This window comes from Nitrospinota bacterium (assembly GCA_027619975.1).
GTDB lineage: Bacteria > Nitrospinota > Nitrospinia > Nitrospinales > VA-1 > JADFGI01.
Genome location: JAQCGX010000014.1, coordinates 17,501 through 70,076 on the forward strand (window position 1 = coordinate 17,501; position 52,576 = coordinate 70,076).

47 protein-coding genes, 2 rRNA genes and 1 pseudogene (1 of these 50 only partly in view) are annotated in these 52,576 nt (G+C 48.1%); 31 read left to right on the forward strand and 19 right to left on the reverse strand.

The features are described from left to right. Both O3C58_06645 and rrf read left to right on the forward strand, forming a co-directional pair. Positions 1-1,373, forward strand: a 23S ribosomal RNA gene (locus tag O3C58_06645); it begins 1,660 nt to the left of the window's first position. Between the two features lie 53 nt (positions 1,374-1,426). Beyond that, a 5S ribosomal RNA gene (gene rrf / locus O3C58_06650) occupies positions 1,427-1,543 on the forward strand. A gap of 433 nt (positions 1,544-1,976) precedes the next feature. Here rrf and O3C58_06655 read toward each other — a convergent pair. Next, positions 1,977-2,867, reverse strand: a complete 891-nt coding sequence (locus O3C58_06655; GenBank protein MDA0691534.1) for a LysR family transcriptional regulator — start codon at positions 2,865-2,867, stop codon at positions 1,977-1,979. Between the two features lie 257 nt (positions 2,868-3,124). Between O3C58_06655 and O3C58_06660 the strand changes: the two are divergent. The 8 genes and pseudogenes from O3C58_06660 to O3C58_06695 all read left to right on the forward strand — a co-directional run bounded on the left by O3C58_06660 (position 3,125) and on the right by O3C58_06695 (position 10,329). Beyond that, a pseudogene (locus O3C58_06660) lies at positions 3,125-3,481 on the forward strand (SulP family inorganic anion transporter). A gap of 237 nt (positions 3,482-3,718) precedes the next feature. After that, the gene (locus tag O3C58_06665; GenBank protein MDA0691535.1) at positions 3,719-5,311 is read left to right on the forward strand and encodes a SulP family inorganic anion transporter; all 1,593 of its coding nucleotides are present in this window, start codon (positions 3,719-3,721) and stop codon (positions 5,309-5,311) included. Between the two features lie 483 nt (positions 5,312-5,794). Then, positions 5,795-6,421, forward strand: coding sequence for a hypothetical protein (locus tag O3C58_06670; GenBank protein MDA0691536.1), 627 nt, complete (start codon positions 5,795-5,797; stop codon positions 6,419-6,421). A 37-nt stretch (positions 6,422-6,458) separates the two neighbouring features. Then, positions 6,459-6,884, forward strand: coding sequence for a HAMP domain-containing protein (locus O3C58_06675; GenBank protein ID MDA0691537.1), 426 nt, complete (start codon positions 6,459-6,461; stop codon positions 6,882-6,884). Positions 6,885-7,118: 234 nt separating this feature from the next. Beyond that, on the forward strand, positions 7,119-7,424 hold the full coding sequence (locus O3C58_06680) for a metalloregulator ArsR/SmtB family transcription factor (protein ID MDA0691538.1): 306 nt from the start codon (positions 7,119-7,121) through the stop codon (positions 7,422-7,424). A gap of 78 nt (positions 7,425-7,502) precedes the next feature. Next, positions 7,503-8,060 carry a rhodanese-like domain-containing protein gene (locus O3C58_06685; GenBank protein MDA0691539.1) on the forward strand — a complete coding sequence of 186 codons (558 nt, stop codon included), beginning with the start codon at positions 7,503-7,505 and terminating at the stop codon, positions 8,058-8,060. A 58-nt stretch (positions 8,061-8,118) separates the two neighbouring features. After that, positions 8,119-9,525, forward strand: a complete 1,407-nt coding sequence (locus tag O3C58_06690; GenBank protein MDA0691540.1) for an MBL fold metallo-hydrolase — start codon at positions 8,119-8,121, stop codon at positions 9,523-9,525. A gap of 3 nt (positions 9,526-9,528) precedes the next feature. Continuing rightward, the gene (locus O3C58_06695; protein MDA0691541.1) at positions 9,529-10,329 is read left to right on the forward strand and encodes a sulfite exporter TauE/SafE family protein; all 801 of its coding nucleotides are present in this window, start codon (positions 9,529-9,531) and stop codon (positions 10,327-10,329) included. A 22-nt stretch (positions 10,330-10,351) separates the two neighbouring features. On the opposite strand, the gene arsC is transcribed toward O3C58_06695, so the two are convergent. Continuing rightward, positions 10,352-10,699 (reverse strand): arsenate reductase (glutaredoxin), encoded by a 348-nt coding sequence (arsC, locus tag O3C58_06700; GenBank protein MDA0691542.1) that lies wholly within the window; start codon positions 10,697-10,699, stop codon positions 10,352-10,354. 209 nt (positions 10,700-10,908) lie between these two features. Continuing rightward, a complete protein-coding gene (locus O3C58_06705) occupies positions 10,909-11,109 on the reverse strand; it encodes a cold-shock protein (protein ID MDA0691543.1) in 201 nt (66 codons plus the stop codon). A gap of 544 nt (positions 11,110-11,653) precedes the next feature. Between O3C58_06705 and O3C58_06710 the strand changes: the two genes are divergently transcribed. From O3C58_06710 to O3C58_06720, 3 genes are all read left to right on the forward strand, one after another. Next, positions 11,654-11,833 (forward strand): hypothetical protein, encoded by a 180-nt coding sequence (locus O3C58_06710; protein ID MDA0691544.1) that lies wholly within the window; start codon positions 11,654-11,656, stop codon positions 11,831-11,833. 20 nt (positions 11,834-11,853) lie between these two features. Beyond that, entirely contained in the window at positions 11,854-12,060 is a 207-nt protein-coding gene (gene rpsU / locus O3C58_06715) for a 30S ribosomal protein S21 (protein ID MDA0691545.1), read from the forward strand. Between the two features lie 217 nt (positions 12,061-12,277). After that, positions 12,278-12,466 (forward strand): hypothetical protein, encoded by a 189-nt coding sequence (locus tag O3C58_06720; GenBank protein ID MDA0691546.1) that lies wholly within the window; start codon positions 12,278-12,280, stop codon positions 12,464-12,466. A gap of 268 nt (positions 12,467-12,734) precedes the next feature. Here the strand turns inward: O3C58_06720 and O3C58_06725 are convergent, their stop codons facing one another. The 3 genes from O3C58_06725 to O3C58_06735 all read right to left on the reverse strand — a co-directional run bounded on the left by O3C58_06725 (position 12,735) and on the right by O3C58_06735 (position 17,375). Further along, on the reverse strand, positions 12,735-14,297 hold the full coding sequence (locus tag O3C58_06725) for a glycosyltransferase family 39 protein (GenBank protein ID MDA0691547.1): 1,563 nt from the start codon (positions 14,295-14,297) through the stop codon (positions 12,735-12,737). Between the two features lie 25 nt (positions 14,298-14,322). Next, positions 14,323-16,296 (reverse strand): tetratricopeptide repeat protein, encoded by a 1,974-nt coding sequence (locus O3C58_06730; GenBank protein ID MDA0691548.1) that lies wholly within the window; start codon positions 16,294-16,296, stop codon positions 14,323-14,325. 74 nt (positions 16,297-16,370) lie between these two features. Then, positions 16,371-17,375: an NAD(P)-dependent alcohol dehydrogenase gene (locus O3C58_06735; protein MDA0691549.1), complete on the reverse strand. Its 1,005-nt coding sequence runs from the start codon at positions 17,373-17,375 to the stop codon at positions 16,371-16,373. A gap of 179 nt (positions 17,376-17,554) precedes the next feature. Here O3C58_06735 and O3C58_06740 point away from each other — a divergent pair, with 179 nt between their 5' ends. Beyond that, positions 17,555-19,090 (forward strand): glycosyltransferase family 39 protein, encoded by a 1,536-nt coding sequence (locus O3C58_06740; protein MDA0691550.1) that lies wholly within the window; start codon positions 17,555-17,557, stop codon positions 19,088-19,090. Positions 19,091-19,139: 49 nt separating this feature from the next. Here the strand turns inward: O3C58_06740 and O3C58_06745 are convergent, their stop codons facing one another. Next, a complete protein-coding gene (locus O3C58_06745; protein MDA0691551.1) occupies positions 19,140-19,877 on the reverse strand; it encodes a tetratricopeptide repeat protein in 738 nt (245 codons plus the stop codon). Between the two features lie 682 nt (positions 19,878-20,559). Between O3C58_06745 and O3C58_06750 the strand changes: the two genes are divergently transcribed. The 3 genes from O3C58_06750 to O3C58_06760 all read left to right on the forward strand — a co-directional run bounded on the left by O3C58_06750 (position 20,560) and on the right by O3C58_06760 (position 23,186). After that, positions 20,560-20,760, forward strand: coding sequence for a cold-shock protein (locus tag O3C58_06750; protein ID MDA0691552.1), 201 nt, complete (start codon positions 20,560-20,562; stop codon positions 20,758-20,760). A gap of 255 nt (positions 20,761-21,015) precedes the next feature. Then, positions 21,016-22,968 carry a tRNA uridine-5-carboxymethylaminomethyl(34) synthesis enzyme MnmG gene (gene mnmG / locus O3C58_06755; GenBank protein MDA0691553.1) on the forward strand — a complete coding sequence of 651 codons (1,953 nt, stop codon included), beginning with the start codon at positions 21,016-21,018 and terminating at the stop codon, positions 22,966-22,968. Next, complete coding sequence (locus O3C58_06760) at positions 22,968-23,186, forward strand: DUF4911 domain-containing protein (protein MDA0691554.1); 219 nt, start codon at positions 22,968-22,970, stop codon at positions 23,184-23,186. Before mnmG ends, O3C58_06760 begins: the two co-directional genes overlap by 1 nt. 9 nt (positions 23,187-23,195) lie before the next feature. Here the strand turns inward: O3C58_06760 and O3C58_06765 are convergent, their stop codons facing one another. Next, positions 23,196-23,714 (reverse strand): adenine phosphoribosyltransferase, encoded by a 519-nt coding sequence (locus tag O3C58_06765; protein ID MDA0691555.1) that lies wholly within the window; start codon positions 23,712-23,714, stop codon positions 23,196-23,198. 82 nt (positions 23,715-23,796) lie between these two features. Then, on the reverse strand, positions 23,797-24,513 hold the full coding sequence (locus tag O3C58_06770) for a M23 family metallopeptidase (GenBank protein MDA0691556.1): 717 nt from the start codon (positions 24,511-24,513) through the stop codon (positions 23,797-23,799). A gap of 213 nt (positions 24,514-24,726) precedes the next feature. Here O3C58_06770 and O3C58_06775 point away from each other — a divergent pair, with 213 nt between their 5' ends. After that, entirely contained in the window at positions 24,727-25,863 is a 1,137-nt protein-coding gene (locus tag O3C58_06775; protein ID MDA0691557.1) for a VCBS repeat-containing protein, read from the forward strand. 4 nt (positions 25,864-25,867) lie between these two features. Here O3C58_06775 and O3C58_06780 read toward each other — a convergent pair whose 3' ends face one another. Beyond that, the gene (locus O3C58_06780; GenBank protein MDA0691558.1) at positions 25,868-26,044 is read right to left on the reverse strand and encodes a DNA gyrase inhibitor YacG; all 177 of its coding nucleotides are present in this window, start codon (positions 26,042-26,044) and stop codon (positions 25,868-25,870) included. Between the two features lie 179 nt (positions 26,045-26,223). Between O3C58_06780 and O3C58_06785 the strand changes: the two genes are divergently transcribed. Then, positions 26,224-28,317: an AAA family ATPase gene (locus O3C58_06785; protein MDA0691559.1), complete on the forward strand. Its 2,094-nt coding sequence runs from the start codon at positions 26,224-26,226 to the stop codon at positions 28,315-28,317. Further along, a complete protein-coding gene (locus O3C58_06790; protein ID MDA0691560.1) occupies positions 28,314-29,090 on the forward strand; it encodes a hypothetical protein in 777 nt (258 codons plus the stop codon). The genes O3C58_06785 and O3C58_06790 overlap by 4 nt, the downstream gene beginning before the upstream one ends. A gap of 21 nt (positions 29,091-29,111) precedes the next feature. Here O3C58_06790 and O3C58_06795 read toward each other — a convergent pair whose 3' ends face one another. From O3C58_06795 to O3C58_06810, 4 genes are all read right to left on the reverse strand, one after another. Continuing rightward, complete coding sequence (locus O3C58_06795) at positions 29,112-30,425, reverse strand: SCP2 sterol-binding domain-containing protein (GenBank protein ID MDA0691561.1); 1,314 nt, start codon at positions 30,423-30,425, stop codon at positions 29,112-29,114. A gap of 50 nt (positions 30,426-30,475) precedes the next feature. Continuing rightward, positions 30,476-30,934, reverse strand: a complete 459-nt coding sequence (locus tag O3C58_06800) for a MarR family winged helix-turn-helix transcriptional regulator (protein MDA0691562.1) — start codon at positions 30,932-30,934, stop codon at positions 30,476-30,478. A gap of 83 nt (positions 30,935-31,017) precedes the next feature. Further along, complete coding sequence (locus O3C58_06805; protein ID MDA0691563.1) at positions 31,018-31,485, reverse strand: DsrE family protein; 468 nt, start codon at positions 31,483-31,485, stop codon at positions 31,018-31,020. A 71-nt stretch (positions 31,486-31,556) separates the two neighbouring features. Continuing rightward, positions 31,557-31,928 carry a hypothetical protein gene (locus O3C58_06810; protein MDA0691564.1) on the reverse strand — a complete coding sequence of 124 codons (372 nt, stop codon included), beginning with the start codon at positions 31,926-31,928 and terminating at the stop codon, positions 31,557-31,559. A 134-nt stretch (positions 31,929-32,062) separates the two neighbouring features. Between O3C58_06810 and O3C58_06815 the strand changes: the two genes are divergently transcribed. Together O3C58_06815 and glyQ are read left to right on the forward strand one after the other, a co-directional pair. Further along, positions 32,063-32,626 (forward strand): hypothetical protein, encoded by a 564-nt coding sequence (locus O3C58_06815; GenBank protein ID MDA0691565.1) that lies wholly within the window; start codon positions 32,063-32,065, stop codon positions 32,624-32,626. 106 nt (positions 32,627-32,732) lie between these two features. Continuing rightward, positions 32,733-33,605, forward strand: coding sequence for a glycine--tRNA ligase subunit alpha (glyQ, locus tag O3C58_06820; protein MDA0691566.1), 873 nt, complete (start codon positions 32,733-32,735; stop codon positions 33,603-33,605). A 10-nt stretch (positions 33,606-33,615) separates the two neighbouring features. Here the strand turns inward: glyQ and O3C58_06825 are convergent, their stop codons facing one another. Continuing rightward, positions 33,616-34,002: a tetratricopeptide repeat protein gene (locus O3C58_06825; GenBank protein ID MDA0691567.1), complete on the reverse strand. Its 387-nt coding sequence runs from the start codon at positions 34,000-34,002 to the stop codon at positions 33,616-33,618. 102 nt (positions 34,003-34,104) lie between these two features. After that, positions 34,105-36,051 (reverse strand): tetratricopeptide repeat protein, encoded by a 1,947-nt coding sequence (locus tag O3C58_06830; protein ID MDA0691568.1) that lies wholly within the window; start codon positions 36,049-36,051, stop codon positions 34,105-34,107. 248 nt (positions 36,052-36,299) lie between these two features. On the opposite strand from O3C58_06830, the gene glyS reads away from it, so the two are divergent. The 5 genes from glyS (at position 36,300) to O3C58_06855 (ending at position 43,389) form a co-directional block, all read left to right on the forward strand. Then, positions 36,300-38,372, forward strand: a complete 2,073-nt coding sequence (gene glyS / locus O3C58_06835) for a glycine--tRNA ligase subunit beta (protein MDA0691569.1) — start codon at positions 36,300-36,302, stop codon at positions 38,370-38,372. Positions 38,373-38,472: 100 nt separating this feature from the next. Continuing rightward, a complete protein-coding gene (ppdK, locus tag O3C58_06840; protein MDA0691570.1) occupies positions 38,473-41,103 on the forward strand; it encodes a pyruvate, phosphate dikinase in 2,631 nt (876 codons plus the stop codon). A 295-nt stretch (positions 41,104-41,398) separates the two neighbouring features. Further along, positions 41,399-42,331 (forward strand): NAD(P)-dependent oxidoreductase, encoded by a 933-nt coding sequence (locus O3C58_06845; protein MDA0691571.1) that lies wholly within the window; start codon positions 41,399-41,401, stop codon positions 42,329-42,331. Between the two features lie 16 nt (positions 42,332-42,347). Next, positions 42,348-42,845, forward strand: coding sequence for a thiamine pyrophosphate-binding protein (locus tag O3C58_06850; GenBank protein MDA0691572.1), 498 nt, complete (start codon positions 42,348-42,350; stop codon positions 42,843-42,845). Further along, on the forward strand, positions 42,832-43,389 hold the full coding sequence (locus O3C58_06855; GenBank protein ID MDA0691573.1) for a thiamine pyrophosphate-dependent enzyme: 558 nt from the start codon (positions 42,832-42,834) through the stop codon (positions 43,387-43,389). The genes O3C58_06850 and O3C58_06855 overlap by 14 nt, the downstream gene beginning before the upstream one ends. A 42-nt stretch (positions 43,390-43,431) precedes the next feature. Here O3C58_06855 and O3C58_06860 read toward each other — a convergent pair whose 3' ends face one another. Both O3C58_06860 and O3C58_06865 read right to left on the reverse strand, forming a co-directional pair. Next, positions 43,432-43,677: a hypothetical protein gene (locus O3C58_06860; protein ID MDA0691574.1), complete on the reverse strand. Its 246-nt coding sequence runs from the start codon at positions 43,675-43,677 to the stop codon at positions 43,432-43,434. A gap of 17 nt (positions 43,678-43,694) precedes the next feature. After that, positions 43,695-44,102 carry a flagellar protein FlaG gene (locus tag O3C58_06865; protein ID MDA0691575.1) on the reverse strand — a complete coding sequence of 136 codons (408 nt, stop codon included), beginning with the start codon at positions 44,100-44,102 and terminating at the stop codon, positions 43,695-43,697. A 426-nt stretch (positions 44,103-44,528) separates the two neighbouring features. On the opposite strand from O3C58_06865, the gene O3C58_06870 reads away from it, so the two are divergent. Both O3C58_06870 and O3C58_06875 read left to right on the forward strand, forming a co-directional pair. Further along, the gene (locus tag O3C58_06870) at positions 44,529-46,262 is read left to right on the forward strand and encodes an ABC transporter transmembrane domain-containing protein (protein MDA0691576.1); all 1,734 of its coding nucleotides are present in this window, start codon (positions 44,529-44,531) and stop codon (positions 46,260-46,262) included. Positions 46,263-46,418: 156 nt separating this feature from the next. After that, the gene (locus tag O3C58_06875; protein ID MDA0691577.1) at positions 46,419-48,557 is read left to right on the forward strand and encodes a DUF1926 domain-containing protein; all 2,139 of its coding nucleotides are present in this window, start codon (positions 46,419-46,421) and stop codon (positions 48,555-48,557) included. A gap of 265 nt (positions 48,558-48,822) precedes the next feature. Here O3C58_06875 and O3C58_06880 read toward each other — a convergent pair whose 3' ends face one another. Beyond that, a complete protein-coding gene (locus tag O3C58_06880; GenBank protein ID MDA0691578.1) occupies positions 48,823-49,278 on the reverse strand; it encodes a helix-turn-helix transcriptional regulator in 456 nt (151 codons plus the stop codon). 692 nt (positions 49,279-49,970) lie between these two features. On the opposite strand from O3C58_06880, the gene O3C58_06885 reads away from it, so the two are divergent. Further along, positions 49,971-51,362, forward strand: a complete 1,392-nt coding sequence (locus O3C58_06885) for a sigma-54 dependent transcriptional regulator (GenBank protein ID MDA0691579.1) — start codon at positions 49,971-49,973, stop codon at positions 51,360-51,362. A gap of 340 nt (positions 51,363-51,702) precedes the next feature. Then, positions 51,703-52,576 (forward strand): PAS domain-containing protein (locus O3C58_06890; protein MDA0691580.1); only part of this gene is annotated, 874 nt, incomplete at its 3' end.

Consider the following 52,576-nt stretch of genomic DNA (forward strand, 5'->3'; position numbering starts at 1 on the left):
GGGAAAAGCGAACTAAATGATCCCATGCTTCCAAGAAAAACCTCTAGTGAGTGGTTCAGCCGACCGTACTGCAAACCAACTCAGGTGGATGAGTAGAGAATACTAAGGCGCTTGAGAGAACTCTGGTTAAGGAACTCGGCAAATTAACTCCGTAACTTCGGGATAAGGAGTGCCTCTATTAGGTGAAAGAACTTGCTTCTGGAGCTGAAGGAGGTTGCAGTGACCAGGTAGCCGCGACTGTTTACTAAAAACATAGGACTCTGCGAAGTCGCAAGACGATGTATAGGGTCTGACGCCTGCCCGGTGCCGGAAGGTTAAAAGGAGGGGTTAGTCCTCGGACGAAGCTCCGAATTGAAGCCCCGGTAAACGGCGGCCGTAACTATAACGGTCCTAAGGTAGCGAAATTCCTTGTCGGGTAAGTTCCGACCTGCACGAATGGCGTAACGATGGCTACACTGTCTCAACCAGAGACTCAGTGAAATTGACATACCGGTGAAGATGCCGGTTTCCCGCGACAGGACGGAAAGACCCCGTGCACCTTTACTACAACCTGATATTGAATATCGGTTTAGTATGTGTAGGATAGGTGGGAGACTTTGAAGCTGCGGCGCTAGCCGTGGTGGAGTCAACCTTGAAATACCACCCTTATTACACTGCTATTCTAACCTCGATTCCGTGAATCCGGATCAGGGACAATGTCAGGCGGGTAGTTTGACTGGGGCGGTCGCCTCCTAAAATGTAACGGAGGCGCGCGAAGGTTCTCTCAGGCTGATTGGAAACCAGCCATCGAGTGTAAAGGCATAAGAGAGCTTGACTGCAAGACTCACAAGTCGAGCAGGTACGAAAGTAGGTCTTAGTGATCCGGTGGTTCCAGATGGAAGGGCCATCGCTCAACGGATAAAAGGTACGCCGGGGATAACAGGCTTATCGCCCCCAAGAGTCCATATCGACGGGGCGGTTTGGCACCTCGATGTCGGCTCACCGCATCCTGGGGCTGAAGCAGGTCCCAAGGGTTGGTCTGTTCGCCCATTAAAGCGGTACGCGAGCTGGGTTTAAAACGTCGTGAGACAGTTTGGTCCCTATCCGTCGTGGGTGTTGGATATTTGAGGAGATCTGTTCCTAGTACGAGAGGACCGGAATGGACGAACCTCTAGTGTTCTGGTTGTGATGCCAATTGCATTGCCAGGTAGCTACGTTCGGAACGGATAACCGCTGAAAGCATCTAAGCGGGAAGCCAACTCCAAAATTAGATATCCCTTCTTCCTTCGGGAAGACATAAGACTCCTTGAAGACTACAAGGTTGATAGGCCGGATGTGTACGCACAGCAATGTGTTTAGCTAACCGGTACTAATTAGTCGAGAGGCTTGACCTTTTATTTTCCTCAGTTTACTTCAAACGAATTCAATTGCTCCAAATACCGATTTTCTCGGTCTCGATAGCGAAAGGGCCACACCCGTTCCCATTCCGAACACGGAAGTTAAGTCTTTCAGCGCCGATGGTACTGCACGGGTAGCTGTGTGGGAGAGTAGGACGAGGCCGGGATTAATTACTTAAAGCCGCCGAAAGGCGGCTTTTTTATTGCCTGTATCTCCCAGCAAAACACTCTGCACCCCTCCCCTGCTATACGTTACCTGCCAAAAAAACCCTCCCCAATTATCCACCATTCCCAATAATCAAATCCCCACTTCCCCCTACTCTTCCCCCTGCAAATTAACAAGTGAACAACGATAGAATACATATAAGTTCATCTAATTAATTTCAGCAATATTAATGAAATGAAAATAATAAATATTTTGATAAATGAGAGGGAAGAATAGAATAGTCCTTAACACGAGGAGTACCACTGTTGTCATGCTGAGCCTGTCGAATGTCGCTGGATCAATGTGACAGTTGTGGGTAGCGAAAATAGTTATTCAGCAACCTGTTAGAGTCCCACTTTTGCGAGAATCCCGGCCCAACCTTCTGATTCTCTTCGTTAAATTTTCCAGTCAAAATTTTTCATCAAGGTCTCGGCAATCGGATTAGAAAATTTTCGGGGACTTGAAATCAGCCAAAAATCCTCTGTTATCCCTTGCAGGCTCCCAATTTTAATGAGTTTACCCTCTTTGACAAGTTCCTTGCCGGCAAAATCCGGCAAGGGAACCAAACCCATTCCCTCGATTCCAAGTATTTTTTGAATGCTGGTATCCTGAGTTTCGATGATCACATCGATGGTAACCTTATTGATTTGAAAAAAGTGGTTCAGATCATGGCGAAGTTTGCTATGGAGTGATGGCATGATGAACGGCTGGTCCTGGAGTGATGCTGGGAAATTCCGTTTCAAGGGCTGATATTTTTTTGTTGAAAAAACTGTAATAGGAATTTTTGCTAAAAGCCGGGAGAAATATTGTTTTGAGTCGCCAATGGTGGGTGGAAAATTTGAGATAACCAGATCGATTCGATGCGCTTGAAGTTCTTTGAATAGATAATCTCCTCCTCCTCCTTCGAGAACGGTAATTGTGCAGGGTGCAATTTTTTGCGCAGAGTGGATCAGTGATTGAACGAGACTTTTAGGCACGCTATCCAGAGCCCCAAAGTGAACGTGAGTTCGTTTAGAAAAAGTTTTATCCGCTATCACCTCCACAAGTTCGTTGCCCAGGGAGAATATTTGATTGGCATAATCCAAAACAACCTTTCCAGCTTCCGTAAGGTGAAGACCTCGCCCCTTTCGGTTAAACAGGCTTTGATTTAAAGACTCTTCTAAATTTTTGATTGAGGTGCTGATAGTCGGTTGTCCGACTCTCAGCATCCTCGATGCGCTACTGATACTTCCTTCTTTTGCGGTAATCCAAAAGTAATAGAGGTGGTGATAGTTCAGCCAAGTCATATTTTTAATCCCTCTTTACGTTTTGAAAAAACAAACTCTTTGTTTTATAATATCAAATTTATATTATTCTAATTTTAGAATACTATTTTATTGTCACTTTGGAAATATAAAACAATTCTTTTTTTGTGCGTAACTTGAGATAAGAAGAATTAAGATCACACAGAAAATAATAACCAGTGATTTGTTTATTCAAGCCTGGATGACAAATTTTTAAGGCAATTTGCCCTGGTCCATAGGTTTATGAAAAGGTGCGTCTAGTGAGATGGATTCCTTACGATACATCGAATTTAAGAGGTGATCTTTTTGGCGGCGTCACTGCCGGAATTGTGGCGCTTCCTCTGGCTCTGGCCTTTGGGGTGCAATCCGGAATGGGTGCCATTGCGGGTCTCTATGGCGCCATTGGACTGGGTATTTTCGCAGCGATCTTTGGTGGTACCCGCACACAAATCAGTGGTCCTACGGGACCGATGACGGTGGTGTCCAGCCTGGTGATCCTCACCGCCATCGAAAGTACAGGAAGTCTGGAAAAGGGCTTTGGCGTCATCATTACGATTTTCTTCATCGCCGGGGCGCTGTTGGTTGTCTTTGGTCTGTGCAAGCTGGTGCGGTTCTTAACAATAAAGGAGTTCCTATCACCGATTGGGGTTTAACTTCCCAAAAAGAGAGAATCAAAGATGGCCGTGTACGTCTTCAAACAATAACAATTTTCCTCGACTAATTTTTTTCAAAGGAAAAATAATAAAAAAGCCTCTTAACTTCTCACATTTTTTAGGCCACAATCATCAAACTGGGAGTGTTTCCAGTGCGGATTAGTTTTAAAACATACAATAAAGGAAACAATATCCATGAGTATGTCCTCCGACGCTACTGAAATTCCCAAGGGGAATCTTCATGGGTTTAAAACCCATGCCAAAAGCGATATCCTTTCTGGCTTTTTAGTTTTTCTTATTGCACTGCCGCTGTGCTTGGGAATTTCTCTGGCTTCAGGATATCCCGCGGTGTCTGGCATCTTTACTGCCATTATTGGCGGATTAGTTGCCACCTTCCTTAGCAATTCAGAGCTTACGATTAAAGGACCTGCTGCCGGTTTGATTGTTATTGCATTGGGTTGCGTAAGGGATTTTGGTTATACGGGAGGGGTGGACCCTGTGCAGGACTATCAGGCGTATCGCTTGGCACTAGGTGTTGGGGTTGTGGCGGGGGTATATCAAATTATAATGGGGTTTTTTCGCGTAGGAATCCTTGTAAAGCTTTTCCCTAAGGCGGCGATTCACGGTTTACTGGCCTCCATTGGAATTATCATTATCGCAAAACAATTTCCTGTATTGATGGGGTTGAATCCACAAGGCCCTCCTTTAGAATTACTCGCTGGTATTCCTTCCTTTATATTAAACATGAATCCCAAAGTTGGGTTTATTGGAATTATGGGTCTTGCCCTTGTGGTCGGTTATAACTATATAACAAATCCCAAATTGAAAATTATTCCTGCACCCATGATGATGTTATTGATAATTGTTCCAATGGGAATATTTTTGGGAATTGGCCTGGAGGGGTCTTATACGTTCAATAACCAAATTTACGAATTAGGTCCAAGTTTTTTAGTCAATGTTCCAGTTAATTTACTGAATGCCATGGCCTTTCCGGATTTTTCTGGAGTAACCACGGAGACAGGAATTAAATACACGGTTTTATTTGCGATCATTGGAAGTTTGGAAGGCATTTTAAGTGCAAAGGCTATTGATGAGATCGATCCGTGGGGTCGAAAAACAAATCTGGATAGAGACCTGTTAGCCACCGGTACAGCTAATACCCTGTCGGCTTTCATTGGTGGATTGCCAATGATTTCTGAAATTGTTCGAAGTAAAGCCAATATTGACAATGGAGCCAAAACCCGGTTTGCCAATTTTTACCACGGGATGTTTTTGCTCATCTGCGTTGCCTTGATCCCAGGAATCATTAATCAAATCCCCCTAGCTGCATTGGCAGCGTTATTGGTCATCACAGGATTTCGCCTGGCCTCTCCTCATGAGTTTATATCTATATATCGTGAGGGAAAAGACCAGTTTATTATTTTTATATCGACCATTTTCGGTGTACTTGCTACGGATCTTTTGAAGGGATTAGCAATTGGGATTGGAGTCAGGGTTATCATCCATTTTATTCGTGGGGGCTCCATCTTTAGATTGAATGCCAAGATCATTCCTGAAAGGGATCAGTCAATCACGGTTTTTTTACGAGGCCCCATAGTTTTTAGTTCGTGGATTCCTCTACGAAAACAACTTCAACGTTTCTTTGAAGATGGGAAGCGGGTCACCCTGGATATTACCGAAACGCAACTCGTTGACCGTAGGGTCATGTCTAAGATTGACGAATGGAAAAAGAAATTCAAGGAAAACGGTCTTGAGTTGTCAGTGCGAGCCAAAAAGACATCCATCGATGAGTGATTCTAATTTTTGGAAAGTAAATGCTAAAGATATGATGTCGTGATTCCCAAAGGTCCCTTTTATTTTTTTGCTACAAGTCGCTTGCCAACTTTCAAATCTCCAGGAGGGGCTCGCTGATCGAACGAGAGATGTTTGCGCACATTACGCCGCTGATCAGTGCGACCGAATAGAACAATGCGACCAAGAGAACGATCAGGAAATGAGTTCTGGTGGAAATTTCTTCAACATCTTTTCCAGTAATCGTTCCTGAACAGACTTTAAGTTTTACTATGTTAGTATAAAATGTCCTTTTCTCTGCATTTCGCTTCTGCGAAGGGTTTGACGGGAGATTGGGTTTGGTGGTTTTCAGGGCAGTTATTTTAGGGAGTTGAGATGCTAAACTTTAGAGATATCACAATAGGGAAAAAAGTAGGTTTGGGTTTTGGTGTCATCACCTTAATTCTAATGGGAGTGGTTTTGCTCACCATTTAACAAGTGAGAACCATGGAGATAACCACTAAGAGGGTTGTCGACCTTCGAACTCCCACGGCTCACGCCAGTCTTATGATGTTAAATGGTATCAACCATTCGCTGGCTTCTCTGCGTGGCTGGATTCTTCTAGGTGATCCAAAGTTCAAAGAAGAACGAACCATTGCGTGGGAAGAGCAGATCAATCCATCTTTAAAGGCGATGCATGGGCTTGCTCCTAACTGGACAGATCTAGAAAATAAAACTCGTTTGAAATCTATCGAAGAAGAAATCAATAACTTTATAACGGTCCAACAGAAAACTGAAGACATTGCCCAAACTCCGGAAAATTTCCCTGCACGGAAAATCCTGTTCGAGACCGCTGAGCCCCTGGAAAAATCCATAGTGGCGCTAGTCTCTGATATGATCGCGTTGGAAATGAAAGTCCAAACGACCCCCCAACGCAAACGGCTGGTAGAAATACTCGCCAATATCGAAACTACAACCAGTCTGGCTTTGGAAAGAGCCGATGAATTTTTATTGTCAGGAAAACAGGAATTCAAAAGGGAATCCCAGGAAAATTGGAAAAAAAATGTGGAACAGATGGAGACGTTACAGAAGAATGAACAAACCCTGACCAAAGAGCAGATAAGAGATTTTTAAAAAACTGCAAATTTCCCTCAGTCAACTGGGCCCTTTATTGGCAGATATTATCCGTATCCGATCTGGAGAGGAGTGGAACCTGGCCAATCATTTGGTGAGTACCCAGGCCGCACCCATCGCATTCCGAATTAAAGAACTCTTGAATGATATGACTGCGGTTCAGGAACGATTACTGGAAAATGATGTTGAAGAAATTTCCACCAGAACTCATTTCCTGATCGTTCTTTTGGTGGCATTATTTATTACGGCGGCACTGATCAGCGGCGTATTGTGCGCAAACATCTCTCGTTCGATCAGCGAGCCCCTCCTGGAGATTTGTAAGTTGGCAGATGAACTCGCGCATGGAAATTTTAAGGGGAAACGCCTGCCAGTTACTTCTCAAAATGAATTGGGTACCCTGAGCCAAAGTTTCAACCAACTTTTGGACCGGTTGCAGGAAGAGAAACCACATTCAAAAGATTGACTTGGGATTTGCAGGAAGGATAAAAGAAATCAAATAGAATTTCAGAGCACGATTACAATCGGGCTACTTCAAATCATAGATAAAGGTATCATCTAAACTCCTCACCTTACCTTTTTTCAATCCATTTTTCTAAAATGCTAATTTTTAGAGTTTCCAGATTAAGTGCGCCTCTTTTTGTTGACATATCGTTATGTTACGATTTAATTGTATTAAAAGAAAGTGAGAGTGCCTACTGTGAAGACAAACAAAAAAACAAAACTCATTGATCTTGCAGTTCTGGGGCAAGCGGCAGAGTGTCTCAAGACGCTTGCTCACCCCCACCGGTTGCGGATGGTGCAGATGTTACTCCAAGGCCGTTACACGGTTGGTGAGCTGGCCGATGCTTGCAATATCCCAAGTCATATGGCGTCTGAGCACCTTCGATTGATGCAGCGTTGTGGTTTGCTTTCAAGTCAACGGGATGGAAGGCGAAACTATTACGAGATCGCAGAACCGCATTTAGAAAGCATCATGAACTGCATTGAGAATCAGTTTGGGTAGGCTTCTTTTTGCTTAATGCATCGTAAAATTTAGATATAAAGATATAACGATATAATGGAGAATACAGTGAATAAAAATATTTCAACGATCACTCCTCAAAAGTTCGAGAAATTGAGAAAAAGTGGCCAGCCTTTAGAGCTGATTGATGTTCGCTCACCGGCAGAGTATCGTGAGTGCCATGCAAAGTTTGCTCGAAATGTGCCGCTCGATTCGCTTGATCCACACATGATTATGGAGTCCAGAAACGGTTCCCGAGAAACTCCGCTCTACATCATTTGTCAATCAGGGAACCGTGCGCAAAAGGCGTGTGAGATGTTTTATGCTATGGGTCATTCTAAAGTAGTAACCGTCGAAGGAGGTACACAGGCTTGGCAAGAGGCCGGATTGCCCGTAGTTCGTGGTGAAAAGGTTTTATCACTCGAACGACAAGTCCGAATAACTGCCGGAATTCTTGTGCTCACAGGTGTGATGTTCGGCTGGATCTTTCATCCGGCTTTCACTGGTATTTCAGCCATTGTGGGAGCAGGACTTGTATTTGCGGGAATCACCGATAGTTGCGCCATGGGAATGATGCTGGCGAAAATGCCTTGGAATCAAGTTTCACCGGAATGTGAAAACGGCCAATGCTCGGACTGAGCTGATGGAATTAGTAAAAAATCTCAGAATGAATGAGAAAATAAAAAGGAGCAAAACAATGTTTCTTCAACGCTATTACCTGGAATGTTTATCCCACGCATCTTATATGGTGGCCGATGAAAAGACCAAAGTGGCTGTGGTGATCGACCCCAGGCGAGATATCGACATTTACGTCGAGGACGCTCGTCAGCATGGATTTGAAATAAAGCACGTGGTTCTGACCCATTTTCACGCGGATTTTATTGCCGGACATATCGAGCTTCGGGACAAAGTGGGCGCCCGTATTTACCTTGGAGCTCGTGCCAGCGCCGAGTTTGACTTTGAACCGCTTGGCGACGGCAGTGTCATTGAACTCGGTGACGTTCGACTGGAAGCGATGGAAACACCTGGTCACACGCCAGAAGGAATCACGTTACTCGCTTTTGACAAAGCCACAGACCCCAGGAATCCCCATGCCATTTTTACGGGTGACACGTTGTTCCTGGGAGATGTGGGGCGTCCGGATCTGTTTGCCTCCATTGGCGTATCTGCTCATGAATTAGCGGAAATGCTCTACGACTCTTTGCAGAACAAAATTCTGAAATTGCCAGATAAAACCCTCGTCTATCCGGCCCACGGGGCAGGGTCGATGTGCGGTAAGGCATTGAGTGACGAAGCGGTATCAACCCTCGGGGAACAGAGACTGCATAATTACGCCCTGCAACCCATGACCCGGGAAGATTTCATTAAAATGATCTCAGCAGATCAACCGGAGGCCCCGGCTTACTTCGGGTATGACGCCAATCTGAACCGGCAGGAGCGTCCGAACCTGGACGCATCGATGCAGGAATCAATGCAAGCGCTTGATCTGGATACGGTTCTTTCTCTACAAAAATCCGGAGCCCAGATTGTTGATATTCGCATGGTGGCGGACTTTGCCAGGGCGCATCTTCACGGAGCCATTAACATTGGCATCGACGGACGGTTCGCCACCTGGGCCGGTACTTTGTTGAATAAGGATGTTCCTGTTGTTATCGTCGCTGAGCCCAATCGGGCTGAGGAAGCCGTGATGCGTCTGGGCCGAATTGGTTTTCATAATGTCAAAGGCTATCTCAAGGATGGAATGGAATCCCTGAAGGACCGGGGCGATCTGATTTCACTCACTCAACAAATCCCGGTCGCCGCCATAGATGAGCTGGAAGGCCAAACCACGATTCTCGATATTCGCAATGAGAACGAATGGAACGGCGGGCATATCGAAGGCAGTATTAACATTCCTCTCAATCATTTGGCGGATCGTATCGCAGAAGTGCCCGCGTCCGGCCATGTGATTGTTCATTGTCAGGGTGGTTACCGGTCCATGATTGCCGCAAGCCTGCTGGAAAAGGAAGGACGGAGCAACGTTTTTGATCTGGTGGGCGGTTATCAAGCCTGGGTCGCAGCAAAACGGTCCAGTACAATAGCAGCCAAGAAGGTTCAAGGTTGACCAATGTATTACGCACTCAGCATTTTATTTGGTTCGTTCGTGGGTTTTTCCCTCGGTCTGACAGGCGGTGGTGGTTCTTTATTGGCCGTTCCGCTTTTGGTTTACGGTCTGTCGATAGAGCCACGCGAGGCTTTTGGGATATCTCTAGCAGTGGTTGGGGCAACGGCGTTGATTGGCCTGGTACAGCGAATAAGAGCTGGGGAAGTAGAGTTTGGAACGGGTATTTTATTTGCCATCGCCGGGATGATCGGAGTTCCCGTTGGCATCTGGCTGGCGGGAAAAATTTCTGAAGCTATTTTATTAACGTTGTTTACAGTATTGATGCTGTTTCTCGCCTGGAGAATGTGGCGTGAATCATCCAGGGAGATAAAGAATGATTCCCAACTCAATCCCTCAACATGCCAGCGTGAGGAAAGTGGCAAACTGAAATTCACGTCTCGATGCGCCCTGCTTCTTCTGCTTGCAGGGCTGGCGACCGGTTTCCTGGCAGGCATGTTCGGCGTAGGCGGTGGAATTGTGATCGTGCCGGCGCTTGTAATGTTTAGTGGCATGCCGATTCATCGCGCTGTTGGAACTTCGCTATTCGTAATCGTGTTGATCAGTATTTCCGGGGTATCATCTCATTTCCTGGCTGGCCGGGAAATATCACTGGAAGTGACTGGTTTGTTTGTGTTCGGAGGGATACTGGGTTTGGTTCTCAGTCACCTGGTGTCCAAACGGATATCCGGTTCCCTGCTTCAGAAGGTGTTTGCGGCAGGCATCGTAGTTGTTGCGCTATTCATCGTGAGCAAAATACTTTCGTAATCTCTTCTCCTCAATATCACAGTTAAAGAATTTCCAACACCTGTTCAGGAGGTCGACCGATAGCGGCTTTGCCGTTGGCAAGCACGAGGGGCCGTTCGATCAGAATGGGGTGCTTGATCATGAATTCGATCAGGTCGTCATCGGATAAAGCCGGGTTATCGAGTTCACATTCGGCATAGATGGCTTCTTTCTTGCGCATCAGGTCACGAGGGCTAAATCCAAGTTGGGCAAGAATCTCTTTAAGTTTTTCTACAGGGGGTGGGGTTTTGAGATATTCGATGATAGTCGGCGTGATGCTGTGTTTTTTCAGCAATTCCAGAGTCTGGCGGGATTTGGAGCAGCTGGGATTGTGATAAATAATTATATCCACGGTTTAATTCTCTTGGTTTTGTATTTAATGATTCAGGGTCTGTTTTAAGGTGTATTAATCGCAGCTTTGGAAGGTGAGCGGGCTGTAGCTTTTGTTTGTTAAGGCAAAGAAAAAGGGCCTAGCCTTCTGGCTAAGCCCTTTTACATAAATATGGAACTTAGAAGACTCCTACAGAATCAAAATTCTGCGGGATCGATGTCTGAAGGTTCTTATTTAGCTTTTACTTTAGTGGCTTGAGGACCTTTCTGGCCCATTCCTTCCTCAAACTCAACAGCCTGACCCTCTGCGAGAGTCTTAAAACCGTCTCCCTGAATCTCCGAGAAATGAACAAAAAGATCTTTGCCGCTCTCGGACTCAATGAATCCATAACCCTTGCTCTCGTTAAACCATTTTACTGTTCCTACTGCCATAATAAATACTCTCCTACAATTGAGCGGGAATGCACTTCCAGAAACTCTGGATAATACTCTCCCTTTTTTTAAATTGGGTTGGATTGATGCAAGGACTTTTAGAGAACCACATGGAGAAAAAACCAAACTTTCTTTGGTCCATGAGACCAAATTTTTTGTCGATTTAATCTAGGCGTGAAACTAGAAGGAATCAACTTACACTGCAACTTAACAACCCTTTTTCACGAGGTAAAGATAGCATGAATCCTAAAAAAGTCCTAGCTTTATTTTTAAGCAGGAAATTATAATTTGCTGAACACGCCTACTAGGTTGTTTTTTTTGTGCTTCATGGTCAATTTTAGCAGCATTTAAAAATAATACTATAAAATTTGTTTGTAACTTTAGCCATGCATGATAGCCTGTAGTACATCTCGCTCCAGGGAGTTCACTCGAGGCAAGACATCAAAAAATCGTAAAGGAATATATATTTCCGCCACTCCTTTTTGGGGTGGCTTTTTTTTGCAAATTACGTCAGGGAACAGAGAGGTTAAAGCGAGGTAATTTTATGCATGAAGTTAAGGTGTACGACAGTTCCGGGAATTTGAAAAAAGTGATCTCGGTAAAACAGTTGAACATCCGCTCGAACAAACAATTGGAATCTCCCTATCTTTTCCTGAAAAACAAAAGAACGGGGAAGCCAGCAGCAAAACCTGATAAAATCCAGCCCAAAGCTGGAACACTATAAACTTTAATTCTGGGGGTCTTATTCTTCAAGTAACCGTTTACCAAAATCAGGTCGAGAAGGCGTTAAAAGTTTTAAAACGCCAACTCATCAAGGAAGGTTTATTCAAAGAACTTAAACGCAGGCGGTTTTTTATGAAGCCTTCCGTCATGAAAAAGCTGAAGATTAAGGAGGCCAAGAAAAAACGGAAAGCGGCCAATCGCCGTGCAAAATCTTTATGGCAAACCTGAAAATTGAATAGACGAATGCATCATTCCATTTTTCCGGTAAGTCTTTCAGCAATTTCGATTTCTCGACAAGGATGCGCGCCGCGGCTGATTGCCATCAATTCGATGGGCTGAAGAATTATTGACTGTTCGGTGTCAGACAAAAGCGAACCATTAAGGTGAAAATCCAAGAGATACATTCACCCACATTTCTCAACCTTTATATGGAAGGCGGTAAAAATTGACAGAATCCTCAAAAGTAGTGCAAGAATTAATTGACAATTTCACGCAATTGGCTGAAGAGGCAGAAAAACGCAGGAAATTTGCATCCTCAAAATGTGAGAATTATAAGTTAGAATTTGCAGATGGAGAGAAACATGCCTATGAAGACGCCGCTAAAAAATTGAAAACGGTTCTGGCTAAAATATAAAGTTCCCGTTCCCGGTTGATAAGTAGCATGAACTGGGGCGGCTATCCGTGAAGCACTTCATCCGAAGATTCTGCTGGCAAGAGGGTGGTTGTTATTGACGAATCAGGCCACCGCGTGACGGTTGCAATTTGTAAATCGCTTTCTAACAAAAGAGAAAGTCTTCGCTACAGTAAGACCGCGATAATCCAGATTAAACCCCGCTTCATCCATAATCATTGGATCGGCGATACTTTTCCGTTCCCCGCAAGGGGAGGGGCGAATTCATTTCTTATATTTTTCTCTCAAAAATCAGAAGCCTGGATTTGGCACGAGGATTGTTGTAAGGAATCATGACGACTCCCGAAAGTTGATATCTTTCTCCTAAATATTTCGGATACCAGCGGGTCAGCAATTGACTGGAGTCAGGCCGCATCAGCCACGATAATGCCGCATCTACAAGCACTATGAATTTTGGTTGGGAATTTTCTATTTTCCGGATCATCTTTTCCTGCATGAGGTGGGCCTGGCCGTGCTTCTCCATCAAGGGATACATATAGAGATATCCCGTGGCAGACTTTCTCCTGGCGTAAAAGTAGATTTGCGGTTCCGATCCTAAAATAGCGATCTCGTCATTTGGACCTGCTTTTTGATTGATGAAATTGGCCACTTCAATGGATTCTGGAAACGGGTTCCCATTATAGATGGTATGGCTGGCTTCAACCGGTGACAGCTTGAAGAAAATTTCCTGCTGATTGAAAAAGGGAACCCCAAGGGAAATTATTGCGATGCCAAGTGACAACACTGTCCTCCAGGATGAATGCCTGCTCCAAACTGAACGAACACCCACCCCCGCAAACAGCGCAAGAGCCGGCATCAATAAGATAAAGTAGTGCGATCTGAAATAGAAACCAGGGGTGATGGCAAAAAACGAGAACAGCAAAAAACCACAAACAAAAAACCATTTGGATCGGATCTCTTTATTCCAGACAACCGATGCGACCCCCAGCAATGATAATAATAGAATCGGGAAGTTGGGCTGGAAAATTCGCATAAACACATATTGAAATGCGGCCATGCCCTGGTTCAGTGAAAGCATGGATGCATATTCAAATGCATATTCAAATGTCCAGAACCAGAACGCACCCAGGTTGCCGGTGACGAAATAAAGTAAAACCGTAACCATAAATGGCATCAGCCCGCCGGTTACAAATAATCCGATTGCAATTAAAAGTTCCTTCCAGCGTGTGGGCCGTTTATTAAAATACACCCCGGCAACAACAACGCATCCGAACAGGAAAAAAAAGCTCCCGTGTTGTTTGATGAGAAGCGCACACCCCAGCAAAAATCCGCTTGTGAACAATTGTTTTTTGTTTTCCTCCTCCAGCGCAATCCCCAGGAGTAGCAGGCCGCCCAAGGCGGGGAGTAGAAGAAAGTGTTCCGTGTTGGCCCAAAACCCTTTGACAGACGGACTCAAAGTCAAAATCAGAAAACAGGCCCCCGCGACAATGCCGACAGGGGCATCAAACAAACGCCTGCCGATCAAAAATAGCAAAAGGGAGGTGGCGAGGTTGGTGATGAGCAGGGCGAAATGGATGGCGGCGTGGGTTTGCCCGAAAATTCCTAATATCAGGGCGTACACAAAATGGATGCCGGGAAACTTCATGCTGTAGGCTTCCGTGTAAGGCAAACTTCCCTGAAGCAGCAATTGTCCCATATAGGCATATTCCCCTTCGTCGCGTTCCAGCGGAACATCAAGGAAACGCAGACGTATGAAACAAACAATAAAGAACACGATACCTGCGAGAAGATACAACAGCAGTTCTTTGTTCAGGAGTTTTGGCTTTGTATTCATAGGGTCATAGTTCGCGAAAATACATCTACTTTGAAATCTCTGATGGGTTTTTAGATTTTGCCAAAATAGATAGCACCGCAGCGAGATTTTTATGTGCGTTACTGTAGCCAGGGTCCAGCTCCAGTGCCATGTCGAAATGCGCGCGTGCTTCTTCAAATTGTCCTTGCTGGCCGAGAGCACTGCCAAGATTGTTATGGGCTTCAACGTAGCCGGGGTCCAGGGCGATCGCGGTTTCAAAATGCGAAATGGACTCGGTAAATTTCCCCTGCTGGAAGAGAGTGCTGCCAAGATTGTTATGGGCCCTGGAAAATTTCGGCTGAAGTTTTATGGCTTCTTTATAGTGAGCAATGGCTTTTTCAAACTCCTTCTGCTTGCCTAACGTGTTCCCAAGATTGAAATGTGCTTCCGAATAGTCGGGTTGAATGCGGATCGCCTCCTTGTAATGAGCCACCGCCTTTTCAAAATTCATCATCGCACTCAACGTATTTCCAAGGTTGTTATGAGCTTCGGCATAGTTGGGTTTGAGCCTCAATGCTTCCTGAAAATGCGCGAGGGCTTCTATGAATTTTCGTTGATCGCCGAGAGTGCTTGCAAGATTGTTATGAGCTTCGGCATAGTTGGGTTGAAGCCTTATCGCTTCTCTAAAATTGGCAATGGCCTCTTGAAATTGCTTTTCCTGACTGAGAGCGATTCCCAGATTGTTATGGACAACGACAAAGCCGGGGTATTTCGTGTCCGTCACAGCAACGGCACGTTTGAATAAGGTGATGCTGTTTTTCCAGTGGCTCGTTTGTTGCCATGTCAATGTCATTAAAACGGGAATTAACAGGGCTGTAGAAATGAACAGGGCTCTGTTTCTGTAACGCCAGTTTGCCAAAAGCTCCGGCAAACCCCACGCAACAGCGATGAACAGTCCGATGAGCGGAATATAAGTGTAGCGGTCCGCCATCGCCTGTTCCCCAACCTGAACCAGTCCGATCACTGGCATAAGAGTTCCCAGATACCAAAACCACCCAACGGCAAGATAGGGCGCTTGGCAGACTTGCCTCACGACCCAGATTGTAATGCCCACCAGCGCTATCCCGCACAATACCCCCTTCCAGACTGGCAGGGCATCTAACGGATGCGGATAGAAAACTGCAAGTTCCCTGGGACATAACATGTGTTTAATATATTCCAGGTAGGACACCAGGGCGTTCGTGATCCGTGATGACAGCGAATTGTAATGCAACGATTCCAATGCGCCGCCACTTTCCTGAAACTTTATCGTTGTGAGACAGGAACCGACGACAAGTAAGAGAAGCGGAATTTTCTCCCCGATCAATTGCAAAACCCCCGATCTCTGGTTCCCATTCGATGTTTGCGTGGCCGGGAGAGTCGCTGTTGTCTCTTGCAGCCTCCATCGCCCCAAAGGCCAATAGTCCATCAAAAGAAGGACAAACGGCAAGGTGACCAGCATGGGTTTTGACATGAGACCCAGGGCAAAAAATAAAATAATCAGGCTGTATCTTTTAATGCCGGATTTTTCTGTGTAGCGAATATAAGCCCATAAAGTCAATAACCAGAAAAGGGTGCTGAGAACATTTTTACGTTCCGCAACCCAGGCTACGGACTCGACATTCAAGGGATGGAGGGTGAACATCGCGGCGACAAAACCGCTCTGCCAAACGGCACCCGTCATTCGAACAAGAACCAAAAACAGCAGCAATGCGTTGGCTGTGTGCAGTAGCAGGTTGGTCAGGTGATGCCCTCGGGGGTTCAACCCATAGAGCTGGTAGTCGAGCATGTGCGACAACCAGGTGACCGGATGCCAGTTGGAAGCGTATGAGGCGGTGAAGGCCCAAAAGATGCTTTCACGGGTGAAGTCCGTTTGCACCTGCGGGTTCTCTGTCACATACTGATTGTCATCATAGTTGAGAAACTCGTGGTCGAGTATCTGCAAGTAGACGACGAACGTCGCGGTCACTAAAAAAATACAGATTAAGTTTCGTTTGCTCAATTGACTCTCGCCCGATTGATGTCGAACTTATGGGAAAATAACTTTCCCGGTTAAAAGTTCTGTCCTCCTCCCGGTCAATTTGTGAGAACCACCCGGTAACGCACCTGATTGTCCCGCACCCTGTCGAGTCCTGCATTGACTTCAGACATGGGCATGGCTTCCGTGCAGGCTTTGATATTATGAAGGGCGGCGAAATCCAGCATTTCCCGAATATCCGTTCGACTGCCGATGGGGTTTCCGCAAATGGAGTTTTGTCCCACGATGAGGCTGAAGGCGGAAATTTTAATGGGTTCCTTGGGCACTCCCACGAAACAGAGCTTGCCGCCGGGCCGCAGGGCATCGACATAGCTTTCCCAATTAAGGTCGGCAGAAACTGTGGAAAGAATAAAGTCCTGAGTGGATGCTACTTTTTCCAGGGTTTGAGAATCACCGTCGAATACGAAATGATGCGCTCCCAACCCTCGGGCTTCGGCTTGCTTTTGCGGCGTCGAGGAAAAGGCGGTGACCTCGCACCCCATGGCATTGGCGAATTGCAGAGCCAGATGGCCCAGTCCGCCGATTCCTATCACGCCCACCTTCATGGACGGACGCACCCCGTAATGGTTCAAAGCGGAATAGACCGTCACGCCACCGCACAAAAGGGGAGCGGTGGTTTCGGAATCCAGCGCCTCCGGTAAAGGGAAAGCGAACCTGCCGTCTATATGGATGAATTCGGCAAACCCGCCATGGTTGAAAACGCAGGTATCCTTGATTTGCGGGCACAGGTTTTCGAGCCCGCGCACGCAGTATTCACATCGCAGGCAGGCCGACCTCTGCCAGCCGATGCCCACTCTCTCTCCTTGACTCAGCCCCTGCACATCGGCTCCCAGGGCCTGGATGGTTCCGACGATTTCGTGCCCAGGTACAAACGGGTAGTTGGTAATGCCCCAATCGTTGTCGAGCAGATGAATGTCGCTGTGGCAGATTCCGCAATGGGAAATCTTCACCGCGACTTCATGGCGCTCGAGGGGTTTGGGTTCGTATTGGAAGGTTTCCAGCCGTTCTTTCGGATTCTTTGCCGCATAACAGCGAATAGACATGGGAATCACTCCTTATCTGATACGGGTTCTTTTATCCATCTCGATTAACGTAACATATTCCCAAGGCGGGTTAGAAAAGGGTTTGTGGAAATTTTAGAATTTCATTTCAAAAAATTCTCGCCGCCGAGTATTATGGTGCTATTTGAATTCATTCAATAGGGCGTCTCTGATGAGGATAGATGCATCCATTAAATAGATTATTTTCAGATTCCAAATTCCACGCATTGGCGCTCCTGTTGATTTTAGGGTTGTCGGCTTTTCTGAATACTTACAATATAAATTTTCCGGATTTTTATCACGCAGATGAGGCGAAGAAGATTCAATTTGTCCTTTCCGATCAGCAGGATTTCCGCCATCCCATCTTAATGTTGCAGACGGCGAGAGTGATTAACAAAGTTGTGGGTCTCAAGGATTCCAATCGACTCTTAATCCTTTGCCGAATGATCTCCGCATCATTGGGTGTGCTCATCGTTTTGCTGATTTATGCGCTCAGCCGACGGGGTCTTGATAAAGACTATGCCCTGCTTGTAACCTTGGCGGTGGCGGTGTCACCCATTCTGGTCATTCATGCCCACTATTTTAAAGAAGATATTATTTTTACCGCCTGCAGTTTTTTATCCCTCATTTGTTTTCTGAAACTGTTAAGGGAACGGACAACCGCTGCAACTCTACTATGGGGGCTGGCGACGGGGCTGGCTTTGTCCGCCCAATACAAGGGGGTATTGCTGATTCCAATTTATTTTTTATTTCCGAGAGTGCTTCCCGACTTAGATCGCACCTGGTTTTATAAGCAATTCCGCATCGGCCTGGCGGTCATGGCCTCGGTATTCCTGCTGGTGAACTACCCTCTTTTTCTAAACGCAGGCATTTTCTTCTCCGGGTTAACGGATGAAGTCAGTCACGTGGTGAGCGGGCACACACTGAATGTCTATCCTTTTCAACACTGGTTCGGGTTCCACCTCGTCAACAGCCTCATTCCGGGAATGTCCCTTGTCGTCACGTTTCTGGCTCTTTGTGGATTGGCGGTCACGACCTGGCGGTGGAAGCAAGCGGTGGTGGTCGATAAACTTTTGTTCATTTACACAATGGTTTTTTATTTTGTTCATGAGATCAGCCCGATGAAAACCTTTCCCGACTTCATGCGCTACATGATTCCCATCGTGCCGGCGCTGATCTATTTTGCCTGCAAAGCCATTTCTAAAATCAGCCAGTGGATGCCGGAATATTCCAGGAAAGCGATGGTGCATGGCGTTCCCTGGGCGCTGGCGGGTGCGGTCTTTTTGGTACCCCTTTATGACACCTGGCAACTGGATTCCCATTTGATCGACGACACCCGCCTGCAGGCGCAACAATGGATAGACTCAGCCCAGGGGGAAACATGGGGGGAACGCTATACACTCGGCAAAGACTGGAAAACGCGCTATCTCACGGAGATAGATATTTTCGAAGCCAGAAAATCCGGGGTCGCCTACCTGGCTGTAAGTAGTTTCAGTTATGAACGTTTTTTTATTGGCTCCCAATGGTCCTGGCAGAATAAGGATGTCTATGAAACCCACAAAAAATATATGCGGTTATTCACCTATCCCTATGTTGAGATAAAACCCGCGTACAAGACCTTCGCGTTTTCTAATCCGGTGATCCGTATCATTGATATACGAGATCTGCAAAAGAGCGGGGAGCAGGGAAAAGAGTCGGGCCGTAGACAATTGGAGTGAATGGAAAAAAAGGGGGCAGGTTTTTATTTTCTAACTGGTGGCGCAGAAATTATTCAAACGGCGGCTGAGTTTTTCGGTTCATGTCTTTAGCCGTCAAATGCATTCTGCCTTTTATGAAGTGCAGTTTCCTCTCGGCAATGGCGATCGCCTGCTCATCCTTGTTTTTCTTACCCAGTGTCCGGGCAATTTCGATTTCTTCGATGGCGTGTTCCCAGTCTTTCATTTTCTCATAGACACTGGCCAGGTTCAGATGCGCCTGCATATGATCGGCATTGATTGCAATCACCTTGCGGTAATGATCCGCAGCTTCCGGAAGCTTTTGGATATACCAGTATTGCAGGGCGATTTTGAAAAGCAATTCCGGGTCGTTTGGCCGCAGGGCGGCGACCTGCTGGTATTCCAGAATGGCGAGGTCATTCCTGTTTAATTTGGAATAAACCGAGCCCAGCCCCAGTCGGGCTCCTGCGTGAGAGGTTTCTAGTTCAAGCACCTTTTTATAAGCCTGGATGGCTTCTGGTCTTTGGTCCCACTCCTCATAAACCAACCCTTTGCGATAATAGGCGGGAACGAATTGAGGATCGATTTGCAAGGCCTGATGCAAAAGTTTGATTGCTTCCTCAAAGGCACCGATTTCCTGTTTTTTCACGGCGTTCTCAGTCAGTGAGCTGGGGTTTGTCGCTCCGCCTGAAATTGCCGAGCTGTCCGGCGATTCATTGCCCCCACCGCACCCGGCAACGATCAGGAAAAGGCATAAAATGACAGTCTGAAATTTTGCAGATTTGAACACGGCGTTTTTCCCTAGGTTAATGAAACCCTAAGACTATATTAGATCCCGTGGATTTCAAATTAAAGGATACCTCTAAAAATTAGTTTATTACGGGAAATCGAACATGGCACGAGGATTTCTTATATCGGTGGCACGGGCGACCTATCCTTAAATTTAAGGGTAGGTCGCCTGTCCCACTAAAACAAAGCCATCTCCTTAAATTAACGATTAGGAACATTTAGTCTATTTTTAGAAATGCCCTAAAAACCCGTTTCAAAAAAATGAGGTCACGATCACTCGCGGCCTCTGTCCTACTCTCCTAAGGGCATATTTTGGGATCAATTTTTATTCTCCTTAAAATAATAGTTTTTCCGGTTCCTCGAGAACTCACTCAAGGTAAGTGGTTTTCCTACAAGTATATTGCAGAAAAAGTTGACAACTTGGGGGAATTCATGGAATTATTGTCCCCTAATCGGCGGGTTGATCTATGTTGCGGCAGTGGGGAAAGAAAGACATCGTGATTCAGGCAAGACAAAATTAAAATTCGGTTTCAGCCATCCTTCGGGTTGGCATTTTTTTTGTCTCAAGTTAGCCCCCGGAGGATATGGTCCTGGAACTCTCAGGGCTCTTTTTTAAAAATGGGAAGGCCTTATTCCATAACATGAATAGAGCGATTCCCTTGTTGAAGAGGAGTGTTTCAAGCATGACTATGGGAACGGTAAAATGGTTTAATGAAAGTAAGGGTTTTGGTTTTATCGAAACGGAAGAGGGCAAAGATTGTTTCGTTCATTTTTCCGAGATCCAGGGCGATGGTTTTAAAACTTTAAGAGAAGGGCAGGCGGTCGAATTTGACATTGTGCAAGGGCAAAAAGGTCCTCAAGCCACCAAGGTCGTGCCTAAGTAAACAAAATTCCCGGCAGGGAATTTGCTCTGCCGGGATTATGAATTCATAGCTTCTTCCTCGTCAGAGGCGATTCCGCCTCCTTATTCCAAGTGTAAATCCCGCTTAAAAACCACCCGCGCGGCTAAGAAGCGCTTTAAAAAAGCCTGGGCCGGGGCGGATATTGGGATTTCAAGTTCCGGATTAATGGGCATTGCCCCGCAATTTTTATTTACCGGTCCGCGCGGCCTGCTGTATCATGCTGGATTCTATTGATTAATCAATTTGGCCAATTTTAAATCCATGAATCATTACGATGTCATAGTCATTGGCGGCGGACACGCCGGATGCGAGGCGGCCCTGGCGGCGGCACGCATGGGGTGCGCCACCCTGCTGATCACGCTCGATAAGAGCAAGGTCGCCCTCATGCCCTGCAACCCGGCCATCGGCGGCGTGGGCAAAGGTCACATCGTGCGTGAAATCGACGCTTTGGGCGGGGAAATGGCCAAGGTCATCGACAAGACCGGCATCCAGTTTCGGGTATTGAACGCTTCCAAGGGGCCCGCTGTTCAGGGGTATCGAGCGCAGGCCGACAAGAATCTTTATAAAAACGAAATGCGCCGGGTGCTGGAAAATCAGGCCCGATTGGAGATCCTTGAAGAAGAAGTCGATGAACTGTTGATCGATGACCGCACCGTCAAGGGCGTGAAGACAGTTTCAGGAATAGAATTCAGCGCCAGCGCCGTGGTCATCACCACCGGCACGTTTTTAAACGGCAAGATGCATGTGGGGATGACAAGTCATCCCGCCGGACGGGTGGGAGAAAAACCATCCACCAGGCTTTCCGAATCGTTTCTGGCCGCCGGCTTTCAGGTCGGACGATTAAAAACCGGCACGCCGCCCCGTCTCTTGAGCGGGAGTATTGATTTCAGCCGGTGCACGATTCAACCGGGTGACGCCGACCCCAGGCCGTTTTCTTTTTCTACGCCATCGATCGTCCGTGAGCAGGTTCCTTGTTATCTTACCGCCACCAACGAAAAGACAGCTGAAGTGATCCAAAAAAACCTGCACTTGTCACCGCTATACAGCGGCGTCATAGACGGCGTGGGACCGCGTTACTGTCCCTCCATCGAAGACAAGATCGTCAAGTTTCCCGATAAAAACTCGCACAATATTTTTCTGGAACCCGAAGGGCTGGATACCGACTGGATATATCCCAACGGCATTTCGACCAGTTTAGCCGAGGAAGTGCAGTGGCAGGTGGTGCGCACCATTCCGGGGCTGGAACAAGCCGAAATCGTCCGTCCCGGTTATGCGGTGGAATACGATTTCGTGCCGCCGACCCAGTTGTTCCCAACGCTTGAGACCAAGTTGGTGAATGGGCTTTATCATGCAGGCCAGATCAACGGCACGTCAGGTTACGAGGAGGCGGCGGGCCAGGGCATCGTCGCCGGTATCAACGCCGCCTTGAAAGTGCAGAATCGTGCGCCGATGGTTCTGACGCGCATGGAAAGCTATATCGGTGTGTTGATCGACGACCTGGTGACCAAGGGGACGCAGGAACCCTACCGCATGTTCACATCGCGAGCCGAATACCGCCTGATTTTGAGGCAGGACAATGCCGATGACCGTTTGATGCGCCGGGGTTTTGAGCTGGGCTTGATATCCCGTGACGAGCATGAAGGGTGCATAGAGAAATACGCCAGCGTGGCCCGCGAGATCGAGCGGCTGACCGTCACCAACGTCGTTCCCAGTAAAGTGGATTTATCACGACTGGCGGGTTTGGGCATCACCGATTTAAAGCGGCCCACGACTTTGGGTGGATTGCTGAGGCGACCGGAAATCACCTATGGCCAGATCATCCAGGCTTTCAATGGTGCGTCCCTTCCAAGGCTGGTGGGCGAACAGGTGGAAATTCAGGTCAAGTATGAAGGCTTCATCGCCCGCCAACAGCAGATGGTGACAAAACAGAAAAAGCTGGAAAACTACGCCATCCCTGCGGATTTTGACTACCAGGGCATTCCCGGTTTGTCCCGTGAAGTGGAACAGAAATTAAAAGAAATCCGCCCGATGACCCTGGGGCAGGCCGCCCGCATTTCCGGCGTCACCCCTTCCTCAATCACTCTCTTGATGGTGCTTCTGGAACAGCGTTTCCGCACGCATAAAAACAAAGGCAACGGTAAACCCGAAAATGAACCTGAACTGCTTAGTAGCAAATTGACAGAAGTGTGATGACGCATACCGATTCTATCCAGTGGCTGTTGGAGGTGAACAAGGAGGACATCGCCTACATCGTCAGTATTTTTGACGCCTACGAAGACTTTGCGGTGGTCCGAACCCTCGATCAATCCAAAGGGCTGATCGAACTGATGATCTCCCCCGATTTTATTGAAGAAACCCAAGACTTGCTTGACAGCTTGGCCAAGGAAATCCCTGTCAAACGGGTTTAGTCATCTCTTTCAATAATGCATCATGGAATAGATCGGCAGGTCTTTGATTTTTTCTCGTCCTTTAAGAAAATCCAGTTCGATGAGAAACGCCGCCTCCACAATCTCCACCTGAAAATTGGACTGGATCAGATTCGCCGTAGCGGCGATGGTGCCGCCTGTGGCCAGCACGTCGTCAATGAGGACGATTCTCTGCCCCGGCTCAAAAGCATCCTGATGAATCTCCACCGCGTCGTTTCCATACTCAAGAGAGTAAGCCTGCTTGTAAGTTTTGTAGGGCAGTTTCCCCGGTTTGCGCACCAGCACCGTTCCCGCGCCCAGTGCATAGGCAAGCGCCGAGGCAAAAATAAATCCCCGTGCTTCGATTCCCACCACGGTGTCGATCTGTTTTCCCGCGTAGCGGTCTTTCAAGGTGTCGATGGTTTTTTTAAAGGTATTGCCATTCGCCAGTAGGGGGGTGATGTCCTTGAAGATAATGCCTTCCTTGGGGAAGTCAGGAATATCACGGATTGCTGATTTCAACATTTCCATATTTTTTACCCTCGATCACGGTTGATTTGGTTCGACCTTGTTGAGTGATGGTTTTTACTACGTCTGCCAAAAAAAGAAAAGTTTATCTTTTTGCAGGAAGGTATTTCAAAGGGTTTCTTGAGTGGGTGTCGTTGCGCACCTCAAAATGCAGATGCGGGCCGGTCGAACGCCCGGTGCTGCCAACAGAGGCAATTTTCTGGCCTTGCGTGACCCAGGTGTTTTTACGCACCCAGTTTTTTGAATTGTGGGCATAAACGGTGGTCAGGTGATTTTTGTGTTTGATAATGACCATCAGGCCGTAGCCGGTGGGACCCCAGTCGCTGAAAATCACCTGTCCGTCTGCCGAGGCGACTATGGGGGTTCCCTTGGGGGTGCCGATATCGATCCCGTCGTGGTTTCGCCCGCCGCGTTTTCCGAAGGTGGAGGTCAAAATTCCCTTGACCGGCCATTGTAAAAAATTTTTAACCGGCGGCCGTTGTTTCTGCCCCGATGCTTTTGCCTCTGGTTTCTGCTGGGCGGTTTGTTGTGGATTGTCGGTGGGGACGTAGCGCACCCGGAAGGCTCCGGGAATCCACAAACGGCTTCCGACGGCGACATTGGCCGCATCACGTATTTTGTTGATTCGTATCAACGTCTGGACATTTATTTCGTAGACCTGGGCGATACTGTACAGCGTTTGTCCCGACTGGACCACATGATACACTCCACCCGTCGGCGATGGGGAGCCGGAAAAAAGAAAACCCTGGCAACTGCTGAGCAAAACGGTGGCGAGAACAAGGCCGGTTAATTTTATGATCATCTTTGGAAAAATCATGTTCAAATCGCGTCGATTGTCTCATAACCCATTGAAATATTTTAACATCGAGACGTATTCTGTCAAGCCCTATCGCATGAGGGGTTGTTCTTTACAACCCTGAGGGCATAGGGTATAAACGGGAGGCCATTTCCCAAACAGAGGCTGTGGGTCTTCGAGATTTTAATTTAAAAAATTCATTTTGAATATGGAAGCTGGATGTTCTCTTTAAGAATTTGTGTGTGGCTCCCGTTGCTCGGTCTTATTTCAGGATGCGGCCCCAATGCTGTGGCACCGGATATTTTTGCCCTTCCTGTGACCTATAAGGTGGGGAAAAAGCCAGCGGCCGTGCACGCGCATGACATGAACAACGATGGCTACCATGATCTTTTGGTCGCCAATTCGGGGGACGATACCTTAAGTTACCTCGAAGGACTGGGTGACGGCAAGTTCAAAGATCCGCAGACCATGAGCACCGGCCGTGAGCCCGTCGCTATAGACGTTGCGGATTTTAACGGCGATGGCAGTGCGGACATCGCTCTATGCAATTATGGCGATGGCGAAGTCTCCATCATTCTGGGCCAGAAGGACGGCCTGTTCAAGCTAAAAGGCAAGGTGAAAGTCGGAAGACTGCCGATCGCGGTGGTGTCAGGTGATTTCAACAACGATGAAAATATCGATCTTGCTGTGACCTTGCGGTTTCACAAATTGATCATCCTTTTAGGGGTCGGTGACGGGACGTTCAAGTTGGCGGAAGTCTATAAAGCTTCCGGGACCCCGGCCAATCTGGTGACGGGCGATTTCAATAAGGATAAGAATCTGGATATTGCCATTGCCTTCAACGCCATCAAGGTAAATTTCATTCGCCTGTATTACGGCAAGGGCGACGGCACCTTCGAAAACCCCAAGCGCATTACCGGCGGGCATCAATCCACATTCATCACCCAGCACGATATGAACGGTGACGGCTACTTGGACCTGATCACTTCCAGCATCCTTCAGGATAGCGTCACTCTGTACCTTGGGGATGGCAAAGGTTCTTTTCGTGCGGTGGGTGATTTTGCCGGCGAAAAAGGACCCGAGCATATTTTCCCCGGTGAGTTTACCGGCGACCGGGTTCCCGATCTGGCGGTGTGCAACCGGCGGGATGGCTCCATTTCCATTTTGGAAGGTAAGGGAGACGGGACTTTTTTATTTCCGCATTTTAATTATCCGGTGGGCAGAAGTCCACGTGCGCTCACGGGCGCAGATTTTAATCAGGATGGCTTGACCGACCTTGCGGTACTTTTATACGACTCGCAATTGCTGGAGGTCCTCTTGAGGAAAGTTTCCACTCCTCAGCCGGTTGAATCCTGACCTGTCAGCCGTTATTCTCTTCGGTCGGGTTTTCAGGCGGGGGGGGTGAAGAGCTGGTGATCACGTATTTTTCATCCAGCCAGTTTCCAAGGTCAATCAGTTTGCATCGTTCCGAGCAAAATGGCAAAAAGGGATTTTTTTCTTTTGATTCGACCGGTTTTTTACAAGTCAGGCATTTCATGGGATTCTTCGAGTAATCGTCTTTACTGTTATTTTTTGTCCGGCTAATATTCTATTTTAACTATAATAGCACAGCATGCTCACCAGGCTTTGATCGGTGGGATGTGATTGGTAATTACTTTCCTGATGAAGCGTCTGTATATTCTCCTTAGGGGGTGGTGAACCCGTTTGAAAGATACGATGATTATTGAGATCAAACAGCGCAATTTCTACCAGGTTTTGGGCATCCATCCGGATGCGTCCCAGCATGAAATTGACCACGCCTACAAAAGACTGATCAGCCGGTTCGACTCCGCCGGGTCCAAGCGCTCGCCAAGAATCCAGGCCGCATTAAAAGGCAAGATCGCGTTGTTACAGGAGGCCTACGACACGCTCTCCAACGAGAAAAAACGGGGAGAACACGACCTGTCGATTCAAGGGAATGGCAAAAGCGTCCTATCGTCTTCCTCACATTTGGACACAGCGCCCTTCAACGATTGGGAAATTGCCGGGGATATCAAGAAAAATTCCGGGAACGTTTATGAAGATTATTTTGGTTTGTCGGAAAAACCCTTCGACCTGACCCCGGACCCCAAATACCTTTACTTAAGCCCCAAACACAAGGAAGTACTTGCCCACCTGGTTTATGGCATACAGGAGAATAATGGATTCCTGAAAATTGTCGGTGAAGTCGGAACCGGGAAAACCATGATCTGCAGGAGTTTCTTGAGAGAACTGCACACGGACTTCAGCATCGCCTACATTTTTAATCCGGGAATCGACGAACTCGAACTTTTACAGACCATCAACTCCGAACTGGGATTGCCTGCGGAAAGCACCAGCAAGAAAAAACTCACCGATGTCCTGAACCGTTTTTTGCTTGAAGAAAGGAAAAAGGGACACCGGGTGGTGGTCATCATCGACGAAGCCCAGGACCTCCTTCCCTCAGTTTTGGAGCAGTTGCGCCTCCTCTCCAATCTGGAAACCGAAACGGAAAAACTGATTCAGATCGTGCTCATCGGCCAACCGGAACTGGACAAGGTGCTGGCTCAGGAGGACCTCAGGCAGTTAAAGCAACGCATCACCATCCAGTGGGAACTGCTTCCCCTGAATCTGGAGGAAACGCGCGGTTATATCCAGCATCGGCTCAATGTGGCGCTCGGCAAGGGCAAGGTGCAGTTGACCCGTTCCGGCACCAATTTGATCTTCAGGTATGCGAAGGGAATTCCGCGGATGATCAACGTCCTTGCGGACCGGTCGCTGTTGATCGCCTATACCCAGAATACCAAGAAGCTCACCTGTAAAATTGTTCGCATGGCGGCCAAGGATATTGGCGGCCTCAAACCGACGGCTTCGCCGCTGGAAATTTTCTGGAAATTTGTTCTGCCATCCATTGCTGTGGCGGCCTTGATGGTTTTTATCATACATGATTTTGCTCTGCCGGATTTGAAGACCAACCCGGACAGAGGCCGGGATATTCCAAAAATGATTCAGGAAAATCCGATAGACCTTTCCAACCCCGGTCAGCTGGTACAAAAGGAAGCGGGGGCTGTGCCGGTGGAATCGGTATCTTCTATTGATAAACTGGATGCCATGCAAAAACTGGAAGCCGTTCCGCCTCCTGAAAATACGGCCAAGCCAGGTTCCCTGGTTCTCACCCAGCCGGATAAGCTGGTCACTTATTTATCGAGTCTTTCCCTGGAGGAAAGCAAGCTGGAAGCGGCAAAATGGATATTGGAAACCTGGGGCTTTGACCAGTCCGGCGCCGAAATGGTGGACAAGTGGGCGCTTGAAAACCTGGAGACGGAATTCGACTTGTCGCAATATGAATTGAATGGCAATTTCAAGCGCTTGACCAACCTCAATTATCCCGCCATTCTGGAAGTGACGCTTCCCAATTCCCAGGGAACCAAATACCTGGCCCTGATCTCGGTGAAAGGGGATCGCGGTGTTTTCGGTTCGGTCGATAAAATCGAAATGCCGATTGAAACCATCAACCCGTTATGGACCCGCAAGGCGATTATTATCTGGAAAAATTTTGAGTTCCTGCCCGATGGCAAGCTGGTAAATGGATATGAGGGCAAGGAAGTGATCTGGTTGCAAAAAAACCTGCGGTTGCTGGGTTTCTTTATCGGTCGCGAAGTCCCGCACTATGGCGAACAGACCGATAAAGCCGTGCGCAAATTTCAGCGCAAAAACAATATCAAGGATGACGGTAAATTTTCTACGGAAAGCACCATGCTTCTATATAATCTGTTGGACATTTACTCAACTCCCAAGCTGATGGAACCATGAGCACCATTCTCAATACGTTAAAAAAACTCGAGGAAGAGAAAAGCGTTCTGGAGAAGAATATCAACCTGAAGGGGTTGCTGTTGCAGGGCCAGGAGTCCACCTATCCACAGTTCGGTCGGCAAGCGCCGCGCAGGTGGGGCTTGCTTGGCGGGCTGGCTGCGGGAGGAGTGTTGTTCGCCGGACTGGCGATATATTATTTCTCTTTTTCCGAACCCCGACTGAATCGAATGGGAAATATTAACTTGTCCCATCAGGCATCTCTGGTGCCAAAGATAAAAAAACCGCCGGAGAAAGTGGCGACGAGTCCCGGAATTCCACTCTCTGGCATTCCCGAAACGGAGCCGGTAGCAGAGGATGATCTCTTGATGGATAAAGATTTTTTTGGACCGGAAGATGCACTTCCTCTAATGGTGGAAACTACCGCGCCCGCGATCGTGGAGCAGCCTGAACCGAATGGGTCTGCGGAAATCCGCGAAATCGAAAACCTGATTCAGGCCGCCACTATTCCCGTTGAGGTGGCAAGCCAAAGCCTTGAAGAACGGGTTTCCTCATTGAACGGGGTTCAACACATCCCAGGGCTTAAGCTCAAGGGAATCATTTTTTTCAGTCCGAACAATGCGGCCAACCATGTTTATGTTGCCACCAACGCAGACAAAAATAAAAAACTGAAAGTGGGAGACACCCTGTTGGACTCCACTCTTGAGTCCATCGAAGCGCACAAGGCGATTTTTTCCTACAAGGGGCAAAGGGTGGAAGCCCATATTGGCGGATAATCTTTTTTTGATCCCCACTCTTTAATTGGCGATACAATTCTGAAATTTCATCAGGAGCAGTGGATTGCCGCGAATCTTCAGTTTGCCGGACACCACCGGCCACAAGGGAGAGGATTCCCGTCCGGCTATTTTAAGCCATGCCTGAGTGTCCGCCCGGACCCCAAGGTCGGCTTGGCCCGTGTGTCCTTCCAGCATTCCTAATTTGCCATTCACTATATTCACGGTGATTTTGCGCTCTTCATTACCCGTAAAGGCGAAATGAATAGTTAGCGTCAGATCTCTTGCTTTTTCCCGATTGAAAGCTATTTTGATGCCGTGGATAAATCCTTCGAGGGTTTGCGGGCGAAACGGAGTGCTGATATAACGAATCTCTTTAGTGGGGTTTTTTCGCGCCACCTTTTCCGCCGTGGTCCCTGGTTTCACATAGACGGGCTCCACCCTGTCTTTCAATGGCTTGACGATCTCGGTCACATATTGTTTCTTATCCCGTTGGAAAAAAGGCAAGACCTCCTCCCCTGCCGGGCACACCGCCATGCAATAGGCGGCTTTGTAATTGGCGCCAAACGAAAGCGATTGCCAGATGGACATCGTCTCGCTATCGCGCACTTTTGAACGGTATTGATCCACATTTTTTGATGCAACCAGTTGCTCGGTCCAATCTTGAAAGCCGCCCATGAACTCGCGATAGTTGCGGTTGTAGCAGGAAGAAAAATCAAATTCCCAGTTGGAATGAATGGCACCGACCGGGCAGGCCGAAACGCACAGGTTGCAGGTGAGGCAGGGATTCGTATCCAGAGGCCGGTCGTAGCGGTCCATTTCCGCGTCGATCAGGATCGACTCCAGCAGGATGAAGTTTCCAAATCGGGGGTGGATGACGTTGCGATTTTTCCCCATGCGCCCCATGCCCGCTTGCTCCGCCATCAGCTTGTGGCTGACATCCCAGATTTTAAGTGTTCCCCAACGGTCCATGTCCATCGGAAACCCGACGGTGGGAACGACACCACGCACGCCGTGCTTGTTGATTCGCTTGACGATTCTGCGGGCGATTTGCGTGAGGTCTTCGATCGTTTTGTGGAATTCATCGTTGGCGACATAACGCGCCGGACTTTGAATATTCTCCCGGTTCATGACCTGCACCAGGGAGATGACGGTGCGCGTGCGCCCGAACACGTGCAGGATACCTTTACGTTCCGAGTCCAAAGCCGGACGCTCGATTTCGATCAATCCCATATCGTCCGCGCCCTCTTCGATACAAATTTTCCGCAACCATTCGGCGGAATGGACGGTTTGTGTTTTAAGGGGTTTTTCTTCTGCGGCGGTTTCGATGGTTTGCATTTTGCGCTCCTTAGTTTAAGTGTATATGCACTTATTTGATGAAATTTTTTTTAAGTTGGTCCGAGAGTCTTGATGGTTGAGTTCAGGTTTTTCATCAATTCATTCCAACGCCTTGGCGTCAGCCGTTGAATCACCTCAGACTGAGCTTTTGTCCAATAGGGCATGGATTTTTTTAAGGTTTTTTTTCCTTTGTCCGTCAGGGTCAGGTTGCGGGTGCGGCGGTCTTCACCGGGAACGATTTTAACCAATTGCTGAGATTCCAGCGGTTTCAGGTTGCGGGTCAAGGTGGTTCGGTCCATGACCAGCGCCTGAGAAAGTGGACCAATGGCCACCGATCCGAAAGAGGAGATAGCGGCGAGAAGCGTGAACTGCGTGGCCCGGAGTCCCGTGGGTTGCATCACTTCATCGAACAGCTGGGTGACGGTGCGTGTGGCTTTCCTGAGGTTGAAACAGGTGCACTCCGCAACCGTCAGTGGGTCCGTTTTCAGCTGTGATTTATTCGATGTCATGCATAGGAGTATATACACCTATATATGTTTGTCAATAGTTTTTTGGTGGTTTGATTTTTTGGTCTCAGTCGTTAAGGGATTCTCTAAGGCTTGATATACAAATACCCCTGTTCCTGGAGGTCGGCGATGCGTTTGACGGCAACAGGATGCTCCGTGGGTTTGAATCCATCGGCCAGAGTGTCCAGCGGCATGTTGAACAGTTTCATGGAAACCTGGCACATTTCCGGTTCGACCCCTTTTTCCAGGATCAATTTGAGCTTGTTGAGAAGCTTGGGGTCCACATCCTTCTTGTCAAACAACTTCAAGGCCGGTCCGTGGACCACGACCTTGACCTCTATTTTTTCCGGTCCGCCTTCGGCTTCGATGTGCTTATTGATAAGAGCCAAGGCGTAGGTAGCCACTCCCACATCCGCTCCATCAATGTGATATAGAACTTTGATTTTGCCATCTTCGGTGCGGTGATTCATGGTTCCAGCCTGACTGATTCCCACCCCCATCAAGGCCGCGATCAGAAAAGAAATGGAAAGTAAACGCAGAGTTAATTTTCTCATAATGCCCTCCTAAGGCAGTGATGCAATAAAATTGTCAAAAATAGCGTCTGGGTGCAGAAGGTGCCAATTTTTTAATCCTTCAATACTGACAAATCGTTGAAGGAAATCTGGGTTCCTGGATAACCTTTTTCCAGGAGCAGGTCGATCACCTGTTTGATGGCTTTGACATGCCGTTTCCTGGATTCCGTGCCGTCATAATGGGGGTCTTCCTCTTCGATGGATATCACGCCGGGGGCGGTGAAGTTGCAGTAAAAAGCTCCCAACGGGCGCAGCGAGTTCACTTGATCGCCCTCGGAACAGGAGTTGACGATCATCATCACCATCGTGGGGTCCGGTCCGGGATAAATCTCAAACAGGCCGCCGTTTTGGATGGTGTGGTGGCGGCAGTATTCGATGACCCTTTGTACATCTTCAAATGAAACCGCTTTGTAAACCGCGTGCATCTTATTTTCTTGTGAGATAATGAATTGAGGGCATATCGAGAATAAAGTCAGGACCTATGAGCTTTTTTTGGAGATCCCCTGATTGAAATAGTCTAACAAAAGGCGGAACGATGGCAAATTAAATTGAAAGCCTGATGGAAAGAATCAGGGGCCTGGAAAACGAGTTGATCCAGGAGCTACAAAAAAAACAGGATGAATTTTATTATGAAGTGATCCGCAAGAAAGTTCGATTTGAACGGGAAGTCAGAAAACAGCACCGGGCGCTGGCTCAAAAAATTCATAAATATTTGTATCAATCCGACACGTTGGTAATTCTCACGGCGCCGGTGATCTGGTTTTGCCTGGTGCCGGGGGTGTTCCTGGATTTAGCAATTAGTGCTTATCAGGCGATCTGTTTTCCCGTATACGGAATTCCCAGGGTTCGGCGCAGCGATTATATTGTGCTCGATCGGCAATACCTGAGCTATTTGAACGGCATTGAAAAAATGAATTGCCTTTATTGCGGCTATTTCAACGGCCTGCTTGCGTATGCCCGGGAGGTGGTCGCAAGAACGGAGCAATACTGGTGCCCGATCAAACACGCGCGCAAATTGAAGACCGTTCATAATCGTTATAGAAACTTTTTAGACTACGGCGACGCTAAAGGGTACCGGGAAAAAATCGAAACCGTCCGCAGGGATTTTAAGGATTTGAAGTGACCTGTCGGCTGAATATTTTAATCGTATTGTTCCTGCCTCCTTCCCGTAGGTTTTCCCGTGATGGGGGTTGACTTTTGACGGGTTCCTCTGCTACACAGCATGCACTATGAATTTTCAAAACGTTATTCTTACCTTACAGAACTTTTGGACCTCACGAGGTTGCGCTCTGCACCAGCCCTACGATATTGAAGTGGGCGCGGGGACGTTCAACCCCAGCACGTTTTTCAGGGTATTGGGCCCGGAGCCTTACCGGGCGGCTTATGTGGAGCCGTCCCGCCGACCGACGGATGGCCGCTATGGAGAAAACCCCAACCGGCTCCAGCATTATTACCAGTTCCAGGTGATCGTCAAACCTTCGTCAGAGGATATTCAGGACGTGTACCTCGAAAGCCTGACCGCTCTCGGCATCGACCCCATGAAGCACGATATCCGCTTTGTGGAAGACGACTGGGAATCCCCCACGCTTGGCGCCTGGGGACTGGGATGGGAAGTGTGGCTCGATGGCATGGAAATCACCCAGTTCACCTATTTTCAACAGGTGGGTGGAATCGATCTGGCTCCGGTCGCAGTCGAGCTGACCTATGGTCTGGAAAGAATTTCCATGTATTTGCAGAACATCGACAATGTGTATGATTTGCAATGGAACGATACTCTGAAATATGGAGACGTTCACCTCGAGACGGAAAAGCAGTTTTCGCGCTACAATTTTGAAACCTCCGACAAGGACCGTTTGTTCAAGTGGTTCGATATGTATGAGGAGGAGGCCGGACTGCTTCTGGAAAACGAGTTGGTGTTGCCTGCCTACGACTACACCTTGAAATGCTCGCATGCGTTTAACCTGCTGGACGCTCGCGGCGCCATCAGCGTGACGGAACGAACCGGGTTCATCGGACGGGTCCGAAAACTGGCCCGTTTGTGCGCTGAAGGTTATCTTGCGCAACGAGAAGCCATGGGCTTTCCTCTGTTGAAGAAGGGGTGAGGGCGCGGGTTTATTGCGCGGGTTTTTCGTCGGTTTTTACGGAAGCCTCCACCGGGGGATTTTCCTCCGCAGGTATCTCCTGCCATCGTTGCAACTGGTTTTCGATATCCTTGCGAACATTCTTATCCAGTCGTTTGATTTTTTGGTAAAGGACGAGAGCGGCTTCCGCGAAATGAATCGCCTCGGGTTTTTTTTCCGCCTGTCCCATTGCCTGAGCCAGGTTCCACAGCGTTTCACCTTCTTTGGCTTTGTCCCCTGTTTTTTGGAAGAGGATCAAGGCTTTTTGAAAGCAAGGCGTCGCTTCACGATGGTTGCCTGCCTTTAAATTGGATCGGCCCATTTGCTCCAGCATCAAAGCGACATTCTTTTGATCTTTTAATTCCTGGGCGAGATTCAATCCCTGCTGGTAGTAGCCCAGCGCTTTTTTGAATTTTTTGTTTTCCGTGTAGGCATCCCCCAGTTTTCCGTACAGGGCAATTTCTCCCTTTTGATCCTGAAATTATTTGACCAGGGCCAAGCCTTCCTCAAAATACTCAATGGCGTTGCTGTGGTCTCCCAGGGAAGAATAGATCTTACCAAGATCTCCCAGGATGCGTCCCTGCCGTGGAGAATCTTTCTGTTTCCGCACCAGGCTCAATTCTTCTTTATAATATTCAATGGCCCGGTCGTTTTCACCGACTTGACTATAGATGCCGCCAAGATTTTCCAGAATGGTTTCTTCGCCTGAGGTGTCCTCGGATTTACGCAGGAGCGTCAACTCTTTTTCAAAATACTCAATGGCTCGGTGATGTCTGCCAAGAGCCCGCTGGGTCAAGCCCAGTTGGCCCAATGCGATTCTCTCATTGCTGGCATCATTCGACTGCTGGCAACTTTTCAAGGCTTGTCCCAGAAAATCCAAAGCCTCCTCCGACTGGTTCAACTTGTTGTGTTCTATTCCCAGAAGCAAGAGGTACTTGTTTTCAACTTCAGATTCGTTCAATCGTCTCGATGAATTTAAGGCCGCCTGATACCATTTTAAACGTTCGGCGGGGGTTTGCCGCAATTCGAGCAGAGGAATGGCCGCTTCCGTGTAAGACAGGCAAATATTATCAGCTTCCTCATCGTGATCACTGGCGGAATGAGCCCACTCGCGCCCTTTTTTAATATTTTCCCATTCCAGATCGAACCGATTCAGCCCCTGATCTCTATCTTTTCCGCCTTTGGAATAGAGTTCTCCGGCTGTCATGATCACCGTCAGAAAATAGGTGGCAAATCTTTTTTCTGCCACCCCTTGTTCAGATTCTTTCAGCCGCTGGCCCAGGAACCGGCGCACCTGGTCGTGCAGGCTGAATCGGTTGGTGTTGTTGTTACTTGTCACCACACCTAAAGTGAGGAGTTGTAAGAGATGCTCGCTATCGGGGTCCTCACAAATAAAGATTTCCGCTTTATCGTCGAATGTGTCCGGAAACAGGGTAAGCTTTCTTAAAACCACGGCGGCTTTTTCCGACAGGGACCGATGGCTGAGGGTCAAAATCAACTTCAAAATCTGTTTGTCGTCTGCTCGGGTTTCGGCGTTCATCGATTTCAATTCACCATTCAGGTTTTCTATCAATCCAGAGATATCCTGTTGGGAATTTGAAGCGATGTATTTGCCGAAAAGAGTAAGAGCCTGCGGAAAATTGTTGCATATTTTAGCGATTTCATTGACCCAAAATCCTGTCCGGGGGGAGGTTTTGAGGAGATACGTCTGGGCGTCCTTGGGGTCCAAAGGATTGACTTTTTTGGAAATCAAATACGGCAGTTTCAAGGGTTGGATCGAAGTTGTGATGAGAGCGCACTGTTTTGGAGGCAGGAGTTCCGTCAAGTTCAGGCCGCCTGAAACATTGTCCAAAAACAGAACGGATTTTCGGCTCTTCAAAAGAGTTCGGTATCGTTGCGTCCTTTGTTCCCCGGATTCGGGGTACTTTTCATGCGGGCTGAGTAAATTTATGACACGAGTCATGACCCCTTCAGGGTTAAGAGGTTTGACCGAAGACCCAAGCATATCTATAAAAATCGGTTCGTCAGGAAAATCAGGCAACAGTTTATTGGTCATCATCAGTCCCAGGGTGGTTTTACCCACGCCGCTGTTTCCGTAAAAGCCGATCAAAGCAGGATTTTTCCCAATCCGCGACAACACATCGGCGATGATATTTTTTCTGCCGATAAAATTTTTCGGGGTTGGGGGGATTTTCAATAGGGGAGTATATGAAAATCGTGTTTTCAGGCTTGTTTCCAGGGTTTTCTTGAGAGCTTCTTTCTCATTGGAAAATTCTGTGTAAGCCGAAGACTCCTTGGGCGCAGATTTTACGGAAGTATCCTTTTTTGTTTCTGACGATTCATTATTCTCCGGTTTTCCCTTGATGAGGAATAAAGCAATTCCCCCGAAGACGAGAAGAATTATAAAAATGGATAAGAGTGTGGTCATAAAAAAAAATTGTTCCAGACTTTTAAGGGGGCGTGGTCGGTTTAAATAATATGGTTGCCGAATGGAACCGGGCGCGAAGCGGGAAAGCAACTTGCATCTTCCCCAGTGGATTGACTTTTCAAGGGTTGTCTGATACATACCCTTCCTTTACATGATCTTATGTTACACTAAAAAGCGCAAGTCCCCGGCAAAATAAATTTTTTGCAGGACTCTTATACCCGCTCCTGTCAACAGGTTTAGGCTTTCCCATGTCAGAATTTTTTTTGGAAATCGGTACGGAAGAAATCCCGTCCGGTTATATTGAACCCGCCCTGGACTCCATGCGTCGGGAATTGAAGGCTTTTTTCGAAAAAAATCATATTCCGGCTCAATCGCCGCAAATCCTGGGCACTCCCAGGCGCCTGGTTGTCGCCTTTGCCCATGTGGAACCCAGGCAGGAAGACGTTGTCGAAACCCATCTTGGCCCTAATGTGAAAGCGGCCTACGATGCAGATGGGAACCCGACCAAGGCGGCTTCAGGATTTGCGCGCGGCAAGGGAATGGACGTTTCCGATCTCACCGTCGAGATGACCGCCAAAGGTGAAGTGCTGTGCGCGCGTATCGAAAAAAAAGGCCAACCGACGTCAGACCTTTTGAATGCCTTTCTTCCCCAGTTGATCGGGAATATACATTTCCCCAAGAAAATGCGCTGGGGGGGCAAAAAGGTTGCCTTTGCCCGTCCCATCCACTGGATCGCCGCTTTGTTGGGAGAAAAACCTCTGGATTTTGAGTTCGGCGGTATTCCAAGTGGAGAGGTCTCTTACGGTCATCGTTTTCTCAAGCCCGCCGCCTTTCCGGTAAAAAACCTTGCGACTTATCTGCAAGAATGCGAGAAACATTTTTTGGCGGTTGAACCGGAAGCCCGCAAAAAACTAATAGCGGAACAGGCTCAAGCCCTGGCTGAAAAGGTCGGAGGGGTCGTTGAAGAGGATTCTAAATTACTCAATCAAGTGGCTTGTCTTGTGGAATATCCTGTGGCCATTTTGGGAGACTACGACCCGGAATACCTCAAGCTTCCCAAAGAACTGCTGGTGATGACCATGAAATATCACCAGAAGTATTTTCCGGTCAGCGGCCCGACAGGGGAATTGATGCCCCACTTCATTACCATCAGCAATATGATCGGCGATGGCGGCGCCGAGATCAAAAAAGGCAACGAGCGGGTATTGAAAGCTCGTTTGGAGGATGCCAGGTTTTTCTTTGAAGAAGACCGGAAAAGAACATTAGAGGATTTTGTTGAAGAACTGAAAGGCGTTGTTTTTCAGAAAAAACTCGGCACCACTTACGAGAAAATGACGCGGTTTTCTGCATTGGCCGTGAACCTGGCGGAAAAAGTCTGCCCTGATAAGAAAAAGCACGCAGAACGCGCCGCCTGGCTTTGCAAGGCGGATCTCGTCAGTCAAATGGTTTACGAGTTTCCCGAATTGCAGGGAATCATGGGCGGTTATTATGCGGCGGCTGCAGGAGAAGCCGCCGAAGTTGTCCAGGCGATCAAGGAACATTATCGACCGGCTTTTGCAGGCGACAGGCTTCCAGACACCGCCGTGGGCGCGGTTGTGGCCATCGGTGACAAGCTGGACACCATTCTGGGGTGCATTGGGGTCGGGTTGATCCCGACAGGATCGGAAGATCCTTATGGTCTGCGCCGTCACGCCCTGGGAATCATTCAGATCGTGCTCGCCAAGGGCTGGCAGTTTTCATTCAACGCATTGATCGATGCGGGGGTGAAGCTTCTGGCGCAAAAAATCAAACTGCAACCTGAGGAGATCCGCCAGCACACCCTCGACCTTTTTTCCCAGCGCTACAAAAGCCTGCTCACGGAGGAGGAGCATTCCTACGATGCAATCGATGCGATTTTGTCCACGGGGATCGATTCTCTGGTCGATGTCAAACAAAAGGTCATCGCTTTTTCCAACTTGAAAAGCCTTCCCCATTTTGAGCCGCTGGCCATTGCTTTCAGGCGAATTGTGAGTATTTTGAACGAAGAGGCTCCGGGAGAAATTCAAACCGACCTTTTGGCCGACCCGGCGGAAAAGGAACTTTATGCCCAATACCTCAGGGTCAAAGATCCGGTACAGCAATGTATCGAGGACAAGGACTTTGCCCAGGCGTTGGAAAAAATCGTTGAGATCAAGGGCGCGGTGGATGATTTCTTCGATCAGGTCATGGTAATGGTTGAAGAAGACGCGCTGAGGAAAAATCGTCTTCACCTCCTGTATGGTATCTCCCGCCTGTTTGCCAATATTGCCGACTTCTCCAAGATCGTGCTTAAAAGGGCTTGAAAACGCAAAGACGTTCCGCTAATCTCATTTGCTCCATAAGGCGTGGAACCTGTAGCGCTTTTGCCTTCAATTCACATCCTTCTTTTATGTCAGATTAAAAATGGGAAAAAAATACGTTTACTCCTTTGGTGGCGGTGAGGCCGAAGGCAATGCCGATATGAAAAACCTGCTGGGGGGCAAGGGGGCCAACCTGGCCGAAATGGCTTCTCTGGGCATTGCTGTGCCTCCTGGCTTTACGGTCACCACGGAAGCCTGCAATCTTTACTTTGAAAATGGCCATCAATTCCCCGAAAGCCTGTGGGAAGAGATACTGACCCACCTGCAGCGGCTGGAAAATACTCTCGGCAAAAAATTTAATGATCCGTCCGCTCTGCTGTTGGTTTCCGTGCGTTCCGGCGCCCGCGTGTCCATGCCGGGAATGATGGACACGGTGTTGAACCTTGGCTTGAATGAGGAGACTGTACAGGGCCTGGCCCTGCAAACCAGTGACGAGCGCTTCGCTCTCGATTGTTATCGCCGCTTCATTGCCATGTTTGGCAATGTGGTGCTGGGCATCGATGGCGAAAAATTCGAGTCGATTCTCACCCAGAAGAAAAAGCTACGCAAAATTGAGTTTGACACTGACCTGACCCCGCAGAATTTACAATCTATCATCAAGCAATTTCGTGCCGTTGTAAAAAAGAGTGTGAAAAAAGAGTTTCCAGGTGATCCCATGGCGCAATTGAAGAGCGCCATCGAGGCGGTGTTCAAATCCTGGCACACGCCGCGCGCCAAAACTTACCGGAAACTGAATCATATTCCCAGCGACTGGGGGACGGCGGTGACGGTGCAGGCCATGGTGTTTGGCAATATGGGGCCGTCCTCGGCCACGGGGGTGGCGTTCACCCGTAATCCGGCCACGGGAGAAAAGAAGTTTTATGGCGAATATATGGTCAATGCGCAGGGAGAAGATGTGGTGGCCGGGACACGCACCCCGAACCCCATCACCGAACTGGAGAAGGAAATGCCTGAAGCTTATCAGTCCCTGGTCAACATCTACCAGAAACTGGAAGCCCATTACCGGGACATGCAGGATCTGGAGTTCACCATAGAAAATAATCAGTTGTATATGTTGCAGACGCGCTCGGGAAAACGCACCGCACCGGCGGCGATTAAAATTGCCATGGACATGATGCAGGAGGGGTTGATCAGCAAGCACGAAGCGTTGACGCGGGTTCCCGCCGATCAGCTGGATCAGATCTTTCACCCGATGATCGACCCTGCCGCAAAAAAACTCACCGTGCTGACCAAGGGCCTCGGAGCTTCCCCTGGAGCCGCCACCGGCAAGGTGGTGTTCACCCCGGAACACGCCCAGGAGCTGGCCGAAAAAAAGGAAAAAGTTATTCTGGTGCGGATGGAAACCTCGCCCGAAGATATTCACGGCATGAGCGTGTCTCAGGGAATTTTGACCGCCAAGGGAGGCATGACATCGCACGCCGCCGTTGTGGCCCGGTCCATGGGCAAGCCCTGTGTGTCGGGATGTTCGGATCTGGACGTGGATATCAAGAAGAAGAGTTGTTTTATAAAAGGGGTGCCCATAAAAGAATATGAAACCATCACTCTGGATGGCAGCACGGGCCGGGTCCTGCACGGCGTTGTTCCGCTCATTCGTCCCCGCTTGACCAGCAATTTCACCCGACTGATGAGTTGGGCGGGAGAAGTTCGATCTCTTAAAATACGGGCCAATGCCGATACCCCGCATGATGCTTTTGTGGCTCGTGATTTTGGCGCTCAGGGCATCGGTCTGTGCCGGACCGAGCATATGTTTTTTGACGAGGGCAGAATTCTTCTGGTTCGTAAAATGATTCTGGCGGAGGACTCCAGAAAACGGGCGGAAACTCTGAAAAAACTGCTCCCCATTCAACGCGGGGATTTCATACAGATCTTCAAGGTCATGCGCGGGTTGCCGGTGACCATCCGCTTGCTGGACCCGCCCCTGCACGAGTTTTTGCCGACGATGCCCAAGGAAATAAATATTCTGGCCAAGGAAATGCAGGTGTCGCAAGCGACCCTGAACAAGACTATCAGCGCCATGAAAGAGACCAATCCCATGCTGGGTCTTAGAGGCTGCCGGCTGGGGATCATGTTCCCTGAAATTTACAGGATGCAGGTTCGTGCAATTATTGAAGCCGCTTGCAAACTGGTCAAAAATGGCATGAAAATTTTTCCTGAGATCATGGTTCCTCTGGTAGCCCATGTCAACGAATTTAAGAGGGTGCGGGAGATGATCGTTGAAGAGGCCGAGGAGGTCCTTGGAAAAGCTCAGGTGGAATTGCCCTATAAAATAGGAACCATGATCGAATTGCCAAGAGCGGCGATCACCGCCGATGAAATTGCCAGGGAAGCGGATTTTTTCTCCTTCGGGACCAACGACCTGACCCAAACTGCCTTCGGTTTGAGCCGCGACGATGCGGGAAGCTTTCTTTCCTCTTACGTAGATCAGGGAATTCTGGAAAGAGACCCCTTTGTGACGGTCGATCAGGCGGGCGTGGGACCTTTGGTGAAACTCGCCGCTGAAAAAGGGAGGTCCGTCAAGCCAGATTTGCATCTTGGTGTTTGCGGTGAGCATGGCGGAGACCCTGCCTCGATTGAGTTTTTTCATACGTTGGGCCTTGATTACGTCAGTTGCTCTCCTTTTAGGGTTCCCACGGCTATTCTGGCGGCGGCGCAAGCGGCGATCAAGCATCGTTGATCCTGAAAGCAGGTCCGGTGGCCTGGAAACTCTACCAAGTTCGCTCCTCCTGACTCCAAAGTTTTCACCGTTGCTTCTAAAAGGAAAAAGGTGGTTGACTTCATGGATGTCTGTTTTCATAATGCCAAGTTCTATAATTAATCTGAATTCAAACTTTCGCCCGGTCCTTTAGGTCGGATCGGTATTTCTCCCATTGCCTGAAAGATTCTCAGGATTTGCGGGGGATATTGTGGAAGTTGAATTTTGGCTGGGCGGGGTCCTTAGATGTCCGTCCGATAAATAACTGGAGGATTTGATGAATATCGCGCTTACAGGGATCACCGGTTTGGTCGGGTCCCATTTGATAAAACAGTTGTCTCAGGCGACGAATGGAGCGTACAAGGTGAAAGCCCTGATCCGCGAAACCAGCATCGTCGATCATTTGAAGCCCTTCGAGGATGTGGACTACATCATTGGCAGCCTGGAAGACAAGGAGTCGCTCGCTAAACTGGTCGAAGACGCCGATGTGGTGATTCATCTGGCCCACTTTCCGGGGCCGGTGCAGACAGCGGACGAACTGGTTCGAGGCAATGTCAATGGAACCTTCGACCTTTTGGAAGCGTCCAAAAAGGCGAAAGTAAAACAGTTTGTTTTCATGAGCGCCTGCACCGTATTTGGGGAAGTCCTGCCCACCGTGGACGAATCTCATCCCATGGATGAAAATCATCCGGTTCGTCCAAGCAGCCTTTATGGAGCGATTAAATCTTCTATCGAATCGTTCTGTTTCAGTTATTTTAAAGGACGGGCGTTTGATGTGACGATCCTGCGTCCGGTGACCATCTACGGTGTGCGACCGCAGATCGATAAATCCGAATGGTTCCAGACCGTCGATTTCCTGGCCACCAACTATAACGTCGATCTCAAGGGAAGCACGAAGTATGTTTCCGTGGATGCGGTTTGCCAGGCGGTTGAAAAAGTCCTGGGCAACCCGGATGCGGCGGGAAAAATTTACCATCTGGTCGATGGGCACATTCACAACCTTGATCTTGGACAAATGATCGTGGATACAATCGACTCGTTTGGAGAAGTGGAAGGGATCATGGGGGAGAAGGGTGTGCCCATGTCCAACGAAGTGGCGAAAGCCCTGGGGGTCGAATTCAAGGGCAAAGAGGGGATCGTCGAATACCTCAAGTTACTTCATGATCTGCAGTCAAAGTATGGTGGCGAACGGTCCATCCAGACCTGGTAAGGGGACCTTTGATACTATGCTGAATTCCGAAAGCTTTGTCGCCCAACTCAAGAAAAAAGGCTTTAATTTTTTTACCGGCGTTCCCTGTTCTCTGCTTTCAGGCGTGATTTCCTGTCTGGAGGAAACCGAAGACGTGTCTTATATTCCGGCGGTGCGCGAAGATGCGGCGGTCGGCCTTTGTGCCGGCGCTCACATGGCAGGTTCCAAGCCTGTGCTTTTGATGCAGAATTCCGGCCTCGGTTATTGTTTGAATGCGTTCACCTCTTTGAACCTCATTTACAAAATTCCCACTCTGGTGGTCATGAGCTGGCGGGGGTGCGGCGGCAAAGACGCCCCGGAGCATATTATTATGGGTGAAATCAATGAAGACCTTCTGAGAACCGCCGGAATGGATTACGCCATCCTTACCCAGGAAAACCATGAAGAAGTTTTAGCGCAGGCCGAGCAGAACATAAAAGCCGAACTGCCTTTCACGCTTCTGGTGAAAAAAGGAATTTTCGATGAAAGGCACTGAAGCGTTTGAGGTGATCCTGCCCTTGGTGAAGGATGCGCCTATTGTCCATGCGAATGGATACATTTGCCGGGAATCCTTTAAAAACCAGGACCGGGAAGGTAATTTTTATATGATCGGGTCCATGGGATTGGCCTCATCCATTGGTCTGGGGGTGGCTTTGTGTCGTCCTGATAAAAAAGTCATCATTTTTGACGGCGACGGCAACGTATTGATGTCGATGGGAACGCTGGCGATGATCGCCGCGACGGCGCCTAAAAATCTGGTGCATGTCGTTTTTGATAACCAGGTGTACGAGTCGACGGGCAGTCAACGGTCTCTGTCGGAATCGGTTCCCCTTGAGGAAGTGGCGCGCAGTTGCGGGTACCCGGTGGCGCTCAAAGTGACGGAAAAAGAGGATTTGAAGCCTGCTTTTGAGAAGTTGATGGCAGGCGACGGGCCGAGCTTTTTATTGATCAAGGTGGACCCGGATTTTGATCCCGCAACCGGGCGGGTCACTCACACCCCTGAGGAGATCAAGGCCCGGTTCATGAAAAGCATGAACTGACCGGGTGCCGGGTTGTTTGGTTTTCCAGGGAAGACGGTTTTTCTAGACAGAAATGTTTATTTGTCCCCCGGTATTGCTTTCAGCGCTAGGAATATTGGTGGGCTCATTGCCCGATTCCGTAGTCGGGCTTGGGGGAGGCACCAGACTGGCCTGCGACTCGTTGGATACTGAAGACTGCGATTCTGTCGACGTTCCCGCTTGTTGACTATTTTCCCCTTCCGCCTTGGTTGTTTGAGCGGCAGAGGGTCTGGGTGCGGTAGCAACGTTGCTCAATCCGGACACTTCCATAAAAAATCTCCTTGGTATTAAATCAGTTCTTCCGTTGGGTTATTCTCCTTAGCAGTATTCTCAGCGTTGTCGCGAAGAGCTCTTTTCAAGCCAACTTCTTCTTCTGATGGGATTTGCTTGACCACTTCCCTGGTTTGGTTGTCGACAATTTTTAATATCACCTCATTGCGGTCAGTCACCTGAATTTTTCGACTGTTATCTGAATTGGGGCCGACGGTATCGTTTTTCGGGCCTTCAACTGGTGTCGATGTTGGTGCCGAGGTTTTCAGAGCCTCTTTGGCGGCAGGGGACAAGGACACGGTGTCGTCAGGAATCGGTTTTGCCTTTTGCACAGGCGCGGAAACCACAGGTTTCCCCGAAGATGCAGGTGTCTTGGTGGGCCGAATATCGGCCCCTTTCGTGGGATTAATTGCTTCGCTGTCCATAATTGTTTCGTCCCAAATGGGTGTTAATTAAGAAAGATCTCTTTTTTTATCCATGAACCATTGAAAAATCGATATCTATTAAACGATTGATTTTTAAAGGCTTAATAGATAGAAAATGGAATTGAGAACACCTTAAGCTATCTCTTTAGCGGCGGAATTCAGATAATCTTTAGGAAAAAATTAATTATTTTATAACCGGGTCTGATCGGGAGAGTAAAAGAGAGTCAGTCAGGGAATAATTTGCATGAAGTTCCGGGAGGTTGGTGATGATATTGTTTGAACGACTGGCAGGCAGAGGGTATGATAGGCGGTTTAAAAATAGCAGGTTGCCGAGCGCAGAGGGGCATTCAACTCCTGGGATGAAGGGGGGCAGCCTGTAGTGAAAAGTTCTAAGGAAATTGCGGAATGAAACCACCCAAAACAAATATGAAAGATTTTGGCAAAATATTAAAATACGCACGGCCCTATAAAAAGAGCATCATTTTTGCTTTTATTTGCCTGCTTCTCACCTCCGTGGTCAATCTCGTTTTACCGCTGATCGTCCGCAATATGATCAATACGGTCATTGTGCTCAAAGACAACCTGGTATTGAACGCGCTCACCCGCGACCTGGTCCTCATCATCTTATTTCAGGCGGCCTTTGCGGTGACGCATAACTATATCTTCGGGTTCGTGGGGCACCGGATGACCACCGATTTTCGCATCGAATTTTTTTCCCACATCCAGTCGCTTTCTTTGCGATTTTTCCACAACCGCCGGGTTGGGGAAATTTTGTCGCGCATGAGCAGTGATATCACCGTCATTCAAAGTGCGCTGGTTTCCATTCCCGTGGCAATTTTCCGGCAGAGCATCACTCTGCTCGGTGGGTTGATGATCATTTTTTATTTGAATTGGAAGTTGACCGGGCTGATTCTTTTGGTGCTTCCGCCGCTCATGCTATTTGCCCGGATTTTTGGCAAGCGCCTTAGAGTATTCTCGGAAAAAGTGCAGGACAAGCTGGCAAAAGCGACCGTGGTGCTTGAGGAAGGCGTGTCTTCCATCAAGGTGGTTAAATCGTTTGCCAGGGAAGCCTTTGAGAAAAAAAGATTTGAAAACGAGATCGAGACGGCTTTTGAGGAATCGGTGCGTAAGGTGAAGATATCCTCTTTTTTCGGTCCTTTCATTCTTGGTCTCACCTTTTTGGTTTCGGCCCTGTTGATCTGGTATGGCGGCAATCAGGTCATGCAGGGAACCACCACGCCGGGTGAATTGGCGGCGTTTTTCCTCTACGCGCTGATTATTGCCGGTCCAATCGGAACGTTTGTGCGGATTTACACGCAGATTCAGGAAGCTCTGGGCGCGGTCCGGCGTGTCTATGAAATTCTGGACACCCAGCCGGACATCAAGAGCCCTGAAAACCCGGTGGCACTTCCCAGGATCGAGGGCAAGATTCAATACGAAAACGTTACCTTTGGTTATCGTGAAGAAGCCCCTGTCCTGAAAAATGTGAGCTTTGAAATCCTGCCCGGTGAAACCGCCGCTCTGGTGGGGCCAACCGGCGCAGGGAAATCGACCCTCATTCAATTGTTGCACCGGTTTTTTGATCCCGATCAGGGGTGCGTCAAGCTGGATGGGCACGACATCCGCCAACTGGACCTGAAAAATTTCCTTGAGCAGATTGCTTTGGTTCCGCAAGAGACGCTTTTATTTGGCGGCTCCATCCGGGAAAATATTTTGTACGGCAAACTCGACGCCACAGAGGAGGAACTGGTGGACGCGGCAAAGTCAGCGAACGCGCACGAGTTCATCCTGAAACAGGAAAACGGCTATGACACGCTGGTCGGGGAAAAGGGGGTCAAGCTATCAGGCGGGGAACGGCAAAGGATCGCCATCGCCCGGGCGCTGTTGAAAAACCCCCGCATCCTGGTGCTGGATGAAGCCACCTCGGCTTTGGACAACCGTTCGGAAGCGCTGATTCAGGAAGCGATGGAGCGGCTGATGGCCGGTCGTACGACGCTCATCATCGCGCATCGCCTGAGTACCGTCCGCAATGTGGACAAGATCATCGTCTTAGATAAGGGCCGGGTGGTGGAGGTCGGCAGGCACAACGAATTGCTGGAAAACGAGAGTCTTTATTACGACCTTTTCACCACGAAAATGCTGGAAATTGAGTCCACATAATCCGATCCCCTGAACCTTGTGCCTGTGGCTATGCCCACAAAGGGTGATGCAATGTTTTCCCGGAACAGGCTATAATTAAAATCGAGATCGGTTCCATCCTTAATTATTTTCTGCAAAGCGGATAATAACTTTATTTCCTTGCCGTCTTTAGGTGTTATGAAAAAAATCAAGTTCATGTTTGCCATACACAATCACCAACCGGTGGGCAATTTCGGGCATGTGTTCGAGGATATTTTTCAGGTTTGTTACCAGCCGTATTTTGAAGTCCTCAAACAGTTTCCAGAAATAAAAACCGCCGCGCACTTTTCTGGACCACTGCTTGAATGGCTTAAACAGCAGCGTCCTGATTATTTGAAGATGTTGCGCGATCTGGTTGCCGAAGGCCGACTGGAAATCCTGAGCGGTGGGTTTTACGAGCCGTTACTGTCCACCTTGCCCGAGGATGACGCCATCGGCCAAATCCGCATGATGAACCAGTTCATCGAGGCGGAATTCGGTTGCGTACCACGCGGATTGTGGCTGGCGGAGCGCATCTGGTCGCCCGACCTGCCAAGAATCATAGCCAAAGCAGGGATTCAATACACGGTCGTCGATGACACGCACTTTTATTATTCAGGCCTGGAAGAACAGCAGATACAGGGATATTACATCACCGAGCGGCTGGGAAGTCCGTTGTTTGTTTTTCCTATCAGCAAAGCGCTTCGTTACGCCATTCCTTTTAAAATGCCCGAAGAAACTCTTGCCGCCCTCAGGCGGGCGAAGGACGAATTGGGTTTCGAGGGGATGACTTACGCCGATGATGGGGAAAAATTTGGCAGTTGGCCGGACACCTTTGATTGGGTCTACAAGGAAAAATGGCTGGAAAAGTTTTTCTCGGCTTTGCGGGATAATTCTGACTGGATCGAAACCGTAACTTTCAGCGAATACATCGACGGGCATCTTCCCACCGGGCGCATCTATCTGCCCATGGCCTCCTACGATGAAATGATGGAATGGTCCCTGCCGACCAATGCTGTCTGGAAATTTAAAAATTTAAAAGAGGAATTGCAATCCAAGGATGTTGCGGAGGAACGGTATAAGCTGTTTTTGCGCGGTGGCCAATGGGATAATTTTCTGACCAAATATGAAGAGAGCAATCTCCTGCACAAGAAGATGCTTTACGTCAGCCGCAAGGTGAACGGGCTTGCGCCGGAGGATGCAGAATCAAGCGGCTCCCTTCGGGAGCTTTACCAGGGGCAGTGCAATTGCGCCCAATGGCATGGTCTGTTTGGCGGTCTGTACCTTAACTATTTGCGTCATGCCCTGTACAACCATTTGCTTGCCGCCGAAAACCTTGTCGATGAAAAAACCGGTCATGATTTCTCGGTTAAGACCCTGGATTACAATCTGGATGGCAGGGATGAAATCCTGGTCAGCAACAAGCAGATCAATGCCTGCCTGGCGCCTGCCTATGGCGGGTCTTTGCTGCAACTCGATTACCGCCCCGCCTGTTTTAATTTGAGCAATGTTCTAAGAAGGCGGGAAGAAATTTACCACAAAACCATTCAGGATGCGGACCACTCCGAGGGTGGCGGCGGAGAACAGCCGCAGTCCATCCACGATCGCATCAAATTCAAGGAACAGGATTTAGCCAGCAAACTGTTTTTTGATCGCTGGGAACGCTACTCCTTTCTCGATCACTTTCTCGATTCGGAAACCACACTGGAAACTTTCAAGCAATGCCGGTTCGAGGAACAGGGAGATTTCGTGGATCAATGCTATGAAAGGGTGTCTCCTTCGAGTCAGCAACCGGGAGAAGATCACTCTCTGACTTTAAAGAGAACCGGAACGGTGAACCAGCAGGGCAATTCCCGGCAGGTGACTATAGAAAAGACATATACCTTTTTCCGCACGGAAGCGGAGATTCGGGTGCATTACAGGATCACCAATGAAAATGAAAACCCTCTGTCTTTATGGTGGGGGATTGAATTCAACTTCACACTGCTGGCGGGAGATGCCGAGGACCGCTATTACGTTTGCCCCGGTCAGACCCTGGAAGCTCCCCGGCTGAACAGTGAGGGAGCCTTAAATGACGTGGAGACTTTCGGAATGCGGGACGATTGGAACAAGTTTCAATTGTCGCTTGCCTTTTCACCAAAAATTTCCCTGTGGCGGTTTCCGGTGGAAACAATATCCCAGTCGGAAGACGGATTCGAACGCACCTATCAGGGCTCCTGCCTGCTCGCCCACAAAAAGCTGAGATTGCTCCCCGGAAAATCGGTCGAACAAAATCTCGTCCTTAAAATCACCCAATAAAAATGATACTATCCAAAATGCGGAACCAAGTTGATAAATTGGGCACATATTCAGCATTTTTGCAAACATAGAGGATATCCTGATCCGCTTCACCCCGTCGGTATCCCTGCAAATTTCATTTTTCCTGTTTCCAGGAATAACAGGAGCTTTCCCATGCATGTGTCAGTTTTGCGCCAAACGCCTGGGGCTGTTCGATCCGGAAAAAATTTCGGAAAATGATGATATGTTGATTTGAGTTTTGCAGAAAACCCTCTTCAGCCAGGACTCAATAGAAATTTCTCGGATGATTCCCGTCCCCTGGGTCCGCTCCCATGAGAAAACCTAAAAGGTGCGCTTTCTTTTCCGGGTCCCCCTGGTGGTAAATACGCACCAGTTTTTCAATCGACTCCCGCAAGCTTTGATCCTTCCCATGACTTTCTTCGCAGTAAGCCGCCGCTTCTTCATGAGCCATGGGGGTTCTTGCTTCTTCGCCTGGAAGAGTTCCTTTTTTCATCGGACCCTTGCCCGTAAGAAGCCAGATGATGTTGATATTGGTACTTTGATAAATTTTTGCGATGGTGTCGGCAGAAGGCAAGGATTTATTATTTTCAATGTCAGAGAAAGACCCTTGCGAAATGAGGATCAATTTTGCCAGTTCGTAGGACTTCATGGGAATAGACTTTCGCCATTGCCGAAGCCGATCCCCTAAAAAATTGGCCGCGCCTGGTTTTTTTTCTTGCATAATTCCGAATACCGATATATTGTGGTAAATAAGTGAGACTTTTGCCTGAACTATATTTAGTTAAAAAAAATAAAACCATCAAAAAATAAGGAAAAACGATAAATTAGGCTTTATTACCCATTATACCATTAGAAAAACATCGTATTCCATGTTTTTTATCCCAATGATAAAAATATCCGCCGAATATTTTTGTGGGTGACTTCCTAATTCCATGTGAATTCTGGCAAAACCGCATGTAAATATTGAGCTTGCCGAATATCCCCTCCTGCTTCGGAAAGATTTCCCCTCAGAATAAAATTTTCCAAGAGATCCCTCTTTTACTTAATGATTGCGTAAAGCTATTATTTTATTTTGTAAAGTTTTTATTTGGAGCTGCAAAATAAGAAACTCGGATATTGCTTACGGGTGATAAATGGCGATGTATCGAATATTAGCATGTTCCGTTATCCGCACAAAAATAAAGTAAACCGAATATTTGTCTTGATTTTTTATGGTAATCGGATTTATATTGAATGAGGTGATGTTTTAACTCATTCATTTTTTTGGGGTTAGTTAATTCCCAGGAGAAATGGCGGAAAATAAGTGGCGATTGTTGAGGGTGGCTTTTTTTCATTCAGGAGGAAGTAATGGCCTTTGCGAGAAGGAAAAGTGACTTTGAGAATTTTATGCCATTTTCAAGGAGAAAAACTGATTTGAGGGAAAATATAATTTTTCTGGACCCCGACAAAACGTTGACTTCTCGTACAGTGGAGACCCTTAAGAGCTGCGGCATTGAGGTTCTGGTTCTGGAAGATGCAGAATCGGCGCTTCAAAAGATTTCTCCCCAATGGAATGGGATTCTTGTGATTCCGTTCGACATGCGCTCCATGGGGGGCCTGGAGTTTCTGGAGCGGGTTAAAAATATCGATGCCGATCTGCCAGTTCTGATGATCATGGGGCAGGGAGATATTCAACAGATTGTGAGTGCCATGCGGCTGGGGGCCTACGATATTCTTGAAAATCCTCTCCGAGATGAAGAATTTCACAAAATTATCCGCTGTGCCCTGGAGAAACGGAATTTAGTTCTGCAAAACCGGGATCTGCGGTCAGAAATTTCCATACGGGAAAAGTCAGGTTCATTTATTATCGGTAAATCAGGCGCCATGGAGCGCCTTTGCGAAACCATCCGGGGCATTGCGGAGGTGGATGCTGATGTTCTCCTGGTGGGAGAAACCGGAACGGGTAAGGAGCTGGTCGCTCGTTGCCTGCACGAGCAAAGCCCGAGGGGGAAAAATAATTATGTGGCCATTAATTGTTGCGCGATTCCCCAGGAAATTCTGGAAAGCGAGCTATTTGGGCATGAGCCGGGCGCGTTTACCGGTGCAAACCGTCGCCGTATTGGCAAGTTTGAATACGCCGAAGGGGGGACGCTATATCTGGATGAAATTGACAGCATGCCTTTGCACCTCCAGGGCAAGCTCCTGCGCGTGCTGCAAGAAAGAACGGTGGAAAGACTGGGCTCCAATCAGCACATCCCCATAGATATTTGTATCATAGCTTCAACCAAACTGGACCTCAAAAAAGCCAGTGAAGAGGGAATATTTCGTGAGGATCTTTATTATCGCTTGAATGTGATTCGCATTCCCCTTCCTTCCCTTAGAGACCATCGGGAGGACATCCCCTTGTTGTTCCAGTATTTTGTCCACCAAGCCTGCGCCAAATTCCAACGACCGACGCCGTTAATCACCAGTGAAATATTGCAGGACATATTGCGACAGGACTGGCCGGGAAATGTCCGTGAACTTAAAAATGCGGCGGAACGGTTCACGCTTGGGTACGATCAGGACTCTGTAGACCAGGAGTGTCCGAGCCGGGTTTTCAGTGCAAAAGAAAAAACCAATGGTTACAAGCAGACATTGGTTGAGCAAATGAACACTTTTGAAAAAACTTTGATCGTCCAGGAGTTGGCCCGCACCAGCGGCGATGTCAAGGAGACGTATTTGACCCTTGGACTGCCAAGAAAAACACTTTACGACAAAATGAAAAAATACGCGCTCAAACGGAAGGACTTCCTGGAACCCGCGCCGAATGGGAATATGGAATGAGGTGTTTCATGAATCATCGTTTTACTTCAACGATAATCAAACGAGAAAACGCATTTGAAACCCGTGTTGAAGATTTGGTGGAGAATATGATTTACATTGATAGATGATAAGAGGGTGACTGAGAGATTGTAACTGGTGATTTCTAAAAAATCCTTAGAGGAAAGAATTTCACATGGAAGAAAAAACTGGAAGAGGCGCAAATGGATTGTCTTGAATGGATTGAGAAAAAAATAATATTCTTCCCCGTTTTCCGCATCCACAAAATGAACAGATCCTTTCATAAAATTTTTCCATATAAAAATAAAAAAACTGATTTTAAGATACCGAGAGGAGCAAAAAAATGAGTGTTAAAAGTGCCGGTTTAATGGATTCTCCTGCAACAGGGTTCAGCTTGTTGAGTTTCTTTGGAAATGGGAAAAATGGAAGTTCATTGCTTAAATCCTCAGCGAACCGTATGGCCTCCCTGAATAGCGTTCAAGCAAATATTCTTATTGCCGACACCCAATTAAACCTGGTTTTTGCAAATGAAAAAGCCCTGGAAACTCTTGGTAATATCCGGGATGACATAGAGAAGGAGTTCGATGTTTCGATGGATGAAATGATCGGTGGCTCTATCCACAGATTCCATAAAGACAGTAAACGGGTGGAAAAAATACTGAAAAATCCGAGAGCTTTACCTCACACCGCAGAGTTTACTTTTAGGGGAATAACCCTCAAAGCCACCGTCAATGGAATCTTAGACTCCAAGAATGAAGTGCAGGGTTATATCGTGAACTTGGAAGATGTCACGCAAAAATTGAAAACCGAAACCGATATGGCACGCATGAATTCGATGATGGAAAACGCGCCGAGCAACATTATTTTTGCGGACAAGGATTTTAACATTCAATACGTGAATCCTTCATCGGTGACTACATTGGGTCCGCTGGAGCAATACCTGCCGATCAAGATCAGTGAACTCGTCGGTCAATCGATCGACATTTTCCACAAGAATCCGGCGCATCAACGCAAAATATTGTCCGATCCCAAGAACCTGCCGCACCGTGCCAATATTCAATTGGGCCCGGAAGTCCTCGACTTGCTGGTCAGCGCCATCTACGATAGCGATGGTAACTATCTGGGGCCGATGGTGACCTGGGAGGTGATCACGCAAAAATTGAAAACCGAAACCGATATGGCACGCATGAATTCGATGATGGAAAACGCGCCGAGCA

What these genes read in the sequence shown, in the direction of transcription:
- O3C58_06695 (MDA0691541.1), top strand. Translation starts at nt 9,529, where the DNA reads ATGTATTACGCACTCAGCATTTTATTTGGTTCGTTCGTGGGTTTTTCC.
- O3C58_06855 (MDA0691573.1), top strand. Translation starts at nt 42,832, where the DNA reads ATGAAAGGCACTGAAGCGTTTGAGGTGATCCTGCCCTTGGTGAAGGAT.
- O3C58_06875 (MDA0691577.1), top strand. Translation starts at nt 46,419, where the DNA reads ATGAAAAAAATCAAGTTCATGTTTGCCATACACAATCACCAACCGGTG.
- O3C58_06735 (MDA0691549.1), bottom strand. Translation starts at nt 17,375, where the DNA reads ATGTCTATTCGCTGTTATGCGGCAAAGAATCCGAAAGAACGGCTGGAA.
- ppdK (MDA0691570.1), top strand. Translation starts at nt 38,473, where the DNA reads ATGGGAAAAAAATACGTTTACTCCTTTGGTGGCGGTGAGGCCGAAGGC.
- O3C58_06830 (MDA0691568.1), bottom strand. Translation starts at nt 36,051, where the DNA reads ATGACCACACTCTTATCCATTTTTATAATTCTTCTCGTCTTCGGGGGA.
- O3C58_06795 (MDA0691561.1), bottom strand. Translation starts at nt 30,425, where the DNA reads ATGCAAACCATCGAAACCGCCGCAGAAGAAAAACCCCTTAAAACACAA.
- O3C58_06740 (MDA0691550.1), top strand. Translation starts at nt 17,555, where the DNA reads ATGCATCCATTAAATAGATTATTTTCAGATTCCAAATTCCACGCATTG.
- O3C58_06780 (MDA0691558.1), bottom strand. Translation starts at nt 26,044, where the DNA reads ATGAAATGCCTGACTTGTAAAAAACCGGTCGAATCAAAAGAAAAAAAT.
- O3C58_06790 (MDA0691560.1), top strand. Translation starts at nt 28,314, where the DNA reads ATGAGCACCATTCTCAATACGTTAAAAAAACTCGAGGAAGAGAAAAGC.
- O3C58_06710 (MDA0691544.1), top strand. Translation starts at nt 11,654, where the DNA reads ATGCATGAAGTTAAGGTGTACGACAGTTCCGGGAATTTGAAAAAAGTG.
- O3C58_06800 (MDA0691562.1), bottom strand. Translation starts at nt 30,934, where the DNA reads ATGACATCGAATAAATCACAGCTGAAAACGGACCCACTGACGGTTGCG.
- O3C58_06670 (MDA0691536.1), top strand. Translation starts at nt 5,795, where the DNA reads ATGGAGATAACCACTAAGAGGGTTGTCGACCTTCGAACTCCCACGGCT.
- O3C58_06655 (MDA0691534.1), bottom strand. Translation starts at nt 2,867, where the DNA reads ATGACTTGGCTGAACTATCACCACCTCTATTACTTTTGGATTACCGCA.
- O3C58_06775 (MDA0691557.1), top strand. Translation starts at nt 24,727, where the DNA reads ATGTTCTCTTTAAGAATTTGTGTGTGGCTCCCGTTGCTCGGTCTTATT.
- O3C58_06750 (MDA0691552.1), top strand. Translation starts at nt 20,560, where the DNA reads ATGACTATGGGAACGGTAAAATGGTTTAATGAAAGTAAGGGTTTTGGT.
- O3C58_06815 (MDA0691565.1), top strand. Translation starts at nt 32,063, where the DNA reads ATGGAAAGAATCAGGGGCCTGGAAAACGAGTTGATCCAGGAGCTACAA.
- O3C58_06725 (MDA0691547.1), bottom strand. Translation starts at nt 14,297, where the DNA reads ATGAATACAAAGCCAAAACTCCTGAACAAAGAACTGCTGTTGTATCTT.
- O3C58_06880 (MDA0691578.1), bottom strand. Translation starts at nt 49,278, where the DNA reads ATGCAAGAAAAAAAACCAGGCGCGGCCAATTTTTTAGGGGATCGGCTT.
- O3C58_06760 (MDA0691554.1), top strand. Translation starts at nt 22,968, where the DNA reads ATGACGCATACCGATTCTATCCAGTGGCTGTTGGAGGTGAACAAGGAG.
- glyS (MDA0691569.1), top strand. Translation starts at nt 36,300, where the DNA reads ATGTCAGAATTTTTTTTGGAAATCGGTACGGAAGAAATCCCGTCCGGT.
- O3C58_06810 (MDA0691564.1), bottom strand. Translation starts at nt 31,928, where the DNA reads ATGCACGCGGTTTACAAAGCGGTTTCATTTGAAGATGTACAAAGGGTC.
- O3C58_06705 (MDA0691543.1), bottom strand. Translation starts at nt 11,109, where the DNA reads ATGGCAGTAGGAACAGTAAAATGGTTTAACGAGAGCAAGGGTTATGGA.
- O3C58_06665 (MDA0691535.1), top strand. Translation starts at nt 3,719, where the DNA reads ATGTCCTCCGACGCTACTGAAATTCCCAAGGGGAATCTTCATGGGTTT.
- O3C58_06845 (MDA0691571.1), top strand. Translation starts at nt 41,399, where the DNA reads ATGAATATCGCGCTTACAGGGATCACCGGTTTGGTCGGGTCCCATTTG.
- O3C58_06765 (MDA0691555.1), bottom strand. Translation starts at nt 23,714, where the DNA reads ATGGAAATGTTGAAATCAGCAATCCGTGATATTCCTGACTTCCCCAAG.
- O3C58_06805 (MDA0691563.1), bottom strand. Translation starts at nt 31,485, where the DNA reads ATGAGAAAATTAACTCTGCGTTTACTTTCCATTTCTTTTCTGATCGCG.
- O3C58_06850 (MDA0691572.1), top strand. Translation starts at nt 42,348, where the DNA reads ATGCTGAATTCCGAAAGCTTTGTCGCCCAACTCAAGAAAAAAGGCTTT.
- O3C58_06870 (MDA0691576.1), top strand. Translation starts at nt 44,529, where the DNA reads ATGAAAGATTTTGGCAAAATATTAAAATACGCACGGCCCTATAAAAAG.
- O3C58_06865 (MDA0691575.1), bottom strand. Translation starts at nt 44,102, where the DNA reads ATGGACAGCGAAGCAATTAATCCCACGAAAGGGGCCGATATTCGGCCC.
- O3C58_06785 (MDA0691559.1), top strand. Translation starts at nt 26,224, where the DNA reads ATGATTATTGAGATCAAACAGCGCAATTTCTACCAGGTTTTGGGCATC.
- glyQ (MDA0691566.1), top strand. Translation starts at nt 32,733, where the DNA reads ATGAATTTTCAAAACGTTATTCTTACCTTACAGAACTTTTGGACCTCA.
- O3C58_06770 (MDA0691556.1), bottom strand. Translation starts at nt 24,513, where the DNA reads ATGATCATAAAATTAACCGGCCTTGTTCTCGCCACCGTTTTGCTCAGC.
- O3C58_06690 (MDA0691540.1), top strand. Translation starts at nt 8,119, where the DNA reads ATGTTTCTTCAACGCTATTACCTGGAATGTTTATCCCACGCATCTTAT.
- O3C58_06860 (MDA0691574.1), bottom strand. Translation starts at nt 43,677, where the DNA reads ATGGAAGTGTCCGGATTGAGCAACGTTGCTACCGCACCCAGACCCTCT.